Annotated in this window: 52 protein-coding genes (2 of these 52 running past the window's edge); 33 read left to right on the forward strand and 19 right to left on the reverse strand. The window is 65.1% G+C overall.

Annotation, left to right across the window (positions count from 1 at the left end; genetic code table 11):
- The 11 genes from hisD to LDO41_RS24850 form a co-directional block, all read left to right on the forward strand.
- Window positions 1-298: the 3' end of a histidinol dehydrogenase gene (gene hisD / locus LDO41_RS24800; protein ID WP_223993137.1), read on the forward strand. The gene continues 1025 nt to the left of window position 1, outside the view; only the last 298 of its 1323 coding nucleotides appear in the window; its start codon lies off the left edge, out of view; its stop codon occupies window positions 296-298.
- Window positions 295-1071 (forward strand): SDR family NAD(P)-dependent oxidoreductase, encoded by a 777-nt coding sequence (locus tag LDO41_RS24805; RefSeq protein ID WP_223993139.1) that lies wholly within the window; start codon window positions 295-297, stop codon window positions 1069-1071. The genes hisD and LDO41_RS24805 overlap by 4 nt, the downstream gene beginning before the upstream one ends.
- On the forward strand, window positions 1068-2117 hold the full coding sequence (locus LDO41_RS24810; RefSeq protein ID WP_223993140.1) for a LacI family DNA-binding transcriptional regulator: 1050 nt from the start codon (window positions 1068-1070) through the stop codon (window positions 2115-2117). Before LDO41_RS24805 ends, LDO41_RS24810 begins: the two co-directional genes overlap by 4 nt.
- Window positions 2114-3088 (forward strand): 3-hydroxyacyl-CoA dehydrogenase, encoded by a 975-nt coding sequence (locus LDO41_RS24815; RefSeq protein ID WP_223993141.1) that lies wholly within the window; start codon window positions 2114-2116, stop codon window positions 3086-3088. Before LDO41_RS24810 ends, LDO41_RS24815 begins: the two co-directional genes overlap by 4 nt.
- A gap of 82 nt (window positions 3089-3170) precedes the next feature.
- Window positions 3171-4184 (forward strand): Bug family tripartite tricarboxylate transporter substrate binding protein, encoded by a 1014-nt coding sequence (locus tag LDO41_RS24820; protein ID WP_223993143.1) that lies wholly within the window; start codon window positions 3171-3173, stop codon window positions 4182-4184.
- Between the two features lie 39 nt (window positions 4185-4223).
- Window positions 4224-5627 carry a 3-isopropylmalate dehydratase large subunit gene (leuC, locus tag LDO41_RS24825; protein ID WP_223993145.1) on the forward strand — a complete coding sequence of 468 codons (1404 nt, stop codon included), beginning with the start codon at window positions 4224-4226 and terminating at the stop codon, window positions 5625-5627.
- Window positions 5624-6229 (forward strand): 3-isopropylmalate dehydratase small subunit, encoded by a 606-nt coding sequence (gene leuD / locus LDO41_RS24830; RefSeq protein WP_223993148.1) that lies wholly within the window; start codon window positions 5624-5626, stop codon window positions 6227-6229. The genes leuC and leuD overlap by 4 nt, the downstream gene beginning before the upstream one ends.
- Before the next feature lie 39 nt (window positions 6230-6268).
- Complete coding sequence (locus tag LDO41_RS24835) at window positions 6269-7132, forward strand: isocitrate lyase/PEP mutase family protein (protein ID WP_223993149.1); 864 nt, start codon at window positions 6269-6271, stop codon at window positions 7130-7132.
- A 29-nt stretch (window positions 7133-7161) separates the two neighbouring features.
- Entirely contained in the window at window positions 7162-8184 is a 1023-nt protein-coding gene (locus tag LDO41_RS24840; RefSeq protein WP_223993151.1) for a tripartite tricarboxylate transporter substrate binding protein, read from the forward strand.
- A gap of 494 nt (window positions 8185-8678) precedes the next feature.
- The gene (gene fur / locus LDO41_RS24845; protein ID WP_223993154.1) at window positions 8679-9122 is read left to right on the forward strand and encodes a ferric iron uptake transcriptional regulator; all 444 of its coding nucleotides are present in this window, start codon (window positions 8679-8681) and stop codon (window positions 9120-9122) included.
- A gap of 129 nt (window positions 9123-9251) precedes the next feature.
- A complete protein-coding gene (locus LDO41_RS24850) occupies window positions 9252-9611 on the forward strand; it encodes a hypothetical protein (RefSeq protein WP_223993156.1) in 360 nt (119 codons plus the stop codon).
- 40 nt (window positions 9612-9651) lie between these two features.
- On the opposite strand, the gene LDO41_RS24855 is transcribed toward LDO41_RS24850, so the two are convergent.
- A complete protein-coding gene (locus LDO41_RS24855; RefSeq protein ID WP_223993158.1) occupies window positions 9652-10557 on the reverse strand; it encodes a DMT family transporter in 906 nt (301 codons plus the stop codon).
- Window positions 10558-11144: 587 nt separating this feature from the next.
- Here LDO41_RS24855 and LDO41_RS24860 point away from each other — a divergent pair.
- Window positions 11145-11468, forward strand: a complete 324-nt coding sequence (locus LDO41_RS24860) for a PadR family transcriptional regulator (protein ID WP_223993433.1) — start codon at window positions 11145-11147, stop codon at window positions 11466-11468.
- A 105-nt stretch (window positions 11469-11573) separates the two neighbouring features.
- Here LDO41_RS24860 and LDO41_RS24865 read toward each other — a convergent pair whose 3' ends face one another.
- Window positions 11574-14438: a bifunctional diguanylate cyclase/phosphodiesterase gene (locus LDO41_RS24865; RefSeq protein ID WP_223993160.1), complete on the reverse strand. Its 2865-nt coding sequence runs from the start codon at window positions 14436-14438 to the stop codon at window positions 11574-11576.
- 297 nt (window positions 14439-14735) lie between these two features.
- Between LDO41_RS24865 and LDO41_RS24870 the strand changes: the two genes are divergently transcribed.
- Window positions 14736-16721, forward strand: a complete 1986-nt coding sequence (locus LDO41_RS24870; protein WP_223993163.1) for a diguanylate cyclase domain-containing protein — start codon at window positions 14736-14738, stop codon at window positions 16719-16721.
- A gap of 49 nt (window positions 16722-16770) precedes the next feature.
- Here the strand turns inward: LDO41_RS24870 and LDO41_RS24875 are convergent, their stop codons facing one another.
- Entirely contained in the window at window positions 16771-17142 is a 372-nt protein-coding gene (locus tag LDO41_RS24875; protein WP_223993165.1) for a hypothetical protein, read from the reverse strand.
- A gap of 170 nt (window positions 17143-17312) precedes the next feature.
- Here LDO41_RS24875 and LDO41_RS24880 point away from each other — a divergent pair, with 170 nt between their 5' ends.
- Both LDO41_RS24880 and fumC read left to right on the forward strand, forming a co-directional pair.
- Entirely contained in the window at window positions 17313-17663 is a 351-nt protein-coding gene (locus LDO41_RS24880) for a four-helix bundle copper-binding protein (RefSeq protein WP_223993166.1), read from the forward strand.
- A gap of 95 nt (window positions 17664-17758) precedes the next feature.
- A complete protein-coding gene (gene fumC / locus LDO41_RS24885) occupies window positions 17759-19180 on the forward strand; it encodes a class II fumarate hydratase (RefSeq protein WP_223993167.1) in 1422 nt (473 codons plus the stop codon).
- A gap of 14 nt (window positions 19181-19194) precedes the next feature.
- Here fumC and LDO41_RS24890 read toward each other — a convergent pair whose 3' ends face one another.
- Window positions 19195-21039: an OPT/YSL family transporter gene (locus tag LDO41_RS24890; protein ID WP_377742962.1), complete on the reverse strand. Its 1845-nt coding sequence runs from the start codon at window positions 21037-21039 to the stop codon at window positions 19195-19197.
- A gap of 284 nt (window positions 21040-21323) precedes the next feature.
- Between LDO41_RS24890 and LDO41_RS24895 the strand changes: the two genes are divergently transcribed.
- Window positions 21324-22259, forward strand: a complete 936-nt coding sequence (locus LDO41_RS24895) for a 2-hydroxyacid dehydrogenase (RefSeq protein WP_223993168.1) — start codon at window positions 21324-21326, stop codon at window positions 22257-22259.
- Here LDO41_RS24895 and LDO41_RS24900 read toward each other — a convergent pair.
- From LDO41_RS24900 to LDO41_RS24925, 6 genes are all read right to left on the reverse strand, one after another.
- On the reverse strand, window positions 22252-23613 hold the full coding sequence (locus LDO41_RS24900; RefSeq protein WP_223993169.1) for an ATP-binding protein: 1362 nt from the start codon (window positions 23611-23613) through the stop codon (window positions 22252-22254). The genes LDO41_RS24895 and LDO41_RS24900 overlap by 8 nt on opposite strands.
- Window positions 23613-24305, reverse strand: coding sequence for a response regulator transcription factor (locus LDO41_RS24905; RefSeq protein WP_223993170.1), 693 nt, complete (start codon window positions 24303-24305; stop codon window positions 23613-23615). Before LDO41_RS24905 ends, LDO41_RS24900 begins: the two co-directional genes overlap by 1 nt.
- A gap of 12 nt (window positions 24306-24317) precedes the next feature.
- A complete protein-coding gene (locus LDO41_RS24910; protein WP_223993171.1) occupies window positions 24318-25346 on the reverse strand; it encodes a glucokinase in 1029 nt (342 codons plus the stop codon).
- A 10-nt stretch (window positions 25347-25356) separates the two neighbouring features.
- A complete protein-coding gene (pgl, locus tag LDO41_RS24915; RefSeq protein ID WP_223993172.1) occupies window positions 25357-26037 on the reverse strand; it encodes a 6-phosphogluconolactonase in 681 nt (226 codons plus the stop codon).
- A 16-nt stretch (window positions 26038-26053) separates the two neighbouring features.
- On the reverse strand, window positions 26054-27502 hold the full coding sequence (gene zwf / locus LDO41_RS24920) for a glucose-6-phosphate dehydrogenase (protein WP_223993437.1): 1449 nt from the start codon (window positions 27500-27502) through the stop codon (window positions 26054-26056).
- Between the two features lie 252 nt (window positions 27503-27754).
- Entirely contained in the window at window positions 27755-28150 is a 396-nt protein-coding gene (locus LDO41_RS24925; RefSeq protein ID WP_223993175.1) for a hypothetical protein, read from the reverse strand.
- A 233-nt stretch (window positions 28151-28383) separates the two neighbouring features.
- On the opposite strand from LDO41_RS24925, the gene edd reads away from it, so the two are divergent.
- A complete protein-coding gene (edd, locus tag LDO41_RS24930) occupies window positions 28384-30270 on the forward strand; it encodes a phosphogluconate dehydratase (RefSeq protein WP_223993176.1) in 1887 nt (628 codons plus the stop codon).
- Here the strand turns inward: edd and LDO41_RS24935 are convergent.
- The 4 genes from LDO41_RS24935 to LDO41_RS24950 all read right to left on the reverse strand — a co-directional run bounded on the left by LDO41_RS24935 (window position 30231) and on the right by LDO41_RS24950 (window position 35524).
- The gene (locus tag LDO41_RS24935; protein ID WP_223993178.1) at window positions 30231-31115 is read right to left on the reverse strand and encodes a mechanosensitive ion channel family protein; all 885 of its coding nucleotides are present in this window, start codon (window positions 31113-31115) and stop codon (window positions 30231-30233) included. The two genes, edd and LDO41_RS24935, sit on opposite strands and share 40 nt — an antisense overlap.
- Before the next feature lie 406 nt (window positions 31116-31521).
- Entirely contained in the window at window positions 31522-32778 is a 1257-nt protein-coding gene (locus LDO41_RS24940; RefSeq protein ID WP_223993179.1) for an MFS transporter, read from the reverse strand.
- Between the two features lie 112 nt (window positions 32779-32890).
- Entirely contained in the window at window positions 32891-34483 is a 1593-nt protein-coding gene (locus LDO41_RS24945; protein ID WP_223993180.1) for a peptide chain release factor 3, read from the reverse strand.
- A gap of 42 nt (window positions 34484-34525) precedes the next feature.
- A complete protein-coding gene (locus LDO41_RS24950; protein ID WP_223993181.1) occupies window positions 34526-35524 on the reverse strand; it encodes a YihY/virulence factor BrkB family protein in 999 nt (332 codons plus the stop codon).
- A gap of 157 nt (window positions 35525-35681) precedes the next feature.
- Between LDO41_RS24950 and LDO41_RS24955 the strand changes: the two genes are divergently transcribed.
- Window positions 35682-35843, forward strand: a complete 162-nt coding sequence (locus LDO41_RS24955) for a hypothetical protein (protein WP_223993182.1) — start codon at window positions 35682-35684, stop codon at window positions 35841-35843.
- A gap of 782 nt (window positions 35844-36625) precedes the next feature.
- Window positions 36626-37015 (forward strand): hypothetical protein, encoded by a 390-nt coding sequence (locus tag LDO41_RS24960; RefSeq protein ID WP_223993183.1) that lies wholly within the window; start codon window positions 36626-36628, stop codon window positions 37013-37015.
- 117 nt (window positions 37016-37132) lie between these two features.
- On the opposite strand, the gene LDO41_RS24965 is transcribed toward LDO41_RS24960, so the two are convergent.
- The 3 genes from LDO41_RS24965 to LDO41_RS24975 all read right to left on the reverse strand — a co-directional run bounded on the left by LDO41_RS24965 (window position 37133) and on the right by LDO41_RS24975 (window position 41045).
- Window positions 37133-38521 carry a sigma-54-dependent transcriptional regulator gene (locus tag LDO41_RS24965; protein ID WP_223993184.1) on the reverse strand — a complete coding sequence of 463 codons (1389 nt, stop codon included), beginning with the start codon at window positions 38519-38521 and terminating at the stop codon, window positions 37133-37135.
- A gap of 92 nt (window positions 38522-38613) precedes the next feature.
- Entirely contained in the window at window positions 38614-39132 is a 519-nt protein-coding gene (locus LDO41_RS24970; RefSeq protein WP_223993186.1) for a hypothetical protein, read from the reverse strand.
- Between the two features lie 566 nt (window positions 39133-39698).
- Complete coding sequence (locus tag LDO41_RS24975) at window positions 39699-41045, reverse strand: NCS2 family permease (RefSeq protein WP_223993188.1); 1347 nt, start codon at window positions 41043-41045, stop codon at window positions 39699-39701.
- 356 nt (window positions 41046-41401) lie between these two features.
- Here LDO41_RS24975 and LDO41_RS24980 point away from each other — a divergent pair, with 356 nt between their 5' ends.
- Together LDO41_RS24980 and LDO41_RS24985 are read left to right on the forward strand one after the other, a co-directional pair.
- Window positions 41402-41611, forward strand: a complete 210-nt coding sequence (locus tag LDO41_RS24980; RefSeq protein WP_223993190.1) for a cold-shock protein — start codon at window positions 41402-41404, stop codon at window positions 41609-41611.
- Between the two features lie 1439 nt (window positions 41612-43050).
- A complete protein-coding gene (locus tag LDO41_RS24985; protein WP_223993192.1) occupies window positions 43051-44142 on the forward strand; it encodes a replication protein RepA in 1092 nt (363 codons plus the stop codon).
- A 160-nt stretch (window positions 44143-44302) separates the two neighbouring features.
- Here the strand turns inward: LDO41_RS24985 and LDO41_RS24990 are convergent, their stop codons facing one another.
- Window positions 44303-44506, reverse strand: a complete 204-nt coding sequence (locus LDO41_RS24990) for a cold-shock protein (RefSeq protein ID WP_223993194.1) — start codon at window positions 44504-44506, stop codon at window positions 44303-44305.
- Between the two features lie 474 nt (window positions 44507-44980).
- On the opposite strand from LDO41_RS24990, the gene LDO41_RS24995 reads away from it, so the two are divergent.
- Both LDO41_RS24995 and LDO41_RS25000 read left to right on the forward strand, forming a co-directional pair.
- Window positions 44981-45637 carry an AAA family ATPase gene (locus LDO41_RS24995; protein WP_223993195.1) on the forward strand — a complete coding sequence of 219 codons (657 nt, stop codon included), beginning with the start codon at window positions 44981-44983 and terminating at the stop codon, window positions 45635-45637.
- A 6-nt stretch (window positions 45638-45643) separates the two neighbouring features.
- Window positions 45644-46660: a ParB/RepB/Spo0J family partition protein gene (locus LDO41_RS25000; protein ID WP_223993196.1), complete on the forward strand. Its 1017-nt coding sequence runs from the start codon at window positions 45644-45646 to the stop codon at window positions 46658-46660.
- Here LDO41_RS25000 and LDO41_RS25005 read toward each other — a convergent pair.
- The gene (locus LDO41_RS25005) at window positions 46619-48205 is read right to left on the reverse strand and encodes a site-specific integrase (protein ID WP_223993197.1); all 1587 of its coding nucleotides are present in this window, start codon (window positions 48203-48205) and stop codon (window positions 46619-46621) included. The two genes, LDO41_RS25000 and LDO41_RS25005, sit on opposite strands and share 42 nt — an antisense overlap.
- Before the next feature lie 621 nt (window positions 48206-48826).
- Here LDO41_RS25005 and LDO41_RS25010 point away from each other — a divergent pair.
- The 10 genes from LDO41_RS25010 to LDO41_RS25055 form a co-directional block, all read left to right on the forward strand.
- Window positions 48827-49711 (forward strand): response regulator transcription factor, encoded by an 885-nt coding sequence (locus LDO41_RS25010; RefSeq protein ID WP_223993198.1) that lies wholly within the window; start codon window positions 48827-48829, stop codon window positions 49709-49711.
- Between the two features lie 188 nt (window positions 49712-49899).
- Entirely contained in the window at window positions 49900-50409 is a 510-nt protein-coding gene (locus LDO41_RS25015) for a DNA-binding response regulator (RefSeq protein WP_223993202.1), read from the forward strand.
- Window positions 50410-50500: 91 nt separating this feature from the next.
- Window positions 50501-50776, forward strand: a complete 276-nt coding sequence (locus LDO41_RS25020) for a hypothetical protein (RefSeq protein ID WP_223993204.1) — start codon at window positions 50501-50503, stop codon at window positions 50774-50776.
- Between the two features lie 265 nt (window positions 50777-51041).
- On the forward strand, window positions 51042-51731 hold the full coding sequence (locus tag LDO41_RS25025) for a phosphatase PAP2 family protein (protein WP_223993206.1): 690 nt from the start codon (window positions 51042-51044) through the stop codon (window positions 51729-51731).
- A 111-nt stretch (window positions 51732-51842) separates the two neighbouring features.
- Window positions 51843-53246, forward strand: a complete 1404-nt coding sequence (locus tag LDO41_RS25030) for an undecaprenyl-phosphate glucose phosphotransferase (protein ID WP_223993207.1) — start codon at window positions 51843-51845, stop codon at window positions 53244-53246.
- Between the two features lie 69 nt (window positions 53247-53315).
- Window positions 53316-53567, forward strand: coding sequence for an acyl carrier protein (locus LDO41_RS25035; RefSeq protein ID WP_223993209.1), 252 nt, complete (start codon window positions 53316-53318; stop codon window positions 53565-53567).
- 14 nt (window positions 53568-53581) lie between these two features.
- On the forward strand, window positions 53582-54769 hold the full coding sequence (locus LDO41_RS25040) for an acyl-CoA dehydrogenase family protein (RefSeq protein WP_377743189.1): 1188 nt from the start codon (window positions 53582-53584) through the stop codon (window positions 54767-54769).
- Between the two features lie 11 nt (window positions 54770-54780).
- Window positions 54781-55740 carry an amino acid--[acyl-carrier-protein] ligase gene (locus tag LDO41_RS25045; RefSeq protein ID WP_223993213.1) on the forward strand — a complete coding sequence of 320 codons (960 nt, stop codon included), beginning with the start codon at window positions 54781-54783 and terminating at the stop codon, window positions 55738-55740.
- Window positions 55741-56724, forward strand: coding sequence for a DUF1839 family protein (locus LDO41_RS25050; protein ID WP_223993215.1), 984 nt, complete (start codon window positions 55741-55743; stop codon window positions 56722-56724). It begins immediately after the preceding gene.
- Window positions 56721-57671, forward strand: the 5' end (the start) of a protein-coding gene (locus LDO41_RS25055) for a glycoside hydrolase family 2 protein (RefSeq protein ID WP_223993217.1). Its footprint extends 1587 nt past the window's final position; only the first 951 of its 2538 coding nucleotides appear in the window; the start codon lies at window positions 56721-56723; its stop codon lies off the right edge, out of view. The genes LDO41_RS25050 and LDO41_RS25055 overlap by 4 nt, the downstream gene beginning before the upstream one ends.

The raw sequence follows: 57671 nt of genomic DNA on the forward strand, positions 1-57671 counted from the left end.
CGGCCCGCGCACCAACGTCGCCTTCGGTGACAAGTGCATCGGCACCAATCACACGCTGCCCACCAACAAAGCCGCGCGCTACACCGGCGGTCTCTGGGTCGGCAAGTTCCTGAAGACCTGCACCTTCCAGCGCGTGACGACGGATGCCGCCAGCGCGGAGATCGGCGAGTACTGCTCGCGCCTGTGCCATATGGAGAACTTCGCCGGTCATGGCGAGCAGGCCAATATCCGCGTGCGCCGTTACGGCAATCGTCCGGACGTGCCGTGGTACGAGCCGGTGCCGGAGCTGCAGGGATGACAGCCGCAACGCCACTGCCTTCGTTCGGTGGTTTCCGTCTCGACGGCAAGCGCGCGCTCGTCACCGGTGGGGGCCGCGGCCTTGGCCTGGCGGCGGGCGTGGCACTGGCGCAGGCCGGTGCCGCGGTGACGCTCGCCGCGCGCTCCGGCGCCGAGCTGGAAATGGCGTGTGCCGCGATTCGCGCGCAGGGTGGCCGCGCCGACTTCCTGGTACTGGATGTCACCGATTCCGCCGCAGTCCGCAGCGCGATCGAGAGTCGTCCGCCGTTCCAGATCCTCGTCAACAACGCGGGCATGAACCGGCCCAAGCTGCTGACCGAGACCCCCGACGAAGACATCGACGCGGTCTTTGCGCTGAACGTGAAAGCCACCTTCTACGTCGCGCGCGAAGTCGCCCGCAGCCTGCAGGCCGCTGGCCTGCCGGGCTCGATCATCAATGTCTCGTCGCAGATGGGACACGTGGGCAGCCCGCGCCGCACACTCTACTGCGCCAGCAAGCATGCGGTGGAGGGCCTGAGCAAGGCGCTCGCGTGGGAGCTGGGACCTGCCGGCATTCGCGTCAACACGCTGTGCCCGACCTTCATCGAAACCGCGTTCACCGCGTCGATGTTCGAGGACCCGGCGTTCCGCCGCTTCGTGGTCGACAAGATCGCGCTCGGTCGCGTGGGCCAGATCGACGAGGTCATGGGCCCGATAGTGTTCCTCGCCAGCGACGCGTCCAGTCTGATGACGGGTAGCGCACTGATGCTCGACGGTGGCTGGACCGCGGCATGAAAGCCAAGGTGACCGCGCACGACGTGGCCCGGCTGGCGGAGGTCTCGCAGTCCGCCGTCAGCCGCGCGTTCACGCCGGGCGCGAGCGTGGCACCGGAGACGCGCGAGCGGATTCACAGTGCCGCGCGCAAGCTCGGCTATCGCCCCAACGCGATCGCGCGCAGCCTTATCACGCGCCGCAGCCGCATCATCGGGCTGGTCATGAGCTATCTCGAGAACCAGTTCTATCCGGTGGTGATCGAACGACTGTGTCAGGCCTTGCAGCAGGACGGCTATCACGTGCTGCTGTTCATCAGCGAGACCGAGGACGCGGACAGCGTGCTCACCGACATTCTTCAGTACCAGGTTGATGGCATCGTGATGGCATCGACGACGCTGTCGTCGGCGCTCGCCAATCACTGCATCGACGCCGGTATTCCGGTGGTGCTGTTCAACCGCGTGGCGCAGTTGGGCGCGATGGGCTGCTACTCAACCAGTTCGGTCACCTCGGAGAACCGCGAGGGCGGGCGCCTCGTCGGCGAGTTGCTCGTCAGCAAGGGACACCGTCGCATCGCATGGCTGGCCGGCGCGGAGAACGCCTCGACCAGCCGCGACCGCGAGGCCGGATTATGCGATGCGCTCGCCGCGGCGGGATTGCCGTTGCACGCACGCGGCGTCGGGCACTACGACTTTGCCGAAGCCCGGCAGGCGGTGCTCGCGCTGTTCCGTGACCCCGCCAACCGTCCCGACGCCCTGTTCGCCGCCAACGACCATATGGCCATTGCCGCGCTGGAGACCCTGCGCACCGAGCTCGGCATGCAGGTGCCGCACGAGGTATCGGTGGTCGGTTTCGACAACGTGCCGCAGGCCGCGTGGCCTTCGTTCAACCTCACCACCGTGCAGCAGGACGTGGAGCAGATGGTGGACGCCACCCGCACGCTACTGTTCGAGCAGATCGGCGGGCAGGTGATGGCCCGCAGCGTCAGTGTGCCCTGCGTGCTGATCGAGCGCGGCACCGTACGCGTGCACACGCCGCATGCGCATAACAAAACCTACGAGACAACATGATCGACAAACACGACCTTCACAAACTGTGTGGCGGCCGCCCCGTGGCAATCGTCGGCGCCGGCCTGGTCGGTGCCGGCTGGGCCATCGTCTTCGCGCGCGCCGGCCTGCACGTGAAGATGTTCGACGCGAACCCCGAGATCACGCGCAAGGCGGTGCCGCTTATCGACACGCAACTGCAGGGGCTGCATCGACACGGATTGATCGACGAGGCACCCGCTGCCGTGCTGGCCCGCATCAGCGCGGTCGATACGCTGGCGCAGGCCGTCGACGGCGTCGCGTACGTTCAGGAATCGGTGCTCGAACGCGTGGACGTGAAGCGGCAGCTGATGGTCGATCTGGACGCGCTCATCGCGCCCGACACGATCGTCGGCAGTTCCACCTCGGGCATTCCTGGCTCGGCGTTCGCGCTGGGCCTGTCGATCTCGCCGCGTGTGCTGATCGCTCATCCGGTCAACCCGCCGTACCTCGTGCCGGTGGTGGAACTGGTGCCGTCGCCGGAGACCGCCACGCGCACGGTCGATGTTGCCGACGCGCTGATGCGCGCGGTTGGCCAGGCCGTGGTCCATGTGCGCAAGGAAGTCGAAGGCTTCGTGCTGAACCGGCTTCAGGCCGTGCTGTTGCGCGAAGCGTGGGCGCTCGTGCAGGAAGGCGTGGCCAGTTGCGAGGACGTCGACAAGACCGTCCGCGATGGCCTCGGCTGGCGCTGGTCGTTCATGGGCCCGTTCGAGACCATCGATCTCAATGCACCCGGTGGCGTGGCCGACTACGCCGTGCGGCTGGGTCCGCTGTATCAGCGCATCGCCGACTCGCGCGGCCACGACACCCCGTGGGACGCGGATCTGATCGGGCACGTCGAAGCGCAACGCCGCGAGCATCTGTCGCACGACGACCTCGAAGCGCGCCGCGCATGGCGCGATGAACGTCTGATGGAATTTGCCGCGGCCCGGCGCACGCGGGACCCACGAAACTGAATACCCAGCCAACAACCGCATCGACCACGATATCGACAAGGGCACGCAGATGCCTATTCCCAACAAAACAGGAGACCTCCAAGTGAAACAGCCTCTCGCCACCCTCACCACTCAAACCCGCCGTCTGCTTAACGTTACGCTTGGTGCCACGCTCGCGCTGGCCGCCTGCGGCCTGTCCGTCGCGCACGCGCAGGGCAGCTATCCGACCAAGCCGATTCGCCTGATCGTGCCGTTCGCCAATGCCGGCGTGACCGACACCAGTGCGCGCATCGTGGCCGAGAAGCTCGGCCAGGAACTCGGCCAGCAGATCGTGGTGGACAACAAGCCCGGCGCTGGCGGCAATATCGGCACGCAGATGGTCGCCAAGGCCGACCCCGATGGCTACACGCTGCTGCTCGGCTACGACGGCACGCTGGTGATCAATCCCAACGTCTACGCGAAGGTGCCGTTCGACCCGCTCAAGGACTTCGCTCCAATCGGCAAGATCGGCGACGCGTTGCTGCTGATCGCGGCCAACCCGAAGCTCGGCGTCAAGAACGTCGCCGATCTGCAGAAGTACGCCAAGACGCTGCCGGGTGGTGTGTCCTACGGTAGCGCCGGCAACGGCAGCACCACGCATCTGGCTGGCGAGATGTTCCATCAGCGCACCGGCATGGCGATGACCCACGTGCCATACAAGGGCGGTGGCCAGGCCCTGCTGGACGTGGTCGGCGGCACGTTGCCGATTACGTTCGCGGCCGTCACCGGCGCGATGCCGTTCGTCAAGAGCGGTCAGGTCGAGGCACTCGCCGTGACTTCGCGCCAGCGCGCGCCGTCGTTGCCGAACGTCCCCACGCTGATCGAAGCCGGCTTCAAGGACTTCGAGATCAACTCGTGGGTGGGTCTGCTGGCCCCCGCGAAGACGCCCAAGCCCGTGCTCGACAAGCTCAGCGCCGCGCTGCAGAAGGTGCTCAAGGACCCGGCCATGGTCGAGCGCCTGGCCTCGCTCGGCATCGTCGCCACGCCGGGCACGCCTGACGCCTATGGCCGCGAGATCGCACGTGATCTCGACAAGAACAAGGCGATCACCAAGGCCGCCCATATCAGTCTCGATTGATTTCGCCTGCTGCATGGATGTCCCCACCATGCCAAGACCATGACAACACTATTCGACAAGATCTGGGCCGCCCATGCGGTGGCCCGCAACGATGCCGGCGAAGACCTGATCTACATCGACCGGCATCTGGTACAGGAAGTCTCGAGCCCGCAGGCCTTCGCGAGCATGGCCGAGGCCGGTCATACGCTGCGCTCGTCGCCGCGTCATATCGCGGTGCAGGATCACAACGTGCCGACCACGGCCGATCGCCTGACGAATATCCCCAATGCGGAGAGCCGCGAGCAGATCGCCACGCTGCGGCGCAATACGCAGGCCACCGGCATGCGGCTGTTCGACCTCGATCATCCGCTGCAGGGCATCGTCCACGTCATCGCGCCGGAACTCGGCTACGTATTGCCGGGCAGCACCGTGGTCTGCGGCGATTCGCACAGCGCCACGCTCGGCGCGATGGGTGCGGTGGCCTGGGGCATCGGCACCTCGGAAGTCGCGCATGTGATGAGCACGCAGAGCCTGTGGATGCGCAAGCCGCGCACGCTGGGCATCGCCATTTCCGGCGCGCTGGCGCGGGGCGCATACGCGAAGGATCTGGCGCTCGCCATCATCCATCACATCGGCACCAGCGGCGGCAATGGTTATGGCGTCGAGTACTTCGGCCCCACGGTACAGGCCCTGTCGATGGAGGCGCGGCTCACGCTGTGCAACATGACCATCGAGGCCGGTTCGCGCTTTGGCCTGATCGCGCCCGATGCCACCACGCTGGCCTATCTGCGCGATCGCGTGCAGGGCGCCGCGCGCGAGCATTTCGAACGGGCCGCGCAGGCCTGGAGCACGCTGCGCACCGACGCCGCCGCGGATTTCGATCGCCACGTCGAGTTCGACGCCGGCACCGTGTCACCGCTCGTCACGTGGGGCACCACGCCTGCCGACAGCGCGGCTTTCTCTGGCCGCGTCGGCGACGGCGCCACGCGGACCGAGCCGTCCGAACGCGCGCGCCTGGAGGAGAACCTCGCCTACATGGGCCTGACGATGGGCCAGGCGCTGTCGTCGGTACCGATCGATGTCGCCTTTATCGGTTCCTGCACCAACGGCCGTCTGGAAGACCTGCGTGCCGCCGCCGAAGTCGTGCGTGGGCGCCGCGTGGCGTCGAGTGTGCGCGCGCTCGTGGTACCCGGCTCGGGCAGCGTCAAGCGTGCGGCCGAGGCCGAAGGCCTGGCTAAGGTGTTCGTCGATGCGGGCTTCGAGTGGCGCGAGTCGGGCTGCTCGATGTGCATCGGCATGAATGGCGACAGCCTCGCGCCGGGCGAGCGCTGCGCATCCACCTCCAATCGCAATTTCGAGAACCGGCAGGGACAAGGGGGGCGTACCCATCTGATGAGCCCCGCCGCCGTCGCGGCCTCCGCGCTGCGCGGGCACCTGACCGATCCCCGGGAGTACCTCGCATGAAAGCCGTCATTGCAGAAGTCCAGGGCCGCGCCGCGGTCATGCAGCGCGACGACATCGATACCGATGCCATCTTCCCGGGACGCTTCCTCCGCCTCGTGCAACGCACGGGCATGGGCGCGCATCTGTTTGCCGACTGGCTGGCGGAAGGCCGGCCGGAAGTCGCCTTCATGCGCGAGGCATCGCCGCCGCGCATGATTGTTGCCCTGCAAAATTTCGGCTGCGGTTCGTCGCGCGAGCATGCCGTCTGGGCGCTGTCGGATTACGGCGTAAAGGCCGTGGTGGCACTGTCGTTCGGTGACATCTTCCGCAACAACTGCGTCAAGAACGGCGTGGTCGCGGCGATCGTCTCGCCAGCCGACCACGCGCGCCTGTCGCACGTGCTCGCCGCCGACGCCGACGCGCCGTTGCATCTGCGCGTGGCCGAGCGCACGCTGCAACTACCCGATGGCAGCGTCATTCCAGTCGTGCTCGCCGATGGCCATGCAGAGCAACTGCTCTCCGCCGAGGACGAGGTCGACCGCACGCTGCGTCACGACGCGGCGCTGCGCGCCTACGAGGAACGCGTGCGGCGCGATCAGCCGTGGCTGGCCTCGCTGGACTGAGCCGCATTACTTTTTTCCTTCTTAGCTACTGGAGCCGTCATGGCCAATCCCATTCTTCGCCAGAAACTTGCCGCGGGCGAGTTCATCACCATCCCCGGCGTGCAGGACATGATCGCCACCGTCATGACCAACAAGGTCGGCTTCGACATCATCTACGGTTCCGGCTACTGGCTCACGGCCTCGAGCCTGGGCCTGCCCGATGCCGGCATTGCTACCTATACGCAGATGGTCGATCGCATGCGCACGATCACGCGGACGTCCAAGGCCGCGCTGATCGCCGATGCGGACACCGGCTACGGCGGCCTGCTCAACGTGCATCACACCGTGCGCGGCTACGAGGAGGCGGGCGTCACCGCGATCCAGATCGAAGATCAGGAGTTTCCGAAGAAGTGCGGTCACACGCCGTTCAAGCGCTGTGTGCCCATCGAGGACATGGTCGAGAAGATCAAGGTCGCGTCCGAAGCGCGCGAGGACAAGGAGAACTTCCTGATCATCGCGCGCACCGATGCGCGCGCGAGCCTCGGCGTGGACGATGCGATGCGCCGCATGGAGGCGTTTGCCAAGGCCGGCGCCGACATCCTGTTCTTCGAGGCGCCGCAATCCGAAGAGGAAATGCGCCGCGCGTGCGAGGCCTTCGACCTGCCGATGATGGCCAACATGGCCGATGGCGGCAAGACGCCGATCCTGCCGGCTAGTGTGCTCAAGGAGATCGGCTACTCGCTCGCGATCTTCCCGGCCATGACCAGCCTGGTGGCGGCCGCCGCGATGGAGAAGTCGCTGCGCCATCTCAAGGAAGCGGGTACCAGCCTCTCGCCCGAGATTCCGATGGCCGACTTCAACGAGTTCTGCCGCCTGATCGGCTTCGAGGAAGTCTGGGACTTCGAGAAGCGCTGGGCACGCTGACCACAACATAAATATTGGAGGAGACCAACATGCCGTTTATTCGTGCAACCTTCCGCACCACTCGCCGCAGCCCGTTCGGGAGCACGACGCTGCGCGCCATCATGCTGACTGCCGCCGCGATCGTCGCCACTGTCGGCACGATCTCGCCGGTGCTGGCACAGCCCGCCTGGAAGCCCGACCGTCCCGTTACCATCGTCGTGCCTTACGTCCCCGGCGGCGGCACCGACGCCTCGGCGCGCGCCACGGCCAAATTGCTCGGCGAGCAGTGGGGCCAGCCCGTGCTGGTCGTCAACCTGCCCGGCGCGGATGGCCTGATCGGCACGCGCAAGGTCACGGAGGCCAAACCCGACGGCTACACGCTGTTGCTGCAGACGCCAGCCATCGTGCTGACCAAGCACGCGCCCTCGTTCACCGGCACGGACCCGCTGACCGCACTGGTCCCCGTGACCAATATCGCGCAATCGCCGGGCGTGATCGTGGCCAACGGCAAATTCCCCGCCACCTCGCTGCCGGAGCTGATCGCGTACTGCAAGGCCGCCACCACGCCGTGCTCGATGGGTACCGGCGAGAACGTGGCCAAACTGTTCGGCCAGCAACTCAAGGCGGAGGTACTGCCCAACCTGATCGTCGTCAACTACAAGGGCACGGCGGCCATCATCACCGACATGATCGCCAACAACGTGAACTTCGCGGTGACGGGTGTGGCCTCCGCGCTGCCGCATCAGAAGGCCGGCACGCTGAAGATCGTGGCCAACCAGGGCACGCATCGCTTCGCCGGCGCGCCCGAGGTTCGCACCGTGGTGGAGACCGGCCTGCCGCAGTATGAGTACACCACGTGGTTCGGCTTGTTCGCGCCGAAGGGCACGCCGCCCGCCGTGACCCAGGCCATCTACGCCGCCGTGCGCGAGGCCATGGGGAACGCCGAACTGCAGAAGGCAATCACCTCGGCGGGTGCGGAGCCGCTGGTGAATACGCCCGACGAGTTCGCGGCGCAGGTGCGCAAAGAGGACGCTCGCTTCACCGCGCTGGCCAAGCGCTATCCGCTGAACTGACGCCGGCCATGCGGAGTACCCCCAAGCTCCGCATGGGCATGCGAAAATTTCTCTTGTAATGAGATCGATTCGTATTTACACTGGCTTCACTGTCTGGTTCACGCGGTGCAGGGCACAGCGAGACACCAACCGGACGGCACAGAATTTCTAAGCGGTGCCATGAGATACGCGGCATTGCTCGTTACAGACTTTTGTGGGGACCGCTCCGTCACGCGGAGCGTTTGGCAGTAGCCAGTCATCGGAAGATCAGGAAAGCATCCAGACCCCGCTTTCCCGATCGCGTCATCCGGTGGCAAGCCAGGCCGCCTTTTTATTCCGCGCGTCGTGCAGGCACGGCGCACCACCCGGGACGACCGCCATGGCGTTCTCGTCCCGGGTGTCCTTTCCGCCTGAATTTCCCGTCATGGTTTCGAAATCGGTCTCGACCTCAGGTCGAGGCATCGGTCGCGCACGCGCCGGAACCATGTCCGCCTGAGAGACCGCCGAATCGCCTCATGTCCCTGTCACCTGTGAGTACCGATCCCCGTCTGAAGCATGCTGGCCTCAAGGCCACCTCGCCGCGTATGCATGTGCTCGAGGCCTTCCGTACCAGCGACCGCCGCCATCTGAGCGCCGAAGATGTGTATCGCATCCTGTTGACCCAGGATGTCGATGCGGGGTTATCGACCGTCTACCGCGTGCTGAACCAGCTCGTGCAAGCCAATATCCTGCTACGCCATACGTTCGAGGCCGATCACGCCGTGTTCGAACTCAACGAGGGCGGGCACCACGATCACCTGATCTGCGTGAACTGCGGCCGCGTCGAGGAATTCCGCGACGAGGGCATCGAGCGGCGTCAGCGGCAGGTTGCGGCGGACAATGAATTCGAGTTGCGCGAGCACATGCTGGTGCTGTACGGGTTATGTCCCGCATGCCAGCCACGCGTCACGGACGATTGAGCAAAGCCAGAGCGTTGTGTGCGGACAACGTCTCTTACAGAATCGCCAACGCTTGTTACAAAGGCGTCAAAACCGTAATACGCCACACCGGTAGAGTGGAGGTACAGCATCACACAACTGGTGAAAACAATGAACAAGCGCCCTCTTCTCGGATCCACTCTCGCCATTGCAGCCGTCGGCCTGGCCGCGCTGGCTGCATCCACCTCCGCGCTTGCCCGCGTCGACGTCGATGTGAACATCGGCGCACCGGCGCCGGTCTATGTTGCGCCCGCGCCCGTCTACGCCCCGCCTCCCCCGGTCTACGTCGCCCCGGCCTATGGGCCGCGTCCGGTCGTGGTGGCGCCGGTCGTGATTGGCTGGCACGGTGACCGTTATTGGGACGGTGGCCGCTGGTACTCGCGCCGCGAGTGGCACGATCATGGCCGCCACAATGGTCACTACGCGGGGCACGACGATCACGGTCACGACCGCGGCCCGCATCACCACTGATTCCGACGTTTTCCGCCCGCGCCGGCCTGCGACCGCCTGGTTAAGCCGCGCGCGGGGCCGAAGCCGGTCGCGCGGGCCGCAGCACCATCCACACCGCACCGCCGATCAACGCCAGGCCTACCGCATGCGCGGGCGAGAGCGTCTCTCCAAGGAAGATCCAGCCCCAGAGAATGCCAAACGGCGGAATCAGGAAGGTCACCGTCAGGGACCTCACCGGGCCGATATCGGCAATCAGGCGGAAATACATCACATAGGCGATGGCCGTGCAGAACATGCCGACAGCCAGCATCGCGGCCCAGACCCCGGGCCCCGCCAGCGGCAGCGTGTTCTCACGGATCAACGCCACGGCGCTGAACGGCAGCAGGAACAGCGTCGCGCCAATCAGGCTGCCGCACGCCACGAGCCGGTTGTCGAGCCCGCCCTGCGCGGTGATCCAGCGCCGCGTCAGAAAGCCCGCCAGCCCGTAGCAAAGCGTTGCCACCAGGCAGGCGGCCGCGCCGAGCAGCACGCTCGGCGAAAAACTGACCGGCCCGGTGCGCGTCAGAACCGCCACGCCGAGCAGACCGAGCACAACACCGATGCCCTTGGCGCGAGTCAGCGGCTCGGCGAAGAACAACGCGCCGATCAGCACGCCCATCAGCGGCGTCATCGCGTTGAACACGGCGGAATATCCTGCCGGCAGCCATAGCGCGGCCACGGCGTACATCACGAATGGAATGCCCGAATTGATGACGCCGAGGATCATCACCGCGCGCCACTTGCCACGCATGTCCCAGCCGACGCGCATGAATGCCAGACACGCCGCCAGCGTGACGGCACCGATCAGCACGCGAAAGAACGCCGCCGGCAGCGGCCCCAGCACCGGCGCGCCGATACGGATGAACAGAAAGCTGGCGCCCCAGATCGCGGAAAGCGCGAGCAGACGAGCGATATCGTTAGGTTTCATGCGGCAGTGGAATTGTGACGAGAGAAGGGCAAAGTCGATGACAAATAGCGTTGCGCAAAACACACAACCTTGGCCACACACGTCGTCGCCGCGAAATACGGGTTACCTCGATGACGTATATCGACCATTACAGCGGCTTTTTAAGCACTTCGCAAGCCGCTTTCGGACATCTGCCTGAGGGGACGCAAGTCGGCCATGGGAGCCGCCTTCCGCGTCGAAACGCCTGTTTTATGCACGCAAACTGGGCATAAACGGCAGTTGTTGCATATATGCTGCGCTGCCTGCGTCACATCGCCAAAATCGACACCCCCCGAATGGAGGGGTACCTACCACAAGGCGTGACATCGCGTATTCGATTCCTTTAAACTCTGTTCTGCGCCAGAGTTAATTGACCCCTCCGACGCATTCCCGACAAGCCGCCAGGCCCTCCTGGCGGCTTCTTTTTTTGTGCAATCCAGAAATGGTGCGCAGCGGGAATGGAGTATCGTACGCTACTGGCGTCGCGTATTGGGGTGGTGCGCGCGCTTGTAAGCCGCTGTAACGAATCTGGCGTCAACCGCCGCCCCAAGTTTTGCGTTGCCTGCGACATGAAAAGACAGTTCCTTGGCCTGCTGGCCCGCGTCTATGTGCTGCAATTCGCCATGGAGGTGCCCGCCACCGTTGCCATGCTTGCAGAAATGCTCGTCGAGTACGGGTTCCAGGTCGATATCGGCTCCGTGCGACCCCTATTGCGAGCGCTCCAGATGGAAGGCTATCTGGAGAGTGTGCTGCGCGACGGCATTGGCCGGGTCTATCTGCTGACCGAAATGGGTCGCGAGGAGTTGGCAAGCAGCCGCTCCCGCATCGATGAGCTCTATCGGCGCCTGCACAACCCCGACGGCAGCGAGATGTTGCAGCCGCTTCGGGCCTGAACCCACGGAAATCGCACGGCATGGATGTTTGCGCATCCATGCCGTTTTTCTTTGCGTGGGCGTACCCGTTTCTGCGTGGATGAAATGGGGCGTCTCAGGCGCGACTCAGGCGCGCGCGGTGGCGACTTCCTGCATCGGCACCTCGAGTCCCGACGACAGGATTTCGCGGAGGCGCGTCAGGCTGACGGGTGGGCAGAACAGGAAGCCCTGTACGGCGTCGCAGCCATCGTGGCGCAGCACGTCGAACTGTGCCTGCGACTCCACGCCTTCTGCCACCACCTGCAACTGCAACTGATGACCCAGCGTGATGATCGCCGCCGCCACCGCGCGATCGTGGCCTGGTGACGCCACGTCGTCGACGAAGGACTTGTCGATCTTGAGCTTGCTGATCGGCAGACGCGTCAGGTAGCCAAGCCCGGAATAGCCCGTGCCGAAATCGTCGATCGACAGCCCCACGCCAAGATCGCGGATCTGGCGGAAGGTGTCGATGGTGGTGTCGCCACCCTCGACCAGAATGCCTTCGGTCACTTCGATCGTCAGGCAGTCCGGCGGCAAACCCGCCGCGTCGAGACAACGCGTGACCGTCTCCGGGAAGCCCTGCTGGCGCAACTGCAATGGCGAAATATTGACCGCCACGTCGATTTCCCGGCGCAGTTCGCTGCGTAGCATCTGGATGTCATGGCAGGCCGTCGCCAGAATCCACTCCCCCAGCTGGCCGATCAGCCCGCATTGCTCGGCGATGGGGATGAACTCCGACGGCTGCATGACGCCGCGCTCGGGCGTTTCCCAGCCGACCAGCGCCTCCACGCCAATGATGTGGCGCGTACCCACATCGACGATCGGCTGGTAGCGCAGATAGAACTCGTGCTCCGCCAGCGCGCGCCGCAGCAGTGCTTCGATCGTGAAGCGCGTAAGCGAGGCTTCCGCCATCTCGCTGGCGAAGCGACGCAACTGCGCGCGGCCGCCCTGCTTGGCGGCATACATCGCCGAGTCGGCCGACTTGAGCAGATCCGTCAGCGAGTCTCCATCCTCCGGGAAGATCGCCATACCCAGCGATGGCGTGACGCGTAGTGCCTGCCCGGCCAGTTGCAGCTCTTCCGAGACACGCGCCAGGATCTTGGAAGCGGCGAGTTCCGCCTCGCTGTCGTGCCGCAGGTCGCCCAGCACCACCGCGAATTCATCGCCGCCCATGCGCGCCACCACATCGCGTGGCCGCACCGCGCCGCGAATGCGGTCCGCGATCGTGCGCAACACGTCGTCGCCCACCGGGTGGCCCAGCGATTCGTTGATGTGCTTGAAATGATCGAGATCCAGCAGCAGCAGCGCTACCCGATTGCCCTTGCCGCGTGCCTGTTGCAGCAGCGCCTCGGTGCGGTCGTGCAACTCGGTTCGATTCGGCAGTCCGGTCAATGCGTCATGCTGCGCGAGGTGCCGGATATATTCGTCCACGCGGCGGCGTTCGGTCAGATCGTGGGCGATCGCCAGATAGCCACCGTCGCCGGGACGCGCGTCCGACATCGCCGTCACGGTCACATGCACGGGGAGCCGCGAGCTGCCCTTCCGCAGATAGGTGGTCTCGCGGTCGTCGGCGAGCCCCAGGCGCGGCTTGGCCACCAGCGTCGCCAGACCGGGCACCACGAGCGTACCGAGGTCCTGCGACAGATCGCGTGCGCGCGCGGCCAGCTCGTCGGGGTCGAAGAGACTGGCGTACGGCATGCGGTTGACGAGTTCGGCCTCCGTGTACCAGAGCATGCGCAGGCCCGCGCGATTGACGCTCGTGATCATGCCGGCTTCGTCGAACGTGATTACGCAGAAGGCGGCGTGATCGAGCAGCCGGACATACCGCGCGGCTGCGGTGGCGGCGTCGCCCTCCGCCCGGGACAGCGACAGCCGCAGGCGTTCGTTCTCCGCCAGGCCCGCGTCGCGCGCCTGCTCCGCGGCCTGCCGGGCATCGCGGCGTTGCCGGGCGAGCCAGCCCGCGAGCCACGCCATGATCGCCGTCGCCAGCGCGCCAAGCACCAGCACGCGCAGGCCAGCCTGGCCGCGATGCGCCGCCTCGAACGCGGGCCGCGTGGCGGCATGCAGCGTCCACATCTCGCTGCCGAACTGCAGCTGCCGCTCAGCCTCGACCATCGGCTTGCGCCCGTCCCCGCGGCGCTCGCCGTCGGTCCCCTCGCCCGACAGCAGATTGGGCTCGGTTTTCGCATTGCCTTCATAGAGACTGAGCACCAGTTCGCCGGCGGCCGGGCCGCTCACGCCGCGCATCAGGTCACCCAGCCTCAGCGTGGCGTAGACGTAGCCGCTGACCGCCGCACGACGCTCGTCGCGCGTGGCGGCGGGCATGCCGGCGGGAAACACCGGCACGTACAGTACGGCACCGCGCTGATGATTTTGCGCTTCCACCTCGCGCACGAGCTCCAGACCACGCGTCATCGTGGCATGGCCGGTATCGCGCGCATTCTCCATGGCCGCGCGGCGCGTCGGGTCGCTGAGCATGTCATAGCCGACCGCGCGCGCATTGCGGCCCGCGAACGGTTCCACATAAACGATCGGCGCGTACAACGGCCGCTCGCCGGCCGGCTGGATCTCGAAGTCGCCGAGGCCGTCACTCCGGAGCGATTCGACCAGGGCCGCGGTCTGTTCGGGCGTGACCAGCTTGACGTAGCCGACCGACAGCGTGCCCGGCGGCAGATCGTCCAGTTGCGCGGTATAAACGTAGCCGCGCCATTGCGCACGCGTGGTGGTGGGCTCGGCGGCCATCAGCGCCGCGGCGCCGCGCAGCAACCGTTCGTTCTCTTCCAGCCGGGCGCGAATCGCGTCGGCCGTACGGTCGAGCAAGGCTGCGGCGTCCTGCTTCGCGACCTGATGCTCGAGCCGCTTGGCCTGCTGCCACGCGCCGGCCGTCAGCAAGGCGCCGCCCGCCGCAACCAGCAGCGCGAGCAACCCAGGCGATAGGAACGGCAATTTCATGGCAGGAAGGATAGGGGCACGGCGGGCGACGGGAGTCGCGCAGCGCGCCCGATTTGCCGGCCAAGGGACTCGACGCGACGGCGCACTATACCTTGCCGATTTAAACGCTGACAGTGCCGTGCCGCACACAGGTCACATTGGCGCCACACCACGCGCAGACCCTCATGGCGGGGCTTGTCAAATACCGGTTTCCCCGGCTGCCTGAGTCGCATGCAGCGTGCTACCGTGGCGACTGGCTTGCAACCGGTGATGACACGGGTGCCACCCAGTCACCCTCGCGTGCTTTCGTTTCGCCTTATGCCTCGTTTCCTGCCTTCGCTGAAGGCGCGCATCGCACTGATGACCACGGCGCTGGTCGCCGTATTCGGAGCCGGGATCGTTCTCGGCTCGCTCTATTACGCCCATCGCGACCTGCGGGAGGGGCTGCAGAACCAGCAGGACTCCATCGTCAGGCTCGCGGCCGACCAGCTCGATACGGCCATGGACGACCGCATTCTGCTGCTCAGCCACCTGACGCCGCAATTGCGCGACGGTCTCGCGGCCAGCCATTCCCAGCCCGCCAGCGTGCTGGGTCCGCAATTGCTGCAGACGCTGCAACGCGCGGTTCCGATCCCGACCGCGTTCAATTCGCTGATGATCGCCGATGCGGGCGGCCGTGTACTGACCGCTCCGCACATGCCGGTCGAGGTCTCGGACCGCGCCTATTTCCGCGAGGCCGCCCGCTCGCTGGCGCCGGTCGTCACCGCACCGATCCGCGCCCGCGTCAGCGGCACCGTCGGCGTGCTCGTGGTGGTTCCGGTGCTGTCCGACGCCAGCGCATTCCTCGGCGTCGCAGGCGGCTGGCTCGAACTGTCGAGCCCGAACTTTCTTGTGGAACTGTCGCACGTGCGGCTCGGCAATACAGGCTTCTATTGCCTGGTCTCGGCGGGACCGGATCCGGTCTACGTCCAGCATCCCGACGCCGCGCAGCGCCAGCAGCCTGCGCGCGCGACCGGCGATACCTGCGGCGTCGACGACAGTCCCGCCTTCTTCGAATTTCTGATGCCGGCCCGGCCGGTCATCGCACGCTATCTGATGTCGACCACCGGCTGGGAACTCGTCGCGGTGCTGCCCGCGCAGGAAGCCTTTGCGCCATTGCGGCAGATGCAGCAGCGCTTTGGCCTGATGTCCGGACTCGCGCTCGTGGTCGTGGCGGCGTTGCTGTGGCTCGTCATCCGTCGGCTGCTGGAACCGCTGTCGCGGCTGCATCAGGTGGTACGCGACAGCGCGGGGGATGCCTCGGCGTTCGAACGGCTGCCGCCGCGCCCGCACCGTGACGAGATCGGAGACGTCACCCGCGCGTTCGTCCGCCTGATGCGCGACGTTCGCCAGCGCGGTCTGCTGCTGGCCCGCAGCGAGCGCCGCCTGCGCGCGGTCACCGACACGCTGCCGGCGCTGCTTGCCTTCATCGATACCGACGAGCGCTACGTCTTCAACAACATCGCGTACGAGCGCGCATTCGGCATGCCCGTGGAACAGATCCGCGGCAAGACCGTGCGCGAGCTGCTGGGAGAGGGGAAATATGCGCGCGCGCGGCCCCATCTGCAGCGGGCGCTGGCCGGCCATATCGTCAGCTTCGACGCCGAGTACGACGATCCCGAGCCGCACTGGATGGAAATGACATACCGGCCGGAATGGAGCGAAGACGGCAGGCAGGTGGTGGGCGTGCATATCCACGCGCAGGACATCACGCAGCGCAAGCTGGAGACGCTGCGTCTGTCACGCATGTCCCAGACCGACCATCTGACGCAGTTGTTCAACCGTAGCGCGTTCGAGTCGCAGCTGCACGCGGTCATGGCGCGCAGCCGCGAGGACGGGCGGATGATGGCGCTGATGTACCTCGACATGGATCGCTTCAAGGCCGTCAACGACCAGTATGGCCACGCGGTGGGCGACCTGCTGCTGCAGGCGTTCGCGCTCCGGCTGCGACGGTGCGTGCGCGACGCGGATGTGGTCGCCCGCCTCGGTGGCGACGAATTCGCGGTGATTCTGGAGAATATCGACAGCGCGGCGAATGCGCGCGGCGTGGCGGAAGCGATCCTCGAAGCGGTCGCGCGCGGCTTTCACTTCGATGGCGTGCCCGCCGACGTGGACGTCAGTATCGGCATCGCGCTGTATCAGGGCGGCACGACGACGGAAGATGCCCTGATGCGCAGTGCCGACGTACTGCTCTACCGCGCCAAGACACAGGGACGGGGTCGCTACGAGATTGGTCCGCCCGAGTTGCTCGAAGCGGCCCTCTGACGGGAATACCGCCAGCTTTCAGCGCCGAAAGCTGGCGCCCGGTGTGAGCTTAATGCGGCGTGGACGTATCGGATGCATCCGACGCCTGCGGCGCGGATTCATCGAATGCGACGTGGGTCCCGTCGGCATGCTGGAAGCCCAGCTTGGTGCCCTCGCCCATCATGCGCTCGTACGCGAGCATCGCCTCGGCCACGGCCTTCGATTCGCCCTTGAACACGAGCACATCGTTGCCGCAGTTCGGACATTGCCCGCCGAAGATCGCGTCGATGCCGCGCAGGCCCGGTGCCTCCAGCGATTCGAACTCGCGAAACGAGGTCTTGCACGAACCGCATACCAATTGCTCCGGCCGGAGCGCATCTACTCGCGCCTGAGCCTGTTGCGCCCGTTCTTCAGGCGTTCCGCGTCGTTTTGCATCACCCATGATAAATACCCCTATCTTTCAATACCGCACGCGGTTGCGCGCCATTGTAGCGCCGCAAGCGTCGCTACGCCGCGTAATCACATCCTGCCTGCTATTGTGAATGCAGGCGGACCCGACATGTTCCCGACATGTTGAACGCCTCGTCCCCTACCCCCATAGGAGAAGCCACGATGATTCGTCCCTCCGTGCAGGAAAACTTCGACCGCTACGCTGCCTGTATTGCCGCGTGCAACGCCTGTGCCGCCGCCTGCCTCAAATGCGCGGCCTCATGTCTCGAAGACCAGGACGTGCGCAAGATGACGCGTTGCATCGCGCTCGACATGGACTGCGCGGGCATCTGCGCGCTGGCCGCGTCGTTCATGGTGCGCAACAGCGAGTTCGCGCCGCTCGTGTGCGAGGACTGTGCCGAGATCTGCAAGTGGTGCCGGGAAGAATGCGAGCACCACGGCTCGCAGCACTGCCAGGAATGCGCGAAGGCCTGCGCGGCCTGCATGGACGCCTGCCTCAAGATGACCGCCTGAGCGAAAGGGACTTCGGGGTCTTTCGCGACGATTGACGGACAACGCGGATATTCTAGAGGGCTCAGTCGCCCCCCTCTTGAAACAGGAGTCCGCTCATGTCTGATCAGTCGTCGTCCACCCGGTCGTCCGTCGCCACCCGCATCGAGAAAGACAGCCTGGGAGATGTTCCCGTCCCGGCCGATCACCTGTGGGGGGCACAGACCGAGCGCTCGCGTCAGAATTTCCGCATCGGCATCGAGAAGATGCCACCGTCGCTGATCGAGGCCTTCGCGATCCTCAAGCTGTGCGCGGCGCGCGCCAATCGCGAACTCGGCGTTCTCAAGCCGGAACTGGCCGATGCCATCGAACGCGCCGCCGAGGAAGTCATCGCCGGCAAGTGGCCCGATGAGTTTCCGCTGTCCGTGTGGCAGACCGGATCCGGCACGCAAACCAACATGAACCTCAACGAGGTGATCTCCAACCGGGCCATCCAGATGCTCGGCGGCGAGGTTGGCAGCAAGAAGCCGGTGCATCCGAACGATCATGTCAACGCGAGCCAGTCTTCCAACGACAGCTTTCCGACGGCCATGCATATCGCCGCGACGCGCGCGATCCAGCAGAAGCTGCTGCCCGCGCTGGAGCTGTTGCAACAGACCTTCGCACGCAAGGTCGAAGCGTTCTCCGATATCGTCAAGGTCGGCCGCACCCATTTGCAGGACGCCGTACCGCTGACGCTTGGGCAGGAGTTCTCGGGCTATATGACGCAGGTGGCCGACGCGCAGTCGCGCCTGCAGCAGGCCATGCTGCGTGCGATGCCGGTGGCGCAGGGTGGCACCGCGGTCGGCACCGGCCTCAATTCCCCGGATGGGTTTGCCGCGGCCTTCGCGCGCGCGCTGGCCGGCTACACCGGACTGCCGTTCGAGCCCGCGCCGAATCGTTACGCGCTGCAGGCCTCGCACGACGCGCTGGCCGACCTGTCCGGCGCGCTCAATACCACGGCCTCGTCGTTCCTGAAGATCGCCAAGGATTTCATGCTGCTGGGCTCGGGCCCGCGCGCGGGCTTTGCCGAACTGATCCTGCCGGCGAACGAACCGGGTTCGTCGATCATGCCGGGCAAGGTCAATCCGACGCAGGCCGAAGCGCTCGCGATGGTCTGTTGCCGCGTGATCGGCAACCACACCACCGTGACGTTTGCCAACGGTCTGGGCACGCTCGAGCTCAACGCGTACAAGCCGGTAATCATCTACAGCCTGCTGCAATCGGTCACGCTGCTGGCGGATGCGGCGGCCAGCTTTGCCGAGCATATGGTCGAAGGGGTCGAGCCCGATCGCGCGCGTATCCAGGAACTGCTCGAACGCTCGCTGATGTCGGTGACCGCGCTGAATCCGCATATCGGCTACGACAAGGCCGCCGAGATCGCCAAGCTTGCGGTGAAGAAGAACCTGTCCCTGCGCGAGGCCTCGATTGCCTCCGGCCACGTGACCGAGGAACAGTTCGGTCAGTGGATCGATTTCAAGGGCATGACCAGGGAAGTCTGACCTGGCCGCCCAGTTTAGCCACCCAGCGCGGCAGCCAGTCCGATGAGTCCGATCGCCAGTGCGGCCAGCGCGTCGCCGGCGATCAGGCCGCCGCCCACCAGCGAGGTCGTGGTCATGTCCTCAGGCAGGGACTGGCCATCGCCTGTATCGCCTCTCTTCGCGCGATGGTCGACCAGGCTCGCGAGCACGCCGCCGGCCGCCATCCACGCGGCTGCGGGCAAGTTCACGAAACCTCCGAACGACGACGCATAGGGCGACGGCAGGATGACGGCGTCGAGCAGGAAGTCACCGACCTTGCCCGCGCGCCGCATTGCAACGAAGCGTTGCCAGCGCGCGGAGGCACGAATCGCTTTGCGCAGGATCTCGGTGACGAGGCCGATTGCCAGGCCGATCCATACGGCCTGCCGCTGATACGGCCGATCCTCGGTCATGCTGCGCAACGCGCCCACGATCTTGTAGGTCATCGCCGAAGTCCAGCGCGCGGGCTGCTGGTCCGCGGGCAGCACGGTCTGATCGAGACGCAGCACCGGGTAAGCGCCCATGAACAACCGCGCCAGCCACACCGCAAGCAGCGCGCCGATCACGATGCCGGCGACCTGATAGCCGAACTGCACCACGCGATCGGTACCGAGACGCCAGCCGGTGGACCGATCCTGCTGCATATCGGACGCTACCGAGGTGGAGACGAGGAGTACCGTGGCCGCGATCAGGCCCACATGCGGCTGGTGAAGTCCCATGGCCGCCATCAGGATCACGGTCAGCACGAACGCGGACGAGATCGGGTTCTGATCGACCATGCCGACCGAGATGCCGTTGACGAGCGCAAAAACGAGGACGAGCAGGACCGCCATCAACTGGAAGCCCAGCGGCTGGCCGAACCACACCACGCCCGCCACAAGCACCGCGAGGCCCCATACCAGCACCCACGGCACCACCCACAGCAGGGACGGCGATGAGCGCGCCGCCGCAGTGCGTTTTGCTTCCAGCTGCGCCGGGGCACCGGTACTCCGGCGTTCGCGCCACGCGCGTGCAAGCAGCAGGGACACATCGATGGCGGCCGCGCCCATGATCATGCCGAGCGCGATCAGAAACGTGATCTTGCGATACGGATCGCCCGGCGCCAGCCAGCCGATCGAGACGAAATACGGTGTCAGCAGCCAGCCCGCGAGCCCACCGACCAGCGCTGCCAGCCCAATACGCGCGCCGACGATCATGCCGGCACCGAAGGTCGACGCCGACAGATCGATCGCGCCCAGCCACGCGACGCGCGCCGCGCCAACGCCGGCCAGCACGCCCAGCCCCATACCGCCGGCAAGCCGAGCGATCGAGCGCCGGAGCAGCACGGGATCGGTCAACGCGCGCAGGATATTCGCTACCGCCAGCCCCGACGGAAACGTCAGCTGCATGCGGTCGACGAGCAACGGCGTGTACAGCATGCCCACGCCCACGCCATACATGCCGATGCACAGCATGTAGACGATCAGTTGCCATAGCGGCGGCTCGGCCAGCCCCATCCAGGACATCGCCTGGATGATCACCGCCATGCCGCCCATGCCCGCGACCGATGCCGCCGCGGTCTGGATGTAGTTGGCGCCGTGGCGGCCCGCCGCGCCGTAGCCAACCGTCACGGCCGAACCGAGAATGCCGGCCAGCACCTGCCCGCCCACGAAGAAGCCAAGCGAGAAGTTCATGTACGCCGCGGCCACGCCGCCGAGCGGCCCCAGCACAAGCATGCCGGCGGCGCCCAGTAGCAGGTGATAGCGCCAGCTATCGGGCGCGGGCAGCCAGCGCCAGCGTGCGGTGGCTGGGGCCGTCGCAACGGAGGACGGCGGGGCGGGAGGCAGCGGCGTCGAGGACATGGCGCAAGACTAGCGCGTCGCGCGCATGGCCGCCATCACCAAAGGCCATTGCGTGCATACGTGTTTCGGCCACCAGCACCGCTCACAGGCCCAAAGCGTACCCGTTTCTGCGTGACGATTTCGGCGAAAGCGTACCCGTTTCTGCGTGGGTCACTGCGTGCGTCAAACACGGTGCGCCGAATCGATAATCGAGCAGATGTCACACGTCCGACAAGCATCGTTAAGCCCTTAGAGGCTAGAATGTCGCGTCAGTTTTTCTTCCCTTCGCCTCGCCCCTGCACGTCATGAAGCCCGCCCTGCTTATCCTGATCCAGCTGGACTCCGAGCACCTCGCCCGTATCGGCGAGCACTACGCGATCCGCTACGCCCCGACCACCGCCGGCCGTGTTGCCGAAATTGCGACCCACGGCCCCACCTTCCGCGCGGTGCTGACCAATGGCACGACCGGCCTCACGGCCGACGAGATCGACGCCATGCCCGAACTCGAACTGGTCTGCGCGCTGGGGGCGGGTTACGAGAATATCGATATGGTCCATGCCCGCACGCGTGGCATCGCGGTTGGCAACGGTGCCGGTACCAACGACAGCTGCGTGGCCGACCATGCCATGGCGCTGCTGCTGGCCACCGTGCGCCGCGTGCCCACGCTCGACCGTGCCACGCGCGACGGCATCTGGCGCAATGCGTTGCCGCTGCCGCCGAACGTGTCGGGCAAGAAGCTCGGCATCATCGGCCTCGGCACGATCGGCCGCCGCATCGCGCAACGCGGTGCCGCGTTCGATTGCGAGATCGGTTATCACAACCGCAAGCCGCGCGCGGACTCGCCGTATCGCTACTTCGACAACGTGCTCGCGCTGGCCGAATGGGCCGATTACCTCGTCATCGCGACGCCCGGCGGCAGCGAAACGCGTCACCTCGTGAACGCCGAGGTACTGCGCGCGCTCGGTCCGCGCGGTTTCCTCGTGAATATCGCGCGCGGCAGCGTGGTCGACACATCGGCGCTGGCCGATGCGCTGCAGGCCCGTGAAGTTGGCGGTGCGGGCCTCGACGTCTACGAGAGCGAGCCGGCACCGCCGGTGGAGCTGTTCGATTGCCCGAACGTCGTGCTGACCCCGCATATGGCAGGCTGGTCGCCGGAGGCCATCAACGCGTCGATCGACCAGTTCATCGAGAACGCGCGCTGCCACTTCGCGGGCGAGCCGCTGGTGGCCGCCGTCAACTGACGCGTGGCAGCGGGAACCTGATCCGCACGCGCAAGCCTGGCGTGGCGTCCTCGAGCGTCACGGCCGCGCCGTGGCTCTGCGCGATCTCCGCAACGATCGACAAACCCAGACCACTGCCCCCGGTGGGCGCGTCCGGCATGCGGTAGAAGCGATCGAACACACGCGCGCGCTCGGCCTCCGGAATGCCGGGGCCGTTGTCCTGCACGATCAGGTCGACATGACCACCGGATTGTCCCCCCAGAGCGGGCTCCGCGCGACAGACACGCACATCCACGCGACTGCCGCGCGGGACGTAATGCAGTGCGTTATCCACGAGATTGGTCAGCAGGATGCGCAACGCATCGGCATCGCCCTGCACGCGCACCGCGACATCCTCGGCCGCTTCGAGTCCGAGGTCTACTTCACGATCGATCGCGGCCTGCGACATATCCACCACGACCTGCCCGGCCAACGCGCGCAGGTCCACCGCATCATGCGCGGGAACCGCGGCATTGGGCTCCTGCCGCGCAAGTGTCAGCAACTGCGCGACCAGATGCGTCAGGCGTTCGAGCCCTGCGCGTAGTTGTCCGAGCGCCTGCTGGCGCGCCTCGGCGCTATCCGCGCGTTCCACCACCTGCGCCTGCAACTGCAGCGCGGTCAGCGGCGTGCGTAGCGCGTGCGCGGCATCCGCTACAAACGCGCGCTGAGTATCGATGGCGCTCGAGAGTCGCGCGAGCAATTGATTGAGCGCGGTGGCCACGGGCGCGATCTCGTCGGGCATCGGACCCAATGCCAGCGGCGCCAGCGTATTGGCATCGCGCGTGCGCACCTCGCTCGCGATCTGGCGCAGGGGCCGCAGGCCGCGTCCCACCGCCAGCCACACGAGCCAGCCGAGCAGCGGCAATAGCAACAGCAGCGGGGCCACTGTGCGCAGCGCCATATGCGCGGCCAGCGTACGGCGCGCGCTGAGCGGCTGCGCGATCTGCACGACCGCGGGACCGATCTGCACGCTGTAGATGCGCCATTCGCCCTGGTCGGTGCGCGCATTCGAGAAACCGAGCTCCGCGCGCGGCGGCAGCGCGGGATGCGCATGCGACAGGTACAGGCTGCGGCCCGTGCCATCCCAGATATGGATGACGACGTCCTCGTCGCCGTGCAGCAGGTCCGCACCGGTACCGTCCGATGGATCGAACGGTGCCGCCACAGGATTGCTGAACTGGCTCGGCAATGCGGCGGCCACCTGCTTCATCTGGTAGTCGAACAGCGCATTGGCTTCCTGCCGCGCCTGCCCATAGATCAGCCCGGTGGCAATCGCGATGCCCGCGAGCAGGCCTGCCGCCAGCCACCACAGCAAGGTTCGCTGGATCGATCGCATCAGTCCGCGCTTCCTTCATCGAGCTGCGGCATCAGGTAACCGACGCCGCGAATATTGCGAATCAACGCGGCGCCGAACTTCTTGCGCAGCGCGTGAATGTAGACCTCCACCGTATTGCTGCCGACCTCGTCGTCCCAGCCATACAGCCGCTCCTGCAGTTGCGCGACGGACCAGACCTTGCCGGGCCGCGCCATCAGTGCGGACAGGAGCGCGAATTCGCGCGCGGACAACCTGATGGTCTCACCCGCCTGCGTCACCTCGCGCGTCGAAGGATTGACCGTAATCTCGCCATAGCGCAACAGCGGCTCCGCGCGGCCTTCGGCGCGACGCGCCAGCGCGTGCATGCGCGCGGCAAGCTCCTGCAGGTCGAAGGGCTTGACGAGGTAATCGTCGGCCCCCGCGTTGAGACCAGCCACGCGATCGGCCACCGCGTCGCGCGCGGTCAGGATCAGCACCGGCGTACGGTTGTTGCGAGCCCGCAGCGCGCGCAGGACCTCGAGCCCCGACTTGCGCGGCAGCCCGAGATCGAGCAGCACGATGTCGTAGCTGCCAGCATCGGCACCCTGCCCCGACGCCGCATCGAGCCCGGCCTCGCCATCGCGCACCCAGTCCAGCGTAAAGCCCTCCTGGCGCAGCGCCACCTTCACGCTCTCGCCGATCATGGCGTCGTCTTCCACTAGCAGTACTCGCATGGATCTGGACCTTCAGGACCGTCGGGAATGGTCGCGGCGCATGCCGCCTTCGAGCCGGTCCGCCAGCGCATGGGCGAGCCCGGGCAATGCCGGATAGTCGGACGTGATCACGTAGACCGGAATATCGGCAAGATACGCGCCCATGCGACCCTTCTCGGCGAATCGCTCGGCGAAGGGCGAGGTGGCAAACGCATCGACGAAGCGCGGCACGATGCCGCCGCCAATATAGACGCCACCGCGCGCACCGAGCACCAGCGCCACGTCGGCCGCGACCGAGCCCAGCAGCCCGCAAAACACTTCGAATGCGCGCTGGCACAGCGAGTCACCGCGCTCGACGGCGCCCTCCGTCACCTGCGCCGGAGACAGCGGCGCGAGCAAAAGCGTACCCGTTTCTGCGGCGAGCGCGGCATGGATATGGGACAGTCCCATGCCCGACAACAAGCGCTCCGCGGACACGCGTCCGTGCCTCGTGTGGGCGGCGCGCCAGGCGATCCACTCATCGTCGGTCACCGGCATGATCTCGATATGACCGCCCTCACCGGCCAGCGCCACCGCGCCACCACCCGGGGCTGGTACCAGCCCCGAGACGCCGAGACCAGTGCCCGGCCCGATCAGCGCGCGCGGTGCGGTGGCCACCGGCGTGCCCGCGCGCACGCGCACGAGTTCGTCATCAGGCAGATAAGGCAGGGCCAGCGCGAGCGAAGTGAAATCGTTGATCGCCACGAGCGTGTCCAGCTTGAGCGCGCGACGCATCGCCTCGATCGAAAACGACCAGTTGTGATTGGTCAGCTTGACGTGATCGTCCGTGATCGGGTTGGCCAGCCCGATGGCGGCGTGGCGCGGCATCGAGACTGCCGCGCCCGACAGACCGTCGAGGTAGTGCCGCGTGGCGTCCTCGAGCGATGGGAAGTCGGCCACCTTGAGCGCGGTCACCGGACCGATGCGGGTCGACGCGGTCTCCAGCGCAAAGCGCACGTTGGTGCCGCCGACGTCGGCCAGCAGCCGCGGATAGGAGTCGTGATGAGACGAAGGGCGCGTCATCGGTTCGGGTTCAGGTTCGGAAAACATCCACACCATGACGATGCCGCGCGAGCACGAGGCTCACCGGCAACGACGGCGTGGGACCTTCGAGCGCCTGCGCGAGCACCGCCGCCTTTTTCGTGCCTGCGATCGACAGGAACGTGCGCTCCGCCGCCAGCAGCGCGGCGAGGTTCAGCGTCACGCGGGCATGCGGCGCGCTGGCCGGATGCGTAACGACATAGCCAGGCTGGGGCTCGCTCAGGGCGGCTGGCAATTCCGGCGCATCGGCGAACAACGATGCCGTGTGACCGTCCTCGCCCATGCCCAGCACCACCACATCGGGCTGCTGGAATGCGGCATTGAGGCGCTCGACCGCGCGCGCGGGCTGCATGGCCTCCGCCGCATCGCCGATCACCGGCACGAACGCGGCCAGCGCCGCAGCCTCGCGCAGCAGGGTATGCCGCACGAGCGCCGCGTTGCTGTCTTCATGATCGGGCGGCACCGCACGCTCATCCACGAGCGTCACCGTCACCGCGTCCCAGCGAATCGGGCGATAGCGCAGGCGCTCGAACATGGGCAGTGGCGACTTGCCACCGGACACCGCGAGCACAGCCCAGCCCTTGGCCTGTATCACGAGTTCGAGCGCATGACTGATGGATATCGCGAGCGACTCCGCCTGGTCCATCACGGTGGGGTGTTCGAACTGTCGCATGCCGCCTCCGGTAGATTCAGACTTCTTCGTGCCACAGCGCGCTATCGCGCGACATCAGCGCCGACGATGCGGCGGGGCCCCAGGTACCGGCCGTATAAGGCTTGGGCGGCACCGTGCTGGCGTCCCACGTGTCGATGATCGGCTCCACCCATCGCCATGCCTGCACCTGCTCGTCGCGACGCACGAACAAACCCAGGCGGCCGCGGATGACATCGCGCAGCAGACGCTCGTAGGCACCGGCCCGGCGCACCTTGAACGAGTTGGCAAAGTCGAGGTTGAGCGAGGTGGGGGTGAGCTCGAGCGTGTCGCCAGGCTGCTTGGCGAGGAAATACAGGCGGATGCTTTCCTCGGGCTGCAGCTGGATCACCAGGCGGTTCTGTGGCGACAGCGTGAGCGGCTTCGGAAAAATCGCGTGCGGCACGTCGCGGAAGTGAATCACGATCTCGGCGACGCGGGACTGCATCCGCTTGCCCGTGCGCAGGTAGAACGGCACGCCTTCCCATCGCCAGTTGGCGATCTCGGCCTTGATCGCGACAAACGTCTCCGTACGGCTGTCGGCCGCGATGCCCTGCTCTTCAAGATAACCGGGAACGGGCTTGCCACCGATCGCGCCCGCGCGGTACTGCCCGCGCACGGTCTTCTCGGCCACGTCCTGCGGCGTGATCGGCTTGAGCGCCTTGAGGATCTTGATCTTCTCGTCGCGAATCGCATCCTCGGACAGGCTGGCCGGCGGCTCCATGGCCACCATGCACAACAACTGCAGCAGATGGTTCTGCACCATGTCGCGCAGCGCGCCGGTGCCATCGTAGAAGTCGCCGCGCGTCTCCACGCCGAGCTCCTCGGCAATCGTGATCTGCACGTCCTGCACCCATTCGCGACGCCACAGCGGCTCGAACAGCGCGTTGCCGAAGCGGATCGCCATCAGGTTCTGCACCGACTCCTTGCCGAGGTAGTGGTCGATCCGATAGATCTGGTCCTCGGTAAAGAACTGCGCCACGGCCGCGTTGATCGCCTCGTTGGATTCGAGATCGTGACCCAGTGGCTTCTCGAGGACGACACGCACGTTCGGCGTGTTAAGCCCGGTGCGGCCGAGCTGCTCGCAGATCGACACGAACAGATGGGGCGCGGTGGCCAGGTAGCAGACCACGACCTCGGGCTTGCGCGAATGCACTTTTTCCGCGAGCGCGTCGAAATTCGCGGGCTGACGTGCATCGGCCTGCACATAACAGATACGCTGCACGAACGATGCCCAATCCTCGGGTTTCGCCTGCCCGAGGGCGGGACGAACGGTTTCCTCGAGCGTGGCGACGTATTGCTCGGTCGTCTGCGCGTGGCTGCCAGTCGCGAGAATGCGCGAAGACGCATGCATGCCGCCGCAGCGGTGCGCATCGAAAAGGGCCGGCAACAGCTTGCGCCGTGCCAGGTCACCGGTGCCGCCAAACAGCACCATGTCGAAATCGGGCAAGCTCACCCTGGACTCCTTGCGGGGGGTTGTTGCCGCAGCCAGGCCATGCCTCGCTCTCATGTCGCGCGCATATCCTGCCGTTGCGGCTGCATGGAGTGAGTGCCGGTCAGCGGCCAGGAAGTTCCGGACATGTTACGTGAGTCGCCGCGGCTTGGGCAGTGGGCGGGCGCCGGCAGCCCGCCCCCGCGACACGTGCAAACCCAAAAGCGTACCCGTTTCTGCGTACTGCCTGCAGCGGAGAATCAAGGCGTATCAATGCATTTCGAGCGCATAGACGTAGCCCTTCGACCAGCATACGCGTGCCCGGCCTCCGGTGGCCTGCAGGAACATGGCCATCCGGATGAGGTGGTCGTATGCATAGTTGCCGTACTGGCGCGTGGCAACCTGACCGCCGACACGACGGCCACCTTCGAGCGTCACTTCGACGAACATGGCCTGGTTGCCGTGATACCAGGCGCCAGCCGTGACCCGGGTGATGGTGCCGACATCCTCCCAGTAACCGCTGCCGCGGCAGTAACCATCATTGCCCCACTGGGGGTAGCCATGGGCTTCGAACGTATCCGCGCGCGCGGCCGACGCAACGTATAGGGATGCAACGATTGCCAGACAAATTGGCAACACGCAGCGAAACGCGAGATTTCGGTTCATTGTTCACCTCCGGGAAATAATCGGCTGCCCCGGAACGATCACCACGCACGTTCAAGGCATCCGTAACAGCATCGCCTTGAGGAGGACGATCAACCTTTGTCTTGCATCAAACCTGCGCGACGCATATTTCCGAATTGTGGCGCCCGGCCGTGCACCATGTCGGCGCGCCCCTGACGGCTACCCCCCTCCATTTGCGCTACGCTGAGAGTTCCCCGCATCGCTGGAGAACAATAATGTCCCGACATACCGTGCTCGAACGGGTCACGGCCCGCATCGTGGCCCGCAGCGCCGCCACCCGTCAGGCGTATCTGGAACGCACGCATGCCATGGCTGGCCAGAAGGTCGAACGCGCCAATCTTTCGTGTACCAACCTTGCGCACGCGGTAGCCGCGATGCCCGACGACGCCAAGTTCCGCCTCAAGGCGCAGGAGCGCCCCAACCTCGCCATCGTGTCCGCCTACAACGACATGCTGTCGGCCCACCAGCCGCTGGCGGCATATCCGCAATGGCTCAAGGAGGCCGCGCTCGAAGCGGGGGGCACCGCGCAGTTCGCGGGCGGCACGCCGGCCATGTGCGATGGCGTGACGCAGGGGCAGGACGGCATGGACCTGTCGCTGTTCTCGCGCGACGTCATCGCGATGTCCACCGCGGTGGCGCTGTCGCACCAGATGTTCGACGGCGCGCTCTACCTCGGCGTCTGCGACAAGATCGTGCCGGGACTGGTGATGGGTGCCCTGTCGTTTGGCCATTTGCCGGCCGTGTTCGTGCCAGCGGGTCCGATGACCACAGGCATCGGCAACGAGGAGAAGGCCCATATCCGCCAGTTGTTCGCCGAGGGCAAGATCGATCGCCAGGGTCTGCTCGAGGCCGAGACGAAGTCTTATCACGGCCCGGGCACCTGCACGTTCTACGGCACCGCGAACTCCAACCAGATGCTCATGGAGATCATGGGCCTGCATCTGCCCGGCACCGCGTTCGTCAACCCCGGTACGCCGCTGCGCGAGGCCCTCACGCGCGAGGCCGCGCGCCAGGCGCTGCGGATCGTCCACGGCGGTGAGCGCTACACGCCGGTAGCGGACGTGCTCGATGAGCGCGCTTTCGTCAACGGCATCGTCGGGCTGCTCGCCACGGGTGGCTCGACCAACCACACGCTGCACCTCATCGCGATGGCACGCGTTGGTGGAATTCAACTGACGTGGGACGACTTCGATGAACTGTCGGCCGCGGTGCCGCTGCTGGCGCGTGTGTATCCGAACGGCAAGGCCGACGTCAACCAGTTTCAGGCCGCGGGTGGCCTCGCGCTCGTGATTCGTGGCCTGCTGGCTGAAGGGCTGCTCCATGACGACGTGACGACGATCGTCGGCCAGGGGCTCGACGCCTATACGCGCGAACCCATGGTGCGTGACGGTGGCGTGCAGTGGCATGACGGACCGACAGCTTCGCTCGACGACACCATCGTGCGTACGTTCGACCAGCCGTTCTTGCCCGATGGCGGCATCAAGGTGCTCGACGGCGCGTTGGGCCGCTGCGTGATCAAGACCTCGGCGGTCAAGCCCGAGCATCAGGTCGTGGAGGCGCCCGCGATTGTCTTTGAAACGCAGGACGACGTGCTGTCGGCATTCAAGCGTGGCGAACTCGAACGCGACTTCGTGGCGGTGCTGCCGTGGCAGGGGCCCGCTTCATGCGGCATGCCCGAGTTGCACAAGCTGACCCCGACGCTGACGTTGTTGCAGGATCGGGGCTTTCACGTTGCGCTGGTCACCGATGGCCGCATGTCGGGCGCGTCGGGCAAGGTGCCGGCGGCTATCCACGTCTGCCCCGAGGCGTTAAACGGTGGCGCGATCGGCCGCGTGCGAACCGGCGATATCGTGCGCGTCGATGCGCCGGCAGGCGTGCTGACCGTGCAGGTGGACGAAGCCGAGTGGCAGGCCCGCCAACCCCAGCGACCGGATCTTTCACGCAACTGGCATGGCGTGGGGCGCGATCTGTTCAGCGGTTTCCGACGGCATGTCGGCACTGCGGAGACGGGTGCCTGCGCGTTGTTCGCCGCGGAAGGCAACGAAAATACCGGCGCATCCAGTCACGCAGAAACGGGTACGCTTTTGGCTCGCGGGAGCTGAAGCGGCAGCTCCCGCGTAGGCACCCTCACCTCCTGCACCGGCACCGCGATCTCGCAACCCGCCGCGTGCAGGACCGGTTTGAGTCTGGCGAAGAACGCGTACTGCACGTTCCAGAAGTCGGCGTTCGAGGTCCAGTAGCGCGCGTCCAGCGTGATGCCACGATCGGTGTAGCGCACCACCATGACTTCGGATTTCGGCTCCGGCAGCAGGCGGGATTCGGCATCGAGCATCGCGCGCAGTGCGTCCAGCCCTCGCTGTACGTCGCTGTCGAAGGTGACAGTGACCTCGATATCCATGCGTCGCGTGACATTCTCGCTGTAGTTCGTGATGGCGCTGCCCCATAGCTTGCTGTTGGGCACGCGCAGGCAGACGCCATCGAACGTTGTCAGCTCGGTCATGAAGAGCCCGGTCTCTCGCACAGTCCCGGCCACGCCCTGCGCATCGATGTACTGCCCCACGCGAAACGGCCGCAACAGCACCAGCATGATCCCCGCCGCGATGTTCTGCAGCGTGCCCTGCAGCGCCAGCCCGATGGCCAACCCGGCCGCGCCGAGCATGGCGATGATGCTCGCGGTCTGCACGCCGAACTGCGACAGCACCAGCACCACCGTCAGCACGCGCACGACCCATTGCGCAGCACTGGCCAGCAGTGGCCGTAGCGTGTCGTCGACGTGCGTATGCTGCAGCGTGCGCCGGATGGCCTGCGCGGCGCGCGCGGCCAGCCACCATCCGCCCACGAGAATGGCAAGCGCGGCCAGACAGTTGAGGCCCTGCTGAACCGCGAACTGCGTCAGATAGGCCCAGGCGGCTTGCACCTTGTCGGCATCGAGGAAAGTCATGTTCATGCGGCACGCTCCGGAAAAGTCGACTCCGGTGCCTGTTGCGAAGGACGTGCCAGCGCACATCGCGCCGTGATGGAATTTGCCCGCATGGGGACGCCATCGGCCGCAAAGCGTACCCGTTTCTGCGTGCAGCACAGATCGTGCACGCGCCGCCGCGCTGAACGCGCACGCGCGACACCCATCGCTGCGGCGCGCGGACGTGCGTAGTCATTACAAGAGGGGACGCACACCCTGTGAAGTTACTGCATTGCCGCCACCATGGCCGTAATCCGGTCGACGGACGCCGCCGTCGTCGCGCCGGATGGTCACGCAGAAACGGGTACGCTTCAGGTTCGCGAACGGCAGGAGTTCGGCGCGTGTCGCTCGGAACGAGGACGTTACGCGCCTGACGTGGGCGTGCTCGGCACGCTCAGCGTGCGACGCCCACGTGCTCGTGCAGACGATCGCGCGAGGCCAGCGCCGGGAACAACCGCATCCAGGCGCCCACCACGAGAATCGTGCCGATGCCACCGAGTAGCACCGCTCCCACGGGCCCGAGCCATGCCGCCGTGACACCCGACTCAAACTCACCGAGCTGATTCGAAGCACCGATGAAGACCGAGTTGACCGCGCCGACGCGCCCGCGCATGTCGTCGGGCGTGTCGAGCTGAACCAGCGTCTGACGCACGACCACGCTGATCATGTCGGACGCGCCAAGCACGACCAGCGCCCCCATCGAAAGCGGTAGCCATTGCGAAATGCCGAACACCATCGTCGCGGCGCCGAACAGCGCCACGGCACCGAACATCACGCGGCCGACGCGCCGGTTGAGCGGATGGCGCGACAACCAGAGTGCCATCACCAGCGCGCCAATCGCCGGCGACGAGCGCAGCAGCCCAAGGCCCCAAGGGCCCGTATGCAGGATGTCGCGCGCGTAGATCGGCAGCAGCGCCGTGGCGCCGCCAAGCAGCACGGCGAACATGTCGAGCGACACCGCGCCCAGCAGGATCGGGTGGCTGCGGATATAGGTAAAGCCCGCGAACACCGTCTTGATCGATACCGGCGCGGTCAGGCGCGCCGCGGGTTGCCGCAGCTTGAGCGAGGCCACAAGCACTGCCGCGATCGCAAACAGTACGCCGGCGATCGAGTACACCACGCCAGGCCCCGCGACATACGCAAACCCGCCCAGTGCCGGGCCGATGATGATCGCGGTCTGCGCCGCCGAACTGGCAAGAGCGATCGCGCGCGGCAGAGCCTTCGGCGTGACCACGCTCGGCAACAGCGCCTGCAGCGTGGGAGTCTCGAACGCGCGGCACGCGCCCATCAGCGCGACGAAAACGAAGATGTAATCGCGATTGATCCAGCCCGTGAAGCTGGCCAGCGCCATGCTGATCGCCAGCACCGCCTCGAGGCCCTGACAGGTACGCACAATCACGCGCCGGTCGAAGCGGTCGGCCACATGCCCCGACATCAGAATCAGTACGATCGATGGCAGAAACTGCACCAGCCCAACCATGCCGAGCATGAAGGCGTCGCGCGTCAGGTCGTACATCTGCCAGCCCACCGCGACGGTGAAGATCTGGTACCCGATGGTGGTGCAGAGGCGGGCGAACCAGTAATGACGAAAGGCGGGATCGCGGGAGACGGACTCCGGCGCATCGGCCGGAAGCGGGGCAACGGTGGACATGAGGGCAGGAAGGCGCCGGCAAAGTCCCGAATTTTAGCCGAGCGCCCTCACGCCGGGGCGGGCGTCATGTATCAGGTCCGATACATGACGCCAAAAGCGCCTCAATTGTCTCTTAAACGATCTCGCGCGTTTCCATGAACTTCAGGTTCGGGAAACGTTCCTGCGTGAGCCGCAGGTTGACCATGCTCGGCGCCAGATAGACATGGTCGCCGGCACCATCGAGCGCGACGTTGTGACCAGCCTTGTCGATCAGCTTCTCGATCTCGGCCGGGTCACCCTTGAGCCAGCGCGCGGTGGCGCACTCGTGCGATTCGAAGATGGCGTCCACGCCGTACTCGTGCTCGAGCCGGTGCGCCACCACGTCGAACTGCAGGATGCCGACGGCGCCCAGAACGAGGTCGTTGGAACCCAGCGGGCGGAACATCTGCGTGGCGCCTTCCTCGGCCAGCTGCTGCAGGCCCTTCTGCAACTGCTTCACCTTGAGCGGGTTGTTCAGGCGCGCGCGGCGGAAGAACTCCGGCGCGAAGGACGGAATCCCGGTGAACTTGAGACCTTCACCCTCGGTAAAGACGTCGCCGAGCCGGATCGTGCCGTGGTTGGGCACGCCGATGATGTCGCCCGCGAACGCTTCCTCGGTCGTGTTGCGATCCTGCGCCATGAACGTGATGGCGTTGTTGATCGCCACGGTCTTGCCCGCCGACACGTGCAGCAGCTTCATGCCACGGTCAAAGCGGCCCGAGCAGACGCGCACAAACGCAATGCGGTCGCGGTGACGTGGGTCCATGTTCGCCTGGATCTTGAACACGAAGCCCGTGAATTTCTGCTCCTCCGGCTCCACCACGCGCGATTCGGTCTGACGTGCCAGCGGCGGCGGCGACAGCTCGCACAGTGCATCCAGCAGCGACTGCACGCCGAAGTTGTTGATCGCCGAACCAAAGTACACGGGCGTCTGCTTGCCCGCGAGGAACGCTGCCTTGTCGAACGTGTGCGACGCACCGCGCACGAGTTCGACCTCGATGCGCAATTCATCGGCCTGCGACCCCAGCAGGCGGTCGACCTCCGGGTTGTCCAGCCCATCGACAATCGCCGCCGTACCCTTTTCGCCGTGCGGGTCGAACAGCTGCACCTTGTCGTCGATCAGGTGATACACGCCGCGGAACGCCTTGCCCATGCCGATCGGCCAGGTCATCGGCGCGCACTGGATCTTGAGCACATCCTCGATTTCATCGAGCAGCTCGATCGGCGAGCGGCCCTCACGGTCGAGCTTGTTGATGAACGTAAGAATCGGCGTATCGCGCAACCGGCAGACGCCGAGCAGCTTGATCGTCTGCGCCTCCACGCCGTTCACCGAGTCGATCACCATCACGGCCGAGTCGACCGCGGTCAGCGTGCGGTACGTGTCTTCCGAGAAGTCCTCGTGGCCCGGCGTGTCGAGCAGGTTCACGATGTTCTCGTCCACATCGGGACGCGAACGATACGGGAACTGCATCACCGAAGAGGTCACCGAGATGCCGCGCTGCTTCTCGAGCTCCATCCAGTCGGACGTGGCGTGGCGGTCGGCCTTGCGCGCGCGGACCTCCCCCGCGACCTGGATGGCGCCACCGAACCACAGCAGCTTTTCGGTGAGGGTGGTCTTGCCCGCGTCCGGGTGGGAGATGATGGCAAAGGTGCGACGACGCGCAATTTCGGATACGAGCGAGCTCACGGCAGCGGGATCAGGGAGGCTGAAACAGGAAAGGGCGCCATTTTACCGGTTCGCGGGCGCAGCGGGCGGCGCAGCACCTGTTGCATTCGGATGCGACGGATCCGTGCCACGCAAACTGCCGAACTGAAGCGCGTATTGCCGGGTCAATTCGGCACCGAAAAAGAAGATCTGCGCCGAGTAGTAGATCCACAGCATCAGCGCCACCACCGAGCCCGCCGCGCCATAGGACGACGCCACCGCGCTATTGCCGAGGTAGATGCCGATCAGCCGCTTGCCTACCGAGAACAGCAGCGCCGTGATGATCGCGCCCATGATCACATCCCGCCAGGCGATGCGCGCGTTGGGCAGCATCTTGAATATCACCGCGAACAGCATCGTGACCACCGCGAACGCAAACGTCGCCGAGATCACTTCGGCCACAGGCGCGAACCACGAGGCGGTCCACAACTGCCCCCAGAAGCGGTCCACCACGGCCAGCGCCGCGTTGACGACCAGCGACACCAATAGCATGAAGGCGAGCGCCAGCACGATGCTGAACGACAACAGGCGCGCGCGCAGCAGCGTCTTCCAGCCGGCACCCAGGGGCGGCGGGGCTTTCCAGATATCGTCCAGACTGCTCTTGAGTTCGGCGAAGGCGCTGGTGGCGCCAAGAATGAGCACACCGAACGCGATGACCGCGGCCACGCCGCCACCGCCCGCGCGATGCGTCGCCGCCAGAATCCCCTGAATCGCGGCGGCGCCCTGCTCGCCGACCAGTCCGTTGATCTGCGCGAAGATCTCGCCGCGCGCGGCTTCCGCGCCAAAGAACAAACCCGCGATCGAGATCACGAGCACCAGGATCGGTGCCAGCGAGAACAGCATGTAGAACGAGAGAGCCGCGCCCTTGCTGGCCGCGCGATGGTCGAGCCAGTCGCGAACGGCCGCCACGACCACGCGCACGGTACGTGCGCCGGTATGCCGGTCGGGCAGCCAGCGCCCCCGCCGTGGCGACGGCGGTGATTGGGATGAAGGTCGCGGGTCCTGCCGGTCTGGGGGTGCCATGCGATATGCCGTCCTGTGGGAGCCTGCGTTCATGATACTGCCCATTGCCACACGGGGAAGGAGTGAGCGGGCGAGCGGCGCCGACGCGACCTGCTAGAGTGAACGCATGCGTCACGCGGCCAACGCGCGGCGCAAGACCGCCACCTGGAGACCATCCGTGATTCGCACAACACATGCAGCACGCGGGGCCATAGCGGTCCTGACCGTCTGCCTGCTGGCCCTGGCGGGATGCGACCGCAGCCAGCCCAAACCCGGTCCCAAACCGATTTCCGGCACCATCACGCCGCCTGCGGCGAGCGCGCCGGCCGCCCCGCGCTGACGGCGCGTACCCGTTTCTGCGTCAAACGCGTGTTTCAGCGATGCAACCGGATGCACGGCGTCCGCGCGGTCACCTGCGCACGAACGCCGCACATCCCCTTCGATGCGAGCGTCCACTCTTGTTGTAACGCTTTCTCGGCGTGCCCACACGTATGCAATCGACGGGCACTGACGGGCGCGCGCGATGCCCTTTCTGCAAGCGGATGGCCCCTTGCTTCCCACCGGGAATGCGGGCATCACGCCGCGCGACACCGACTAGGCACTTTCATCCGGCGAACACAACGCGCGGGCGTTTGAGAATTTGCGTAACAACCGCGAAACCGATCGCGGCGCGAATCGGCCCGTATCGGCGCCCGCCCCGCACCTGCGTCGACGGACCCCGCGCCCGCTAAGCGTTTGCGGGCATTGGCACGCTTGTCGCTCTATTGCGATTGGGAGCAGTCTCGAGTCCACGATAACAACATCAAGAGAACGCAGGAGAGGACATTGCCATGCGTCATCCGCCAGCGCGAATGACGGCCCGCCGGCGATCCCATCGACTGGCCGGTCCGCCGCCGTCGGTGCAGGATTTGCTGTCCGCGCCGCTATTGCCATTCCCCCACGCCGCCGTCCATCCGTCGCCATTCTGCGCCGCGTCCAGTCGCGCGCTGGCCGCGCATGCGAGTCGCATACGCGCATCGAAGTAGCAGCCCCGCAGTGGCGGTTCCAAAACAAGCCGCCCAGCAAGATTCACGTGCTCCGTCCCCCGGCGGGCACCTTTTTCCAGCAAGGGAGGGAGCCATCATGAATGCCAGACTCATTGCCGCCGCGGCGCTGGCCCTGCTCTCCGCCGCGGCCACGCCCGCACTGGCGGGCAGCTACGCCTATTTCGACCGGCCGGATGCGATCAATCCGAACAGCCATGCCGCGGTAAGCAACGATATCTACGTGCGTAGTTTCGGCTGGGCATGGGGCGATGTGAAATACGGCCGTGACGAGTCGACCGTGCCGGCCAACGAGCGGCAGGCGCGTGAAAGCGTGATGGATCCGCACGATCTGTCACCAGGCCAGCTCGCGCCGCAGAACAACTCGCAGCCGCGCGTACCGCGCGGCAAGATCAGCATGAACCTCGCGGCGCATGAGCCGGGCGACGAGCCCGGTCTCGCGACACTGCCGCGACGCAGCGCGCGCTAGCCCACCGCTGCCGCTATGCACGGTGGTGGGTCACACGGGGAGCCGGCGAGCGGACGTCGCCGGCTCCTCCGTAGCGCGCATGTCCGAGCGCTGGTTCCGCCCGGGTTCGCGGGTCGTCTACTCTCCCGCGGCCGCACCCGCGCTTGCACCGGCCTGCATGTCGACGCGGATGTTGTGCTTGTGCATGAGGCGATATAGCGTCACGCGCGACACGTTGAGTTCGCGCGCCGCGGGTACGACGTGAAAGCCATGACTGGCCATCACAGTCCGAATCGCCTCGCGCTCCGCCTCTTCGCGAATCGCGTCGAGGGTTTTGCGTGGCAACTCCGCGCCACCATGCAGTTGCAGATCCTCGGCCGTGATCTTGCGATTGTCGGTCATGACGATCGCACGCCGCACGCGGTTGATGAGCTCGCGCACATTGCCGGGCCATGTGTATTGCATCATGGCCTGCGTCGCGCACGCGGAGAAGCCGCGAATACGCCGGTGCGCCTCGTGACCGTGCTCCGCCAGCACCGCGTTCGCCAGCAGCAGGATGTCCTCGCCACGTTCGCGCAGCGGTGGAATCGTCAGCGTGAGCACGCACAGGCGGTGGAACAGGTCGGCGCGGAAGCGGCCTTCAGCCTGCGCCGCCACCAGGTCCACGTGCGTGGCCGAGATGATGCGCAGGTCGAGCGGAATTGACTGATGCCCGCCCAGACGCGTGATCATGCCCTGCTGCAGGAAGCGCAGCAGCGCCACCTGGCTCTCGAGCGGCAGATCGCCGATTTCGTCGAGAAACAGCGTGCCGCCCTGCGCCTGCTCGATCCAGCCGATCTTGCGCTGATTCGCGCCCGTGAACGCCCCTTTCTCGTAACCGAACAGCTCCGACTGCACGAGGTGCGGGGGAATCGCGCCGCAATTGATCGCGACGAAGGGTCCCTTGCGTCGATTCGACGATTCGTGAATGGCCTGCGCCGCGAGTTCCTTGCCAGTCCCCGATTCGCCCGAGATGAATACCGGCGCATCGTTGTGCGCAACCTTGGCCAGCGAGCGGAACATCATGCGAATGGGCGCGCATTCGCCGATCATCGGCCCGTGCGCGACGTGTTCGACCACGCGCGCGCCATGCAGGCTGGCCATGCCATGCGCGTGCTTGAGCGTATAGAGCAGTTCGTCGAACGAGAACGGCGTGCGCACATAGTCCACGCAATAGTCGCGAATCAACCGACGCACGCGTTCGTCCTCGAGCATGGCCGTCGACGTGATGGCCACCCACATCACATGCAGATGCTGCAGGCCCTGTTCGAGTTGCGTGAGTTCCGCATCGGTGTAGGTGGCCTGCAGATCGATGATGCCGGCCATCGGCGCGCTGCCGCGCACCACGCGTTCGAGGTCGCGCACCTGCTGGACACGCCGGATCTCCCATCCGGTGCCAAACTGGTTCGCGCTGAAACCAAAATCTTCGTACCGCGACACGAGCACGATCTGTGCGGAGCGTGTCGACGCCTTGCACAGTCGGTCCATGACGCTCTCCCTGACGTTGGGCTTCTTGTTGATGACGGCGGCAGTCTCGGACTCCACCGACGGGGGATGCGCCCCCGTACGCAACGTTGGGATCACGGTCTGGACGGACTGCGGGATTGTTCGTCGAGGACGCTGCGATAGTCGCGCCCCGATTGCAGTTCGTCGCGGATGCGTCGTCGGACCATGTCCTTCTCGCGCATCAATTCCACGCTCGGCGCCTCCGGCGTCTGGCCGGAATACTGCAGATACAGCGCTTTATATGTCAGCTGGCTCAGAATCCATTCCTGCAGCAGCTTGCGCTGGCGTGCCACCTCGATGGCAAGTACCCGGTGCCGATGCAGCAGTCCTTCCACGGCGCCGCGCACGCGCGGCGACAGGTCCGGCTCTTCCGCCAGCAACGCGGCGAGATCGGCCAGCGTGTGTTCTTCGTGCCCGGATTCCTGCCCTGCATCCTGCCCTTGTTCTTGCTCTTCGCGTCGCGCGTCCCGGAGGGCGAGGTCACCCTTGGTCGCAGCAGATTCTCCCAGCGCAGCCCAGGCGCGGTGTATGGATTGGTTGGCGGATTCACTGATGGGCCCGATGTCCGGACGCCGGATCTCTCCTGCGGTCATGATCTGTTCCCCGTTGCACAACACCCCCGGCACTACACTTTCGCGATTACCACTTCTTCTCTGGATTCTGGCGTTATTGTTGATCGGCGCACATCGTCGGCGCGCTCTGCGTCTGGTGGTGGCGAAGCCGTCTCGAATGGCGGTCTGACGGTCTGGCGTGTGTTCGCCTTGCCTGCGGGCGAATCTGTATGTATTGCGAAGGAATGTCTGCCCCATTCCAACCGAGTCCGCAACCGGAAATCTGTGCTCAAGAGAGCTGATGTAATAGGTGCGGAGTCAAGAAAGGGCGCTCTTACGCGCCCCGTTTGCCACGCCTCTAGTTGAGTGCATTTGTGCCCGTTTGTCCAGCCCGTAGTGGGCGCTTTCAGCCTTATCTCATACTTTTGTATGAGAGCGAAACGCCGCTTCACCATTCGACCGCAAGGTAAATGAGCACTTACATTTAATGCGTTAGCGTTCACCGCATGGCGCTTTGATCGACGCAGAAACGGGTACGCTCGCGCACGTTTTTTACCCGCTCCACGCTCGCAGAAACGGGTACGCTTGCCGAGCGCGATGTCGCCGCGTCAATGACCGGGCAAGTAGTAGAACTTGAAAACGAAGACCACCGCGATGATCCATACAATGATCGGGACATCCTTCGCGCGTCCCGTCAGCAGCTTGAGCGCCGCGTACGTGATGAAGCCGAATGCGACACCGTTGGCAACGGAGTAGGTGAATGGCATGCCTAGCGCGGTCAGCACCGCTGGCACGGCTTCCGTCACATCGTTCCATTCGATGTCGACGAGCTCGCGCAACATCAGGCAAGAGACGTAGAGCAACGCGGGCGCGGTCGCGTAAGCGGGCACGGTACCGGCGAGCGGTGCGAGGAACAGGCATGCGAGAAACAGCACGGCCACGGTGACCGCGGTAAGGCCCGTTCGGCCGCCCGCCTGCACGCCCGAGGCGCTTTCGATGTACGCGGTGGTGGATGACGTGCCCAGCAGGGAGCCCGCCATGATCGCCGTGCTATCCGCCATCAAAGCCTTGTTGAGGCGATCCATCTTGCCCGCCTTGAGCAGGCCCGCGCGATTGGCGACGCCCATCAGTGTGCCGGTGGCATCGAACAGCTCCACGAGGAAGAAGACCAGCACGACGTTGATAATGCCGATCGACAGCGCTGCCGAGATATCGAGCTTGAATAGCGTGGGCGCAAGCGACGGCGGCATCGAAACGACACCGTGGAACGCGTTGCCGCCGAAGAGAAAGCTCAGGACCGTGGTGAACAGGATGCCGATGAGGATCGCGCCTTTCACGCGCAGACGCTCGAGCGCGACGATCGCGAGAAAGCCCACAATCGCCATCACGGCGGCCGGCTGATGTAGATCACCGAGCGTCACCATGGTGACCGGATTTGCAACGATGATGCCGGCGTTCTTCAATGCGATGATCGCGAGGAACAGTCCGATGCCCGCGGTAATCGCCACGCGGATCGCGTGCGGAATGCCGTTGACGATCATCTCGCGGATGCGCACGAGCGTTACCAGCAGGAACAGGCAGCCCGATATAAACACCGCGCCGAGTGCGGCTTCCCATGGCAGGCCCATGCCCTTGACGACGGTGTATGCGAAATACGCGTTGAGGCCCATGCCGGGCGCCATACCGATAGGGTAGTTCGCGTATAGCCCCATGATGAGCGTGCCAATCGCGGCGGCCACGCAGGTCGCGACGAACACCGCATCCTTCGGCACACCGGCATCGCCGAGGATGCTCGGATTGACGAAGATGATGTAGGCCATTGTCAGGAACGTCGTGATGCCCGCGAGCAGTTCCGTGCGGACGTTCGTGTCGTGCTCGCGCAACCGGAAGTAGCGTTCGATCCAGGACGAAGACGCAAGGGACGCGTCCGGTGTCGGGGGCGCGGATAGTGGCATGGTTGGAGGACTCCGAGTTGTCGATCGCGGTCGCTCGACGGCGGTGGCGATTCCGTTGCACTGACAATAGCAACGAACACGCGCACGAGCGAGGTGCACGCGTGAGCGAAAAGGGCGCAATCATCCCACGTGTGGCGCCGTACGGCACCCCGCGACCTCGGGAATCACCCTACCTTGACGCTCCGGGGCATCCCTCGTATAAAATGCCCGGCAGATTCAAGCGACGAGGCAACAGCGCATTCGTTTGCCACCGTCTTGGTATTTCGGTTGTCCATGGTGTCCTTTCCTTGAGTTGGCAGTACGGTGGCGAGAAGCGCCATCGATTTCTTCATTTTTTTATTTGGAAAGCAAAGACCATGTCCGCTCAAACCGGTATCGTGAAGTGGTTCAACGACGCAAAGGGCTTCGGCTTCATCAAGCCGGACGCCGGCGGTGACGACCTGTTCGCCCACTTCTCGGAAGTCCGCGTGGAAGGTTTCAAGTCGCTGCAGGAAAATCAACGCGTGTCGTTCGAAGTCAAGAACGGCCCGAAGGGCCTGCAAGCCGCGAACATCACGCCGGTATAAGTCGTTCGAGCCGGCGCCTGCGCGGCGCCACCGAACACGGAAAACCCTGCCCCAAGCGGCAGGGTTTTTTTTCGTCCATAGGTTTCGCCACCCCTCCACGGCCCCGCTTGTCGCGCGACGGTTCGCAGAAACGGGTTCGCAGAAACGGGTTCGCTTTCGCTAGTTCGCACGCAGAAACGGGTACGGCACGCTTGTCGCGGATCGCTCGGAAGCGCTGCGCGCATCTGAAAACCTCCTTCTCCAGCAAAATTATTTCGCGCAGAAACGGGTACGCTCTGGCCCGGCTCGCGACCAATCGCGCACGCAGAATCGGGTACGCTTTTGGGGTGTCATCGCCCGCAAAGCCACTGTGGGCAACGTTATCCCCGCAGAATCGGGTACGAAAGCGACGGCGGGGACGCCTTGCATCCCGCGTTCGCGACGCTGCGCAGAAACGGGTACGCTTTGCCACCCCGTCGAGACGCTCTCCCTTCCGCAGAATCGGGTACGCCCGGCGTATACCTCGCCGGTATACGTGTCGGTATACGTAAACCCAATGGGCAAACGTCGCGCAGAAACGGGTACGGTTTTGAAAACGCGATCGCGGTTTACGTCCGTATACAGTGAGTGCTGGCTCGGGCGGAACCCGCGCGTATACGTATACGTCGGCGCGCACGCCACAATCTTGCCCGCGCCAGGCACGCAGAAGTAGGTACGCTTGGCGATTTTCGGATGACGAAATGTAGCGCAGAAATGGGTACGCTTTGGGCCGCAATCCGGCCGGGGGCCTGGTTTCGCAGAAATTGGTACGCCGCAGAAACGGGTACGCTTCGAGGTGCTGCGGGGTGCCAACCTCGGCGACGCAGAAGTAGGTACGGTCAGCGCGGAGACTTGCGCAGAAACGGGTACGCTTCAGGCAGAAAGCCACGCGAATGCGTACTCGATTCTGCGTGGATAACCCGGTTTGCGATGCTCTGGAGCACCAGCACAGTGACACGTGGCGCGCATCGCGCAGAATCGGGTACGCTTTGGCGCGAAAATCTGTGGAAAAGCCTGTGGAATCACAGAGTTATCCCCGCTGAATCAGGTTCGCCCTATGCGCTGAAACGGGTTCGGTTTGCCGCAGATTCGGGTTCGGGGCTACGCAGAAACGAGTACGGAAGCACGCAGAATCGGGTACGCAGAGGGCAATATTCGGCTTTGAAATCAAGCACGTATACGTCGCGTATACGGTTTACAAGTAGTTAACCCGTATCGGTATCGTTTACTTGTAGCTGATGTGCAGCCAACCGTGGACAACCCTTCGGGATTGCCCACCGTGTGCCTGCCATCCAGCAACGATTGAGAGCCCTCTGGGCCCAACACAACGGGCCTGCGGGAAAATCCTTTGCGTACCTGTTTCTGCGTGACAAGAAGAATTGCTTCGCGTACAAAGGCGGGTAACTTGAAGCACGTCCCTTATGGCCACCAAACGCTCCCTCGCCTCTGAGGATCGCTCCGTCCTGGATCTGGAACGCGAGCCGTCCAGAATCATCGTTCCCGGCCACGAGAACCCCCTGGTCCCGTCCGAGAAATTCCAGCGTCTGTTCGACGAGGCGCAGGCTATGGAACGCGAGGACGCATGGCAAAGCGGGGAAGTGGGCTTTCTGAGTCGTGCCAGCGTGCAGGTAACACTGCCGTACCGCGCGCCCAAGGGCGCGCCGCCAGTCTGGACGCGTACTAGCGGCAATATCTCGCTGATGATTCAGCCCGGCTACTTCACGCAGCAGCGGTCGGAACGCGCATCCAACGGCCGCCAGAAGCTCGTGTCCGAAACGGTATCGCTTGGCTATCCTTATGGCTCCTATCCGCGCCTGATGCTGGCGTGGATCGGCAAGGAGATCATGGCCAAGAAGAAGCGCGGCGAGTTTACCGGCACGGTGGATGACCGGCGTATTTCGCTCGGCAATTCGCTATCCGAGTTCATGTACAACCTCGGCATTCCGATGGCGACCGGCGGCAAGCGCGGCACGATGACGCTCGTGCGGCAGCAGATGATCCGCCTGTTCTCCGCCACGATTGCGATCGTGCAGAACAAGTCCACGCCGAGCCAGAACCAGAATCCGAATCACGAGCCGCTGGCCATCGATCGGGTGGGCTATTTGCTTGCGGATCAATTGTCCACGTGGTGGGATCCCATGCAACCAGGGCAGGGCTCGATGTTCGAGAGCTTCGTGGTGCTGTCGGAGCCGTTCTTCAACGAACTCGTCAATCGTCCCGTGCCGGTCGATATGCGTGCGCTCAAGGCGCTCAAGCAGTCACCGTTCGCGCTCGACGTGTATTCGTGGCTGACCTATCGCTTCTTTACGATTCAGCGCCGCACGGAAATTCCGTGGGAAGCGCTGCAGTCGCAGTTCGGTACCGAGACGGAAAGCGAGCGCAAGTTCCGCGCACTGTTCCGCAAGGCTCTAAAGGACGTGCTGGTGGTTTATCCCGGCGCAAAGGTCGATGCCGATTCGTCGAAGTCGCTGATCCTGCAGCCTTCGCGTACCAGCGTGCGGAAGCTCGCTTAAGCCGGGTCGGGACACGAGTAAGGGCAAGGGGCGACCGGACAACCAACCGGAGAACCTGACGGACAGCTGAACGCAAAAAGGGCAAGCATTGCGCTTGCCCTTTTTGCTGCCACGACGCTGACCGCTCGCCGCGGCGATAGGCGTATATCTGAAGTCGAGCTCAGGCCGCCTTGATGCCCGAAGCCTGCAGACCCTTAGGACCTTGCTTGACTTCAAACGTCACACGTTGACCGTCCTTCAGAGTCTTGAAGCCCGAACCCTGGATTTCGGAGAAGTGCGCGAACAGATCGGCGCCGCCGTCGTCCGGGGTGATGAAGCCAAAGCCTTTGGTCTCGTTGAACCACTTGACCGTACCGGTTGCCATAGGAATATCCTTTCGAAGCAAGTTCTTGTACACAACGCAAACAACCGTTCAAGCACGTTGAGGTCTCGTTGATACCGAACGGAAGTCGACGAGGTTTGACACGATGACTTGACTCGACTGTAGCGCGCATCATAACCAGTTTGTTCTGCTGTGTCATGTGCGGGGTAATGCGCACTGCCTTTACTTTAGGCGGATTGCATGTCTCTTTTCAAGCAGAAGAATCCCCAAGATTCCACACGCTTTGCGTTACATCATGATTTATTGCCGAATGGCACGTGCGTCCACCCCACGTAATGGGGAGGGAATGTGCGTTGCCAAATTTAATATTTAAATAATTGAAATGCGGTTGAATACCCAGTCCAATTTGGCTAAAGTTGCGTCTGGCAGCGGTAGCGTCAAACGCGCTTTCAGCGCTGAAAGTATCTGAAAGTACCTCCAGGTACCTCGCTGAAAAAACTGAAAAGAGAGGCCGAAGTGGCAGCAAAAATCATCACCGTCTTCAACCAGAAGGGCGGTTGCGGCAAGACCACGGTCAGCATGCATCTGGCTGGAACGCTGGGTTTGCGCGGCGCGCGCTCGATGCTCGTCGATATGGACGAACAGGGGACGGCGACGCGATGGGCTGCCCAGGCGACCGATGAGCGGCCCTTCCCGGCTTCGGTGATCGGTCTTGCCCCGTCGGGCGGGGCGATGCACCGCGAAGTTCGCAAATTTATCCACGATTACGATTACATCCTCGTCGACTGTCCGCCAGCCGTGCATTCGGCAGCGCCGTCGAGCGCATTGCTGATTTCCGACCTCGCGATCATTCCAGTCGTGCCATCGCCGCCAGACCTATGGGCCGCGGTGGCGGCGAAGACGCTGGCGCGCCACGCCCAGGTCCAGAACGAAACGCTGCAGATTCGCGTGATGGCGAACATGGTGCAACGCCGGGTCTCGATTGCCAGGCAGGCGATCGAAATTCTTGGTGACGATGACGACGTGCCGCTGCTGAATGCGATGGTCGGCTCTCGCTCCGCGTTTCGCGAGTGCCAGGCGATCGGCTGCACCGTGCACGGCGTGCCGGGCGCGCGCGAGGCCGTACAGGAGGTCGACATGATGGTCGACGAGATCCTGTCCCTGATTGAGTAAGAAAGTATGGCCACAAAATTGAAGAGTCTGAAGGCCGGCATGCTCGCCGGGATGGCTGCGGAGAAGACCCGCAGCGACACGATCGATCGGTTTGCCCGCGCAGAGGCGGCGATCTCCCGACATCCACATGGCTTGTTGCAGGGGCGTCCGCCCGGCGAGGCGGTGGCAGGTTTCAGCGCTGAAAGTGCGGAAACCGTGGAAAGCGGCCGGCAGCTGATTCGCATCGCGCTCTCCAACCTGCACGACAATCCGCTCAATGCGCGCCGGATCTACGATCCCGCCGTGGTGCAGGAGCGGGCCGCCTCGATCGCGACTCACGGACAAAAGACCCCGGGCCTGGCGGCGCCGGATCCCGCGCGTCCCGGACACTACATCCTGATCGACGGGCATTACCGCAAGCGCGCCCTCGCGTCCGCGGGCAAGCTCGACATGGAATGCTTCATCGAGAGCGACCTCGGCGATCTCGATTTCTATCGGCTCTCGTTCCTGATGAACGAGCAGCGCTCGGACCAGTCGGCCCTCGACAATGCCATCGCCTGGCGGCAGCTCCTGGACGAGGGCAAGGTCCAGAAGGAAGAGGAAATCTGCGAGCTGACGGGCATGTCGGCGGGTACCGTCAACAAGACTCTGGCGTTGCTGAAGTTGCCGGAGTCTGTACTTGGCGCGATGCGCGAGCGTCCCAGCGCGATTGGGATCGCGGCGGGCTACGAGCTGACGCTGTTCTTCAAGCTCGCTGGCGAGGATCGCACGCGCGACCTCGTGAGCCGGATTTTGGTCGACGGCCTGTCGAGTCGCGAAGTGGAGGCGATCCGAAAGCAGGCGCAAGAGGGCAAGTCGCGCAAGGTCAAGGAAATCAGCCGGCAATACAAGATCCGTACCGACGCGGGGCAACTGCTCGGCACGATCAAAGAGTGGGACTCTGGGCGCGTCATGCTCGACGTGCAGCTCGCGGATCGCAACGCACGCGAAGATCTCGTCGAGTTACTGAAGACGCGATTCGGGCTCGATAAAACGCTTATCTGATTTGAAGCGTTCGCTGCCTATCCGGAGCATCTTGGGAGTGAATGGCTGAGCTTCCATGCCCACCTCCCGCGCATAGTCTCTCCATGCGGCGCGCAGCAGTTGGTCCAGGCCGCTCGGCGAGTACCCGTTGAGCGCGCCTGCGGCGTGTCGCGCGGCAGCACGATCGGTCGGCGGCAGCCGGAGCGGTGCGAGCAACGGCGCCTCCGGTACTGCTACGGGGTCGAGCCCGCGCGCTGTCCAGTGCACCGTCAAAGCGTGAGTCATTGGCGCCCACATGGCGGAGCTATCCGAACGCAAAGGCTCGGTACATCGCAACGCCGCAGCTTCGCCAATCGTCATGCCTCGGCGTACCAGATGCGCGGCGATCAGTGCCACGTGCCGACGGTCGTTGGCATCGGGTGCGTCGTCAGGCCGCCCGAGCCACTCCAGAAATGATTCGATTTGCGCGGCGGTGAGCGCCGGTTCGCGTGCGGCACGCGGGGCCACATCAGCGGACGGCAGGGCGGACGGCAGGGCGGACGGCAGGGCCGACGCCACCCGCCCCGCATCATGAGCCGCGCGCAGTAGCGCACGGATCACCCGCAGCGCGGCCGCTTGGGACGACGCGCTGAGCGGCCCCTCGAAAGGGCGCCAGTGCATCGCATCGCGCGGCGCGGAGGGGCCGCACCAGAATGGCTCGGGCTGCGGAGCCTGCAGGAAGGTCGCATACCGCGAGAGCACTTCCGCGTCGCATGCCGACAATGTCAGCCCCTCTTGTGCCAGCCATAACAGCAGGCGTTCGGCTTCGCGACGATAGCTCTTTAGCGTGTGTGACTGCAGAGTCGGCCGTGCGAGCCACTCGCGTACCCAATGCACATCGTCGTTAAGTGCTTTATAAGTATCTTCTACGGTGACTTGCATGTACTCCAGCGGTACCGGATACGGCATGCCCGCCGTGAGTGGCATCGCGCTCAGCGGCTGCCTCCCTGGCGCGGCAAGCGGCGGCGTTACATACGGACGAACCCAGCCGCCGGGGCGCGCGCTGTCGAACGTGCCCTGCTGAATCAGCCAGCGCGTAATGGTGTCCGCCGACTTGGGACCCAACCGCGGCACAGCGCGCCACCAGCTGCTGCCGCGACGATTGGCCAGCGCGGTGAGGTCCGAAATCCTCAGCAAACCGGCGGCGATGAGCCGGCGCGCGAGGCTTGGGCCGAACCACAAACCAACCTCGTGACTCTGTTGCGGCCGGCCTTGCCCCAGTTGCTCAAGCGAGGACAGCGCATCGACACGCCGCGTCATGCCCACGTCGGAGCGGGCCCGCAGCGCCTCGAACATGTCCGCGATGTCCGTCCGGTCGTGCTGCAGTGCAAACTGAACCAGACGATCGCGCAGTGCCAGAATGCGTGCGATGGCCTGACTTTCGGTCAGTGCGTCGTCATCGTCGGGGTCCAGCAGGTAGCGGTTGGCGATATCGACCGGCCGCATGCCCTGTGCGTAAGCCCGGACCACCGCAAACTCGGTCCGCGTCAGTTTGGTGGCCGCGAGTGTGTCCCGATCGTCGCTCATGCCTCGTTCTCTCCGCTCCCTGCTGTAGCGCCTAAGTCACTGATCTATAAACGATATCGCAAATCGTCAAACCGAGCCGGGCGCTTTTGCATCACAAAAGATAATGTAAATTATTTTTGTGCGAAGACCAATACTTTCTGGACCAAAAAGGGAATCGCTACGCGGTCAAGCGGCATGACAACCGACAACTGCCACGCAAACAACGGTTTGCCAAACCTTGACCCCACTGAAGGAGGAGGAAATCAAGGAAAACGGCGCCGCAAGTGGTGCTGCGTACCCATATGCGCTGAAATCGTTGTCATACGTTTAAGGAGATACCCGTTGCGATGCAGCACGCGCTTGCAATTGAAGTGGACGATACCTATGCTGAAGCCAGAATTAGATAAATTTTGAATCAGACTTCAGAAGTATCTAACGCGTCGAATATGACGCAAACGGGGCGGTCGGGCATCCTCGAGGGAGGATCCGGGCAGCGAGAGCCAGGACGGGACTCGCTGCGGGAACCAGGAGGTGTTGCCAGACCGTATGGGAATGCAGCCACGATATAAGCGGAGCATTTCCAATCAGCGCGTACACGGCCTGTCGCAACCGGGGTCGCGCCAATAAGAAGAGAGAGCGGCCATGGCCACCATCCTCTTGCTTGAGCCTCATCCGCTGTTGCGCCTTGGGCTTCGTCATCTGCTTGCGCAGGCGCATATGCCCGGCGATTTGATCGACGTGGATCCGGCCGTACTCGCGGATCCCGATCCGTGGACCAGCCACGCGGACCTGTTGATCTATGGTCTGCCTACCGACGCCGTTGCCGGCTGGGACACGTTGGCGACCTACTGTCGACAGCTGTCGCCGCAGCGCGTACTCGTACTCTCTGAACAGGTGCCTCCGGTACTGCCGGACACCGGGCTGCCCGAAGCGGTGCGTGGACTACTGTCCAAGTCGTGCAGCGCGGACGCGCTTGAAGCGGCGATCCGGCTCGTCCTGGCGGGCGGGGAATGCTTTCCGTCGCAGGTGCAGGCGACGCGTTGGGGCGATCTGCAACTCGGCCAGCAGAATACTGTTGCCGCGTCGTCGCGTCAGATGGCGGCCGTGGAAGCTCGTCATGCCGCCGCGCCGATCGTCGTGCCGCTGCATGGTGTGAACCATGGCGTGGCCACTCATCTGGAATCTAAAGCGGAATCCATGATGATGCCGGGCCGGCCCGGCTCGGCCGCGCCGGAAACCCCGGCCGCCGGTGCGCACCTGCTCAATATCACCGAACGCCAATACGAAGTGCTGACGTTGCTGGCGCGCGGCTATCCGATCAAGACCGTTAGTCGCCTGCTGAATATCTCGGTGGCCACCGCGAAGACTCACGCGTGCACGTTGTATCAGCGACTGCATGTGCGCAACAAGGGCGAAGCCGTCTACGTGGCGCTGCAGCGTGGCGCGACGCTGAACTGGGCCGGCCCGACCCCGCAGGCCCCGCGGCCCGGTGTCATGGAGGGCCGGGAGGCGTGTGAGGCGGCCTGATGCCGCGACACCGTTTGCCGATTCATCGCCTTTAGCTGTCTACATCATCCGGCGCCGCCGCCTCATCCATATGCATGAGGCGGCGGCGCTCTTGCGTTGCTAGTTTCTGAAGGGTGGCAACGCACGATCAACGAAGCACGCGAAACACACCACACCACGCCAAGCTATTCCCACTCGCGAAACGCTCGATGACGACCTACCTGATCGCCAGCAACGAGATGATGTGCCGTATCCTTGCGCGCCGCATGGAAGGGCTGGACCTGCCTCTGCCCGTGTTGTGGCGTACGCCGGACTGGCTTGCCGATGACACGGAGGTGGACGCGGCAGGCGCCGACCGGCCCGTCGATATCGCACTGATCGATTGCAGCGGCGTGGACGACGATCCGCGCGCGTTGCTCGATCGCGTGCGCGCGCGGCTCGCGCCGCGTCGCTGGCTGGTCCTGTCGGATGCGCTCGATAGCGAGTTGATGTTCCATGCCGCGCGCCTCGGCGCCAGCGGCTGCCTGGCGGTGCCCGCACCGGTGGAGCTGGTCTGCGCGGCGGCGTCGCTCGCATGGGCCGGTGGGCAATGTTTTCCACGCACGGCGCTGACACTGCTGCGCGAGCACAACCGTCCGGTTGATCCCTCCCCTGTATTCCACTCATCCATCGGCAGCGTACATGCCGCGCGTCCAGACGGTTCTACTGCGATGGGATGAAGGCGCGGGCCGCGAAGAAGGCCTATGCTGAATTCGCCCGACGACAGAAGCTGGTGACACAGGCCAGCCGCGGCGGGAAGCAGGGGGTCGTATGGAACGCGGTTTGGATATCCTGGTCGTCCACGGCTTTGCCGTGCGCGAGGGCCGGGGAAAATGGGCATGTTGCTACGAGATCCGGCTCGCCATCAACAATGGCGAGCCGTTGTTGTTGTATCGGGGCGAACTGCATGGGCGCTGTTTTCCCAGCGAGGCCGCGGCGGTCGTAGCGGCCCATGAGATCGGCGAGCGTGAGGCAAGCCGCCACCTGGAGAGCGCCCGCGCGATGATCGTCGCAGGACCTCGTCCTGGCGCGCGGGATACGTCGTGATCCTGCCCGTGGCGCTCGTGGCGCGCGTGGCATTCCGTGCCGCGTTCCACCCCTGCGGCGCATGAATGCGTGCGCACCAAAAAAGAAGCCCGCCGACCGGGGGACCATGCGGGCTTTGAAATGTCCGTCCATGAAGATGAACGAACATTACCTTGAGCATATCGAATCCACGCGTGGTGCTCCATCAACCAGAAGACGCATGCGAGTCAGGCATCTCATCCCCGAGCTCCATCGCATCTACGCAGGGCGATAACATGAATCCGACATGATCTGGCACATGAACTGGCAACTGGTTTCCTTTCTTGGCGAGTCCGCGTTCCTTATTCCGTGCGCGGTGTTTCTCTACGGCTGGCTGCGCTGGCGTGGCGCCACCGACGTCGCATCCCACTGGTTGTTCGCGTTCTCGGCCACGGCGCTTCTGGTGCTGATCTCGAAGCTCGCGTTCATGGGCTGGGGCATCGGGAGCGCGCGCATGAACTTCACCGGGTTTTCGGGCCACGCCATGATGGCGGCGTCGATCCTGCCGGTGCTTCTGTACCTGACGTCGCCCACCAGCCGCCCCAATGTGGGGGTGCTGGCGGCGCTCGCGGGCGTGCTGGCCGCGCTGGCGGTGGGCGTGTCGCGGTTGATGCTGGGCGCGCATTCGATGTCAGAGGTGGCAAGCGGCCTCGCGCTCGGCTTCTGCGTCAGCATGCCGTTCATCATGCGACGCGGCGTGCCCCGCGGCGCGATGACGATGGTGCTGGTGTCGGCGGCGCTCGCCACCGTCATGATCCTTCCGGTCGGCCGCATGGCAGGGGTGACCCACGTGTGGGTGCAGCAGCTCGCCACATTCCTGTCCGGACGCGACCGTCCCTATGAACGAGGCGAGTGGTCCTCTCTGCTGCCATGCCGCGCCTGTACGACTGGTACCTCGGCGCATGCCACGTTCGCCATGCCACATCGCTCCGAATAAGATCGTCCGCGCTCCCCGCACGAGAACGTGTGTGCGCCCGCTAACAGACGCTCCAGAGCGCGTGGGCAACCATGACCGTGATAGAAATCCCGCAAGGGTTTGGGAGCGGTCATGGCATCGAACTGGAATGTTGCCGCCGAGCGGCGCACAACCCTTCACTACCTCTACCGACTGTGCGACGCGCTGCTGATCGCGGCGTCCGGCGTCGTCATGGGAGAGCTGCATTTTCCCGGCGGCCTCCCGGAGGCCAATCCGATTCACGGCTTCCTGACCATGCTGTGCGCGCTTGGCGCGCTGGTGATATTCCCCGCGTTCGGCCTCTATGACTCGTGGCGCGGCCGCAGCCAGGCCGTGCTCGCGTTGCGCACCGGTGCCGCATGGGCCACGGTGTTTCTGACTGGCCTGATGGGCGCGTTCCTGATGCATCAGATTGGGCACGTGTCGCGGATCTGGTCGATGGGCTGGTTCCTGACCTCGGCCTCCGCGCTGCTGTTAGGACGCCTGATCATGTTCCGCATGCTTGCCAACGTGCGCGAGCAGGGCATCAACGCCAAGCGTGTGCTGATCTTCGGCTATGGCCCGCTTGGCCGCGAGATGTACCTGCGCGTCCAGCAATTCCGCGCCGCCGGCTATCGCGTGGTGGGTATCTACGACGAAGCGTCGCAAACGGTTCCCAATGGCGTGGCGTCGTTGCGCACGATGGATGACGTCAGCCAGTTCGTGCGCAGCGAGGGCGTGCGGGAGATCTGGCTGACGCTGCCGATGGCCGCCTGCCACGACTTGTCCGATGTGGTGCGCCAGTTTCGCAATGACCTGATCGATATCCGCTGGGTACCCGACGTGGCGTCGGTGGAACTGCTGGGCCACCGCTTCAGCGACTTCATGGGGCTGCCCGTGATCGATCTGAACTCGCCACCGGTGTCGGGCATTACGGGCTTACTCAAGGCCAGCTTCGACCGCGTCTTTGCCTTTGCCGCGATTGTCGGACTCTCACCGATCATGCTGGTAATCGCTGCGATGGTGAAGCTGTCGTCCCCGGGACCCGTGTTGTTCCGTCAGCTGCGCCTGGGCATCGACGGCAGGCAGTTTCATGTCTACAAGTTCCGCACCATGAAGCTGCATCAGGATACCGGCGTGACGCAGGCGTGCCGCGGCGATGCGCGCGTGACGCGCGTGGGCGCGTTCCTGCGGCGCACCAGCCTCGACGAACTGCCGCAGTTCTTCAACGTACTGCGTGGCGAGATGTCGGTGGTCGGTCCGCGTCCGCATGCGATGGAGCACAACGAGCTCTACCGCGAGCTGATCGATCGCTACATGCTGCGTCATCGCGTGAAGCCCGGCATTACCGGATGGGCGCAGATCAATGGTCTGCGCGGCCAGACCGACACGGTAGAGAAGATGCGCCGGCGCATCGAGTTCGACATCTATTACATCCAGCACTGGTCGTTCCAGCTCGACCTTCGCATCATCCTTCGCACCGCGCTGCATGGCTGGGCCGGTGCCGCCGCTTACTGAGACACGCGCGGCGGCACGATGCCGCCGCCACCGACGCCGCAGCGCGCAGACCATCAGCAGGGGAACTCAATGAAGGCAACGATCCGCAAAATTCTTGGCGATGTCGCACGGCTCGACGTGCCGCCGGCCTCGCTGGCCGATAGCGACGACCTCTACGCGGCGGGTCTCTCGTCGCTCGCTACGGTTCATGTGATGCTCGCCCTCGAGAACGCGTTCGAGATCGAGATTCCCGACCGCATGCTGACACGCCAGCTGTTCCGCAGCATCGACTCGCTGGCCGGCGCGGTATCGACGATTCGCCAGCAGCAGGAGGCGGCGTGAGGTCCGTTGCCCGTATCGCGTTAGCGCACGCGAACCCGGGCGATGTCAGCGCTGCCGAAGACTCCCTGCTTGCGGCGGCGCACGCCGCGGCGGCCGTGGCGGCAGAGCATGCGGATGCGGTGGACCGCGAGGCCCGCTTTCCCGAGGAAGCTTTTGCGGCCTTGCGCGAGCAGAGGCTGCTGGGCGCCATGGTGCCCGTGGCGCTCGGCGGTGCCGGCGCGTCGCTGGCCATGGTCACGACGATCTGCCGCATCCTCGGCGAAGCCTGCGCGGCGACCGGCATGATCTACGCGATGCACCAGATTCAGGTGGCCTGCGTGGTCGAGCATGGTGGCGGCAGCGCCTGGCACGACGGACTGCTGACGCGCGTGGCCGACGACCAGCTGTTGCTGGCTTCGGCGACGTCGGAGGAAGCCATCGGCGGGGCGCTACGGACCAGTGGTTGCGCGGTCAGCGCCGATGGCGGCCGTTTCCATTTGCTGAAGATGGCGCCGACGATCTCCTACGGCGCCCATGCGGACGGCATTCTGGTGACCGCGCGTCGCCATGCCGATGCCGCCCCGTCGGACCAGGTGCTGGTGTGCGTGATGAAAAGCGATTACACGCTGCAGAGCCTCAATACGTGGGACACGCTCGGCATGCGCGGCACCTGCAGCAACGGCTTCCGGCTGGAAGCCACCGGCGACGTCGCGCAGATCATGCCGGTGTCATTCCACGAGATTGCCGACGGCACCATGACGCCGGTCTCGCACATCGTGTGGGGCGCACTGTGGCTCGGCGTGGCCAGCGATGCCGTATCGCGGGCCAAGACGTTCTTCCAGGGCCAGGCGCGCGCGCATCCGGGTTCGCTGCCCCCGTCGGGCGCGCGCGTGGCCGAAGCGGTCGGCATGCTGCAGTTGATGGAAGCGCGGCTCGATATGGCGCTGGCACATCAACAGGCGCGGCATCGCGCCGATGGTGGGTCCGTGTCGGCAGCGTTTGCGCTGGCGGCCGAGATGAATGGACTCAAGACCTCGTTATCCACGCTCGCGTTGCAGGCCGTCCAGCAGGCCATGATGGTCTGCGGCATGGCGGGCTACAAGCATGGCACGCCGTTCAGCCTGGGCCGTCACCTGCGCGACCTGTGGTCGGCCCCGTTGATGATCAACAACGATCGCATCCAGGCCAATACGGCCAACCTGCTGCTGGCGGATCGTTCCTGACGGAGACAGAGATGGATGTACAAGCACTGACAGACGCGGTGCCGGTCGGTGGCGCGGGCGACGCGCCGCAGACCACCTTCCTCGACCGACTGCTGGAGGCGGGCCTGCTGATCGAGTCCGGCGTGCCGGGCCTGTACGGCCGCAGCGCGGTGTTCGAAGCCATCGCCGACGGTCTGAACGCGGCGGTCACGCGGCTCGGCGCGGACCAGCACGCGGAATTGCTGCGCTTCCCGCCGGCCATGGGTCAGCAGGACTTCGAGACCAGCGAGTACCTCAAGAGCTTTCCGCAACTGGCCGGCACTGTGCATAGTTTCTGCGGCGACGACCGCGGTCACCATCGGTTGCTGGCGCGGCTCGAGGACAGGGAGGACTGGACCGACCAACAGGCGCCGACGGGTGTCGTGCTGACGCCGGCCGCGTGCTATCCGGTCTATCCGGTGGTGGCCAGGCGCGGACCGCTGCCCGTCGACGGCAAGGTGGTGGACGTGTTGTCGTACTGCTATCGCCATGAGCCATCGCTGGAGCCCACCCGCATGCAGCTGTTCCGCATGCGCGAGTACGTCTGCCTTGGCACGCCGGAGCAGATCGTCGCGTTTCGCGAGCGCTGGATGGAGCGCGGCCTGGCGTTCGGCCGCGCGCTGCAGCTGCCGGTGGAACTCGATGTGGCCAACGATCCGTTCTTCGGCCGCGGCGGCAAGATCGTGGCGGACAGCCAGCGCGAGCAGAAGCTCAAGTTCGAACTGCTGATCCCTGTCAACGACGGTGCGGGGCCCACCGCGTGCATGAGCTTCAACTACCACATGGACCACTTCGGCGCGCTCTGGCACATCGGCCTCAGCGATGGCGGCGTGGCGCATACCGGCTGCGTGGGCTTTGGCATCGAACGTCTGGCGCTGGCGCTGCTGCGCCACCATGGGCTCGATCCTTCCCGCTGGCCGCAACCGGTACGGGAAACGCTCGGAGGCGTTTGAATGCACGGCGACGGCAAGCTTCGCATACGCGGTGGGGCGCGCGCACTGCACGGGGGCAACCCCGTGTGGTCGCACGTCAATCGCCATATCGACCTGTGGGTCGAGCTATTGCACGGATGGAACTTCGAGCCCATCGCGGCCTTGCCATTCACTGTCACGCTCGACTTCGAAGGCGACCAGTTCACGCCGTCGAATATTCCGTCGGCCGACCTCGAGCGTCTATACGGCATCGTGCAGGACGAGCTGTCGACCTATGGATCGCTCGAGGCACACGTCGCCGCGCAGACCAGCCGCGGCAACGCGGTGCTGCTCGAAGTCGACAATTATCAGTTGCCGCCGCCGCCCGGGATCTATCGCCGCCAGCATGCGCGCTCGTGCATTGCAATCGATGTGCTCGTGCCCGAGGCCACCGCCGTGGGCTACTACCACAATGACGGCTACCACACGGCCAGCGGCGATGACTACGTATCGATCTTCCGCATGCCCGGCAACGAGACCGTATGGGGTGTGCCGACATTCCCGCACGCCGAGGTGGTGCGACGGCGCTTTGCCGCGCAGAACTCGGACGAACTGGTACGCGTTTCGCTCGACCTGCTGCGTGGTCATCTGGGCCGGCGCCCGAGCGCGAATCCGATCGAGGCGTTCCGCGCCGCGTTTCCCGCGCACCTCGAACAGTTGATGTCGTGCGGCGAGCCCAACTTTCAGATCTATGCCGCGAGCGTGTTGCGCCAGCTCGGCGCGAGTTTCGAATTGCTCGGCCGCTATCTGCGCTGGCTCGTCATGAATGGCCAGACGCTGCCCGATACGGTGGCCGAAGCGTGCTACACGATGGCGTCGGAGGCGATGGTCATGCAGTTCCGCCTGATGCGCGCCGTGATCAGCCACAAGCCGGACAGCTGCGAGGACTGCCTCGAGCAGCTCGAACTGGCCTATCGAGGCACCGTGCCGGCGCTGGCCTCGTACTTCGGGGAGACTGTCTCATGACTGCGCGCGACCCTCTGCTTGCCCTGTTGCCCCAGTTGCAGCCCGGCGTGTCGGTCGGGCCCGCGCGGCTCGAAGGCGACTGGACCTTCCTCGAGACGTTTGCCAATGCGGCGGCCCATCCCGATGAATTGTCCGAGAGTGGGCACTGGCTGCCGGCGCAGGTGCCGGGCACCGTCGCCGGCGCCCTGCGCGCCGCGCACCGCTGGGACGAGACGGCGCCGCCACCGCTGCATCGGCATGACTACTGGTATCGGCTCCAGTTCTCCGGCCATGGCCGCCGCCTGCTGCGCTTCAACGGGCTGGCGACGATCGCCGAGGTCTGGCTCAATGGTGTGAAGGTGTTGACCACGCACCATATGTTCGCCGCGCATCAGGTCGAGGTGGAACTGGCCGGCGCCGACAACAAACTGCTGATCTGCTTTCGCGCGCTGCATCCGTGGCTGCGTGGCCAGCGCGGTCCGGTGCGGTGGAAGCCGCGCATGATCGTGCCGCCCACGCTGCGTACGGTACGTACCACGTTGCTCGGCCATATGCCGGGCTGGTGTCCGCCCGTGCACGCGGTGGGACCGTGGCGCGATATCGAACTGCTCGATCCGGTTGGCACCGAGCCCACGCAAGGCGTGCGCGCGGAACTGTCGAGCCGCCTCGATGGGGAAGATGGCATCGTCGAGGTGCGCCTGCATATCGCGGGCCTGACGCCCGAGCACGGCGCCATTGCCATTACCGGGCCCGACCATGCCATCTGGCATGGCGAGCTGCGCCGGGTGGCGCCCAATCTGCTGGCCGGCGAATTGCGTGTGCCCGCGGTGCAGCGCTGGTGGCCGCATACCCACGGCGCACCGGCACTGTACGGCGTCGAGGCGAGTCTCGGTGGCGATGTGCTGGTCTGCGGGCAGGTGGGTTTTCGCACCATTGCAGCGGACCGCGAAGGTGGCGCGTTCACGCTG

It is taken from the genome of Cupriavidus pampae (genome assembly GCF_914271485.1).
Lineage (GTDB): Bacteria > Pseudomonadota > Gammaproteobacteria > Burkholderiales > Burkholderiaceae > Cupriavidus > Cupriavidus pampae.

Excerpts from the sequence above, each read along its gene's own strand:
- LDO41_RS24805 (WP_223993139.1), top strand. The coding sequence starts at position 295 with ATGACAGCCGCAACGCCACTGCCTTCGTTCGGTGGTTTCCGTCTCGAC.
- LDO41_RS24810 (WP_223993140.1), top strand. The coding sequence starts at position 1,068 with ATGAAAGCCAAGGTGACCGCGCACGACGTGGCCCGGCTGGCGGAGGTC.
- LDO41_RS24815 (WP_223993141.1), top strand. The coding sequence starts at position 2,114 with ATGATCGACAAACACGACCTTCACAAACTGTGTGGCGGCCGCCCCGTG.
- leuC (WP_223993145.1), top strand. The coding sequence starts at position 4,224 with ATGACAACACTATTCGACAAGATCTGGGCCGCCCATGCGGTGGCCCGC.
- leuD (WP_223993148.1), top strand. The coding sequence starts at position 5,624 with ATGAAAGCCGTCATTGCAGAAGTCCAGGGCCGCGCCGCGGTCATGCAG.
- LDO41_RS24835 (WP_223993149.1), top strand. The coding sequence starts at position 6,269 with ATGGCCAATCCCATTCTTCGCCAGAAACTTGCCGCGGGCGAGTTCATC.
- LDO41_RS24840 (WP_223993151.1), top strand. The coding sequence starts at position 7,162 with ATGCCGTTTATTCGTGCAACCTTCCGCACCACTCGCCGCAGCCCGTTC.
- fur (WP_223993154.1), top strand. The coding sequence starts at position 8,679 with ATGTCCCTGTCACCTGTGAGTACCGATCCCCGTCTGAAGCATGCTGGC.
- LDO41_RS24850 (WP_223993156.1), top strand. The coding sequence starts at position 9,252 with ATGAACAAGCGCCCTCTTCTCGGATCCACTCTCGCCATTGCAGCCGTC.
- LDO41_RS24855 (WP_223993158.1), bottom strand. The coding sequence starts at position 10,557 with ATGAAACCTAACGATATCGCTCGTCTGCTCGCGCTTTCCGCGATCTGG.
- LDO41_RS24860 (WP_223993433.1), top strand. The coding sequence starts at position 11,145 with ATGAAAAGACAGTTCCTTGGCCTGCTGGCCCGCGTCTATGTGCTGCAA.
- LDO41_RS24865 (WP_223993160.1), bottom strand. The coding sequence starts at position 14,438 with ATGAAATTGCCGTTCCTATCGCCTGGGTTGCTCGCGCTGCTGGTTGCG.
- LDO41_RS24870 (WP_223993163.1), top strand. The coding sequence starts at position 14,736 with ATGCCTCGTTTCCTGCCTTCGCTGAAGGCGCGCATCGCACTGATGACC.
- LDO41_RS24875 (WP_223993165.1), bottom strand. The coding sequence starts at position 17,142 with ATGGGTGATGCAAAACGACGCGGAACGCCTGAAGAACGGGCGCAACAG.
- LDO41_RS24880 (WP_223993166.1), top strand. The coding sequence starts at position 17,313 with ATGATTCGTCCCTCCGTGCAGGAAAACTTCGACCGCTACGCTGCCTGT.
- fumC (WP_223993167.1), top strand. The coding sequence starts at position 17,759 with ATGTCTGATCAGTCGTCGTCCACCCGGTCGTCCGTCGCCACCCGCATC.
- LDO41_RS24890 (WP_377742962.1), bottom strand. The coding sequence starts at position 21,039 with ATGTCCTCGACGCCGCTGCCTCCCGCCCCGCCGTCCTCCGTTGCGACG.
- LDO41_RS24895 (WP_223993168.1), top strand. The coding sequence starts at position 21,324 with ATGAAGCCCGCCCTGCTTATCCTGATCCAGCTGGACTCCGAGCACCTC.
- LDO41_RS24900 (WP_223993169.1), bottom strand. The coding sequence starts at position 23,613 with ATGCGATCGATCCAGCGAACCTTGCTGTGGTGGCTGGCGGCAGGCCTG.
- LDO41_RS24905 (WP_223993170.1), bottom strand. The coding sequence starts at position 24,305 with ATGCGAGTACTGCTAGTGGAAGACGACGCCATGATCGGCGAGAGCGTG.
- LDO41_RS24910 (WP_223993171.1), bottom strand. The coding sequence starts at position 25,346 with ATGACGCGCCCTTCGTCTCATCACGACTCCTATCCGCGGCTGCTGGCC.
- pgl (WP_223993172.1), bottom strand. The coding sequence starts at position 26,037 with ATGCGACAGTTCGAACACCCCACCGTGATGGACCAGGCGGAGTCGCTC.
- LDO41_RS24925 (WP_223993175.1), bottom strand. The coding sequence starts at position 28,150 with ATGAACCGAAATCTCGCGTTTCGCTGCGTGTTGCCAATTTGTCTGGCA.
- edd (WP_223993176.1), top strand. The coding sequence starts at position 28,384 with ATGTCCCGACATACCGTGCTCGAACGGGTCACGGCCCGCATCGTGGCC.
- LDO41_RS24935 (WP_223993178.1), bottom strand. The coding sequence starts at position 31,115 with ATGAACATGACTTTCCTCGATGCCGACAAGGTGCAAGCCGCCTGGGCC.
- LDO41_RS24940 (WP_223993179.1), bottom strand. The coding sequence starts at position 32,778 with ATGTCCACCGTTGCCCCGCTTCCGGCCGATGCGCCGGAGTCCGTCTCC.
- LDO41_RS24950 (WP_223993181.1), bottom strand. The coding sequence starts at position 35,524 with ATGGCACCCCCAGACCGGCAGGACCCGCGACCTTCATCCCAATCACCG.
- LDO41_RS24960 (WP_223993183.1), top strand. The coding sequence starts at position 36,626 with ATGAATGCCAGACTCATTGCCGCCGCGGCGCTGGCCCTGCTCTCCGCC.
- LDO41_RS24965 (WP_223993184.1), bottom strand. The coding sequence starts at position 38,521 with ATGGACCGACTGTGCAAGGCGTCGACACGCTCCGCACAGATCGTGCTC.
- LDO41_RS24970 (WP_223993186.1), bottom strand. The coding sequence starts at position 39,132 with ATGACCGCAGGAGAGATCCGGCGTCCGGACATCGGGCCCATCAGTGAA.
- LDO41_RS24975 (WP_223993188.1), bottom strand. The coding sequence starts at position 41,045 with ATGCCACTATCCGCGCCCCCGACACCGGACGCGTCCCTTGCGTCTTCG.
- LDO41_RS24980 (WP_223993190.1), top strand. The coding sequence starts at position 41,402 with ATGTCCGCTCAAACCGGTATCGTGAAGTGGTTCAACGACGCAAAGGGC.
- LDO41_RS24985 (WP_223993192.1), top strand. The coding sequence starts at position 43,051 with ATGGCCACCAAACGCTCCCTCGCCTCTGAGGATCGCTCCGTCCTGGAT.
- LDO41_RS24990 (WP_223993194.1), bottom strand. The coding sequence starts at position 44,506 with ATGGCAACCGGTACGGTCAAGTGGTTCAACGAGACCAAAGGCTTTGGC.
- LDO41_RS25000 (WP_223993196.1), top strand. The coding sequence starts at position 45,644 with ATGGCCACAAAATTGAAGAGTCTGAAGGCCGGCATGCTCGCCGGGATG.
- LDO41_RS25005 (WP_223993197.1), bottom strand. The coding sequence starts at position 48,205 with ATGAGCGACGATCGGGACACACTCGCGGCCACCAAACTGACGCGGACC.
- LDO41_RS25010 (WP_223993198.1), top strand. The coding sequence starts at position 48,827 with ATGGCCACCATCCTCTTGCTTGAGCCTCATCCGCTGTTGCGCCTTGGG.
- LDO41_RS25015 (WP_223993202.1), top strand. The coding sequence starts at position 49,900 with ATGACGACCTACCTGATCGCCAGCAACGAGATGATGTGCCGTATCCTT.
- LDO41_RS25020 (WP_223993204.1), top strand. The coding sequence starts at position 50,501 with ATGGAACGCGGTTTGGATATCCTGGTCGTCCACGGCTTTGCCGTGCGC.
- LDO41_RS25025 (WP_223993206.1), top strand. The coding sequence starts at position 51,042 with ATGATCTGGCACATGAACTGGCAACTGGTTTCCTTTCTTGGCGAGTCC.
- LDO41_RS25030 (WP_223993207.1), top strand. The coding sequence starts at position 51,843 with ATGGCATCGAACTGGAATGTTGCCGCCGAGCGGCGCACAACCCTTCAC.
- LDO41_RS25035 (WP_223993209.1), top strand. The coding sequence starts at position 53,316 with ATGAAGGCAACGATCCGCAAAATTCTTGGCGATGTCGCACGGCTCGAC.
- LDO41_RS25045 (WP_223993213.1), top strand. The coding sequence starts at position 54,781 with ATGGATGTACAAGCACTGACAGACGCGGTGCCGGTCGGTGGCGCGGGC.
- LDO41_RS25050 (WP_223993215.1), top strand. The coding sequence starts at position 55,741 with ATGCACGGCGACGGCAAGCTTCGCATACGCGGTGGGGCGCGCGCACTG.